At 70.8% G+C, this 57,671-nt stretch carries 46 protein-coding genes and 2 tRNA genes (1 of these 48 running past the window's edge); 14 read left to right on the forward strand and 34 right to left on the reverse strand.

Going from position 1 to position 57,671, the window contains the following annotated elements; translation table 11 throughout:
• Positions 1-541 precede the first annotated feature (541 nt).
• Positions 542-952 carry a hypothetical protein gene (locus ACVCAG_RS26175; RefSeq protein ID WP_440085460.1) on the forward strand — a complete coding sequence of 137 codons (411 nt, stop codon included), beginning with the start codon at positions 542-544 and terminating at the stop codon, positions 950-952.
• 53 nt (positions 953-1,005) lie between these two features.
• The gene (locus tag ACVCAG_RS26180; protein ID WP_440085461.1) at positions 1,006-1,239 is read left to right on the forward strand and encodes a hypothetical protein; all 234 of its coding nucleotides are present in this window, start codon (positions 1,006-1,008) and stop codon (positions 1,237-1,239) included.
• Between the two features lie 129 nt (positions 1,240-1,368).
• Here the strand turns inward: ACVCAG_RS26180 and ACVCAG_RS26185 are convergent, their stop codons facing one another.
• The 7 genes from ACVCAG_RS26185 to ACVCAG_RS26215 form a co-directional block, all read right to left on the reverse strand.
• Entirely contained in the window at positions 1,369-1,797 is a 429-nt protein-coding gene (locus tag ACVCAG_RS26185; protein ID WP_440085462.1) for a PH domain-containing protein, read from the reverse strand.
• A 138-nt stretch (positions 1,798-1,935) separates the two neighbouring features.
• Positions 1,936-2,012 (reverse strand) — tRNA-Met (locus ACVCAG_RS26190).
• A 610-nt stretch (positions 2,013-2,622) separates the two neighbouring features.
• A tRNA-Met gene (locus tag ACVCAG_RS26195) sits at positions 2,623-2,696 on the reverse strand.
• Between the two features lie 74 nt (positions 2,697-2,770).
• Positions 2,771-5,716 (reverse strand): UPF0182 family protein, encoded by a 2,946-nt coding sequence (locus tag ACVCAG_RS26200; RefSeq protein ID WP_440085463.1) that lies wholly within the window; start codon positions 5,714-5,716, stop codon positions 2,771-2,773.
• Positions 5,717-5,995: 279 nt separating this feature from the next.
• Entirely contained in the window at positions 5,996-7,042 is a 1,047-nt protein-coding gene (locus ACVCAG_RS26205; RefSeq protein ID WP_440085464.1) for a PDZ domain-containing protein, read from the reverse strand.
• Between the two features lie 83 nt (positions 7,043-7,125).
• Positions 7,126-7,551, reverse strand: coding sequence for a molybdenum cofactor biosynthesis protein MoaE (locus tag ACVCAG_RS26210; protein WP_440085465.1), 426 nt, complete (start codon positions 7,549-7,551; stop codon positions 7,126-7,128).
• 191 nt (positions 7,552-7,742) lie between these two features.
• Positions 7,743-8,816 (reverse strand): NAD-dependent epimerase/dehydratase family protein, encoded by a 1,074-nt coding sequence (locus ACVCAG_RS26215; protein WP_440085644.1) that lies wholly within the window; start codon positions 8,814-8,816, stop codon positions 7,743-7,745.
• Between the two features lie 130 nt (positions 8,817-8,946).
• Between ACVCAG_RS26215 and ACVCAG_RS26220 the strand changes: the two genes are divergently transcribed.
• The 3 genes from ACVCAG_RS26220 to ACVCAG_RS26230 all read left to right on the forward strand — a co-directional run bounded on the left by ACVCAG_RS26220 (position 8,947) and on the right by ACVCAG_RS26230 (position 11,922).
• Positions 8,947-10,218: a zinc-dependent metalloprotease gene (locus tag ACVCAG_RS26220; protein ID WP_440085645.1), complete on the forward strand. Its 1,272-nt coding sequence runs from the start codon at positions 8,947-8,949 to the stop codon at positions 10,216-10,218.
• Positions 10,215-10,760: an NUDIX domain-containing protein gene (locus tag ACVCAG_RS26225; protein ID WP_440085466.1), complete on the forward strand. Its 546-nt coding sequence runs from the start codon at positions 10,215-10,217 to the stop codon at positions 10,758-10,760. The genes ACVCAG_RS26220 and ACVCAG_RS26225 overlap by 4 nt, the downstream gene beginning before the upstream one ends.
• Positions 10,761-10,920: 160 nt before the next feature.
• On the forward strand, positions 10,921-11,922 hold the full coding sequence (locus ACVCAG_RS26230; protein WP_440085467.1) for an endonuclease/exonuclease/phosphatase family protein: 1,002 nt from the start codon (positions 10,921-10,923) through the stop codon (positions 11,920-11,922).
• A gap of 67 nt (positions 11,923-11,989) precedes the next feature.
• Here the strand turns inward: ACVCAG_RS26230 and ACVCAG_RS26235 are convergent, their stop codons facing one another.
• The 3 genes from ACVCAG_RS26235 to ACVCAG_RS26245 all read right to left on the reverse strand — a co-directional run bounded on the left by ACVCAG_RS26235 (position 11,990) and on the right by ACVCAG_RS26245 (position 14,028).
• A complete protein-coding gene (locus ACVCAG_RS26235) occupies positions 11,990-12,571 on the reverse strand; it encodes a DUF2064 domain-containing protein (RefSeq protein ID WP_440085468.1) in 582 nt (193 codons plus the stop codon).
• Between the two features lie 14 nt (positions 12,572-12,585).
• Positions 12,586-13,101 (reverse strand): M48 metallopeptidase family protein, encoded by a 516-nt coding sequence (locus ACVCAG_RS26240; protein ID WP_329085638.1) that lies wholly within the window; start codon positions 13,099-13,101, stop codon positions 12,586-12,588.
• Between the two features lie 141 nt (positions 13,102-13,242).
• Entirely contained in the window at positions 13,243-14,028 is a 786-nt protein-coding gene (locus ACVCAG_RS26245; protein ID WP_440085469.1) for an enoyl-CoA hydratase-related protein, read from the reverse strand.
• Positions 14,029-14,477: 449 nt separating this feature from the next.
• On the opposite strand from ACVCAG_RS26245, the gene ACVCAG_RS26250 reads away from it, so the two are divergent.
• Positions 14,478-15,578 carry a ThiF family adenylyltransferase gene (locus tag ACVCAG_RS26250; protein WP_440085470.1) on the forward strand — a complete coding sequence of 367 codons (1,101 nt, stop codon included), beginning with the start codon at positions 14,478-14,480 and terminating at the stop codon, positions 15,576-15,578.
• 63 nt (positions 15,579-15,641) lie between these two features.
• Positions 15,642-16,979 (forward strand): AarF/UbiB family protein, encoded by a 1,338-nt coding sequence (locus ACVCAG_RS26255; protein ID WP_440085471.1) that lies wholly within the window; start codon positions 15,642-15,644, stop codon positions 16,977-16,979.
• Between the two features lie 441 nt (positions 16,980-17,420).
• Here the strand turns inward: ACVCAG_RS26255 and ACVCAG_RS26260 are convergent, their stop codons facing one another.
• The 5 genes from ACVCAG_RS26260 to ACVCAG_RS26280 form a co-directional block, all read right to left on the reverse strand.
• Entirely contained in the window at positions 17,421-17,615 is a 195-nt protein-coding gene (locus ACVCAG_RS26260; protein ID WP_440085472.1) for a hypothetical protein, read from the reverse strand.
• Between the two features lie 132 nt (positions 17,616-17,747).
• Positions 17,748-18,017: a WhiB family transcriptional regulator gene (locus ACVCAG_RS26265; RefSeq protein ID WP_329085648.1), complete on the reverse strand. Its 270-nt coding sequence runs from the start codon at positions 18,015-18,017 to the stop codon at positions 17,748-17,750.
• A 128-nt stretch (positions 18,018-18,145) separates the two neighbouring features.
• A complete protein-coding gene (locus tag ACVCAG_RS26270) occupies positions 18,146-18,430 on the reverse strand; it encodes a hypothetical protein (protein WP_440085473.1) in 285 nt (94 codons plus the stop codon).
• 130 nt (positions 18,431-18,560) lie between these two features.
• Complete coding sequence (gene tesB, locus ACVCAG_RS26275; RefSeq protein ID WP_440085474.1) at positions 18,561-19,427, reverse strand: acyl-CoA thioesterase II; 867 nt, start codon at positions 19,425-19,427, stop codon at positions 18,561-18,563.
• Positions 19,424-21,496, reverse strand: a complete 2,073-nt coding sequence (locus ACVCAG_RS26280) for a UvrD-helicase domain-containing protein (protein ID WP_440085475.1) — start codon at positions 21,494-21,496, stop codon at positions 19,424-19,426. Before ACVCAG_RS26280 ends, tesB begins: the two co-directional genes overlap by 4 nt.
• Positions 21,497-21,686: 190 nt before the next feature.
• Here ACVCAG_RS26280 and ACVCAG_RS26285 point away from each other — a divergent pair, with 190 nt between their 5' ends.
• Positions 21,687-22,919: an alpha/beta hydrolase fold domain-containing protein gene (locus ACVCAG_RS26285; RefSeq protein ID WP_440085476.1), complete on the forward strand. Its 1,233-nt coding sequence runs from the start codon at positions 21,687-21,689 to the stop codon at positions 22,917-22,919.
• 78 nt (positions 22,920-22,997) lie between these two features.
• Positions 22,998-23,252, forward strand: coding sequence for a glutaredoxin domain-containing protein (locus ACVCAG_RS26290; protein WP_440085477.1), 255 nt, complete (start codon positions 22,998-23,000; stop codon positions 23,250-23,252).
• Between the two features lie 147 nt (positions 23,253-23,399).
• Here ACVCAG_RS26290 and nudC read toward each other — a convergent pair whose 3' ends face one another.
• From nudC to ACVCAG_RS26320, 6 genes are all read right to left on the reverse strand, one after another.
• Positions 23,400-24,377: an NAD(+) diphosphatase gene (gene nudC / locus ACVCAG_RS26295; RefSeq protein ID WP_447190469.1), complete on the reverse strand. Its 978-nt coding sequence runs from the start codon at positions 24,375-24,377 to the stop codon at positions 23,400-23,402.
• A 325-nt stretch (positions 24,378-24,702) separates the two neighbouring features.
• Entirely contained in the window at positions 24,703-25,302 is a 600-nt protein-coding gene (locus ACVCAG_RS26300; RefSeq protein ID WP_440085479.1) for a class F sortase, read from the reverse strand.
• Between the two features lie 2 nt (positions 25,303-25,304).
• Positions 25,305-26,021, reverse strand: a complete 717-nt coding sequence (locus ACVCAG_RS26305) for a hypothetical protein (RefSeq protein WP_440085480.1) — start codon at positions 26,019-26,021, stop codon at positions 25,305-25,307.
• Between the two features lie 96 nt (positions 26,022-26,117).
• The gene (locus tag ACVCAG_RS26310) at positions 26,118-26,780 is read right to left on the reverse strand and encodes a response regulator transcription factor (protein ID WP_362837064.1); all 663 of its coding nucleotides are present in this window, start codon (positions 26,778-26,780) and stop codon (positions 26,118-26,120) included.
• Positions 26,781-26,871: 91 nt separating this feature from the next.
• Entirely contained in the window at positions 26,872-28,260 is a 1,389-nt protein-coding gene (locus ACVCAG_RS26315) for an ATP-binding protein (RefSeq protein ID WP_440085481.1), read from the reverse strand.
• Positions 28,261-28,329: 69 nt separating this feature from the next.
• On the reverse strand, positions 28,330-28,743 hold the full coding sequence (locus ACVCAG_RS26320; protein WP_440085482.1) for a hypothetical protein: 414 nt from the start codon (positions 28,741-28,743) through the stop codon (positions 28,330-28,332).
• 177 nt (positions 28,744-28,920) lie between these two features.
• Between ACVCAG_RS26320 and ACVCAG_RS26325 the strand changes: the two genes are divergently transcribed.
• From ACVCAG_RS26325 to ACVCAG_RS26335, 3 genes are read left to right on the forward strand one after another with little or no spacing between them, the layout of a single operon-like run.
• Positions 28,921-30,078 carry an ATP-grasp domain-containing protein gene (locus ACVCAG_RS26325; RefSeq protein ID WP_440085483.1) on the forward strand — a complete coding sequence of 386 codons (1,158 nt, stop codon included), beginning with the start codon at positions 28,921-28,923 and terminating at the stop codon, positions 30,076-30,078.
• A complete protein-coding gene (locus ACVCAG_RS26330; RefSeq protein WP_447190470.1) occupies positions 30,063-31,946 on the forward strand; it encodes an IucA/IucC family protein in 1,884 nt (627 codons plus the stop codon). Before ACVCAG_RS26325 ends, ACVCAG_RS26330 begins: the two co-directional genes overlap by 16 nt.
• Complete coding sequence (locus ACVCAG_RS26335) at positions 31,943-33,595, forward strand: IucA/IucC family protein (RefSeq protein WP_440085485.1); 1,653 nt, start codon at positions 31,943-31,945, stop codon at positions 33,593-33,595. The genes ACVCAG_RS26330 and ACVCAG_RS26335 overlap by 4 nt, the downstream gene beginning before the upstream one ends.
• Positions 33,596-33,642: 47 nt before the next feature.
• On the opposite strand, the gene ACVCAG_RS26340 is transcribed toward ACVCAG_RS26335, so the two are convergent.
• Positions 33,643-36,876: a penicillin acylase family protein gene (locus tag ACVCAG_RS26340; RefSeq protein WP_447190471.1), complete on the reverse strand. Its 3,234-nt coding sequence runs from the start codon at positions 36,874-36,876 to the stop codon at positions 33,643-33,645.
• Positions 36,877-37,183: 307 nt separating this feature from the next.
• Between ACVCAG_RS26340 and ACVCAG_RS26345 the strand changes: the two genes are divergently transcribed.
• Entirely contained in the window at positions 37,184-37,987 is an 804-nt protein-coding gene (locus ACVCAG_RS26345) for an SAM-dependent methyltransferase (RefSeq protein ID WP_440085487.1), read from the forward strand.
• A 51-nt stretch (positions 37,988-38,038) separates the two neighbouring features.
• On the opposite strand, the gene ACVCAG_RS26350 is transcribed toward ACVCAG_RS26345, so the two are convergent.
• The 4 genes from ACVCAG_RS26350 to ACVCAG_RS26365 form a co-directional block, all read right to left on the reverse strand.
• Entirely contained in the window at positions 38,039-38,875 is an 837-nt protein-coding gene (locus ACVCAG_RS26350; protein WP_447190472.1) for a carbohydrate ABC transporter permease, read from the reverse strand.
• A 3-nt stretch (positions 38,876-38,878) separates the two neighbouring features.
• On the reverse strand, positions 38,879-39,820 hold the full coding sequence (locus ACVCAG_RS26355; protein WP_440085489.1) for an ABC transporter permease subunit: 942 nt from the start codon (positions 39,818-39,820) through the stop codon (positions 38,879-38,881).
• Positions 39,817-41,106, reverse strand: a complete 1,290-nt coding sequence (locus tag ACVCAG_RS26360; RefSeq protein ID WP_440085490.1) for an extracellular solute-binding protein — start codon at positions 41,104-41,106, stop codon at positions 39,817-39,819. Before ACVCAG_RS26360 ends, ACVCAG_RS26355 begins: the two co-directional genes overlap by 4 nt.
• A 98-nt stretch (positions 41,107-41,204) precedes the next feature.
• Entirely contained in the window at positions 41,205-42,374 is a 1,170-nt protein-coding gene (locus tag ACVCAG_RS26365) for a PLP-dependent transferase (protein ID WP_440085491.1), read from the reverse strand.
• Between the two features lie 62 nt (positions 42,375-42,436).
• On the opposite strand from ACVCAG_RS26365, the gene ACVCAG_RS26370 reads away from it, so the two are divergent.
• Positions 42,437-43,453: a substrate-binding domain-containing protein gene (locus ACVCAG_RS26370; RefSeq protein WP_440085492.1), complete on the forward strand. Its 1,017-nt coding sequence runs from the start codon at positions 42,437-42,439 to the stop codon at positions 43,451-43,453.
• 120 nt (positions 43,454-43,573) lie between these two features.
• On the opposite strand, the gene ACVCAG_RS26375 is transcribed toward ACVCAG_RS26370, so the two are convergent.
• From ACVCAG_RS26375 to ACVCAG_RS26410, 8 genes are all read right to left on the reverse strand, one after another.
• Positions 43,574-44,320 carry a hypothetical protein gene (locus ACVCAG_RS26375; RefSeq protein ID WP_440085493.1) on the reverse strand — a complete coding sequence of 249 codons (747 nt, stop codon included), beginning with the start codon at positions 44,318-44,320 and terminating at the stop codon, positions 43,574-43,576.
• Between the two features lie 43 nt (positions 44,321-44,363).
• Positions 44,364-45,557 carry a cytochrome P450 gene (locus ACVCAG_RS26380; protein WP_440085494.1) on the reverse strand — a complete coding sequence of 398 codons (1,194 nt, stop codon included), beginning with the start codon at positions 45,555-45,557 and terminating at the stop codon, positions 44,364-44,366.
• A 31-nt stretch (positions 45,558-45,588) separates the two neighbouring features.
• Positions 45,589-46,296, reverse strand: coding sequence for a TetR family transcriptional regulator (locus tag ACVCAG_RS26385; RefSeq protein WP_440085495.1), 708 nt, complete (start codon positions 46,294-46,296; stop codon positions 45,589-45,591).
• Positions 46,297-46,451: 155 nt separating this feature from the next.
• Complete coding sequence (locus tag ACVCAG_RS26390; protein WP_447190473.1) at positions 46,452-50,222, reverse strand: ATP-dependent helicase; 3,771 nt, start codon at positions 50,220-50,222, stop codon at positions 46,452-46,454.
• Positions 50,223-50,354: 132 nt separating this feature from the next.
• Positions 50,355-53,522, reverse strand: coding sequence for a UvrD-helicase domain-containing protein (locus tag ACVCAG_RS26395; protein WP_440085497.1), 3,168 nt, complete (start codon positions 53,520-53,522; stop codon positions 50,355-50,357).
• A 475-nt stretch (positions 53,523-53,997) separates the two neighbouring features.
• A complete protein-coding gene (locus ACVCAG_RS26400; protein WP_440085498.1) occupies positions 53,998-56,898 on the reverse strand; it encodes a CDP-glycerol glycerophosphotransferase family protein in 2,901 nt (966 codons plus the stop codon).
• Positions 56,899-57,081: 183 nt separating this feature from the next.
• Positions 57,082-57,390, reverse strand: a complete 309-nt coding sequence (locus ACVCAG_RS26405) for an MGMT family protein (protein ID WP_440085499.1) — start codon at positions 57,388-57,390, stop codon at positions 57,082-57,084.
• On the reverse strand, positions 57,378-57,671 hold the 3' portion of the coding sequence (locus tag ACVCAG_RS26410; RefSeq protein ID WP_350947866.1) for a hypothetical protein. It continues 57 nt past the right edge of the window; the window shows 294 of its 351 coding nt (coding positions 58-351); its start codon lies beyond the right edge, outside the window; its stop codon occupies positions 57,378-57,380. The genes ACVCAG_RS26405 and ACVCAG_RS26410 overlap by 13 nt, the downstream gene beginning before the upstream one ends.

The following is a 57,671-nucleotide window of genomic DNA, read 5'->3' on the forward strand; positions in this document are numbered from 1 at the left end:
GCTTCATGCACTGGCTTTTAACACACTGTTGAGTTCTCAAGAAACGGACGCGTACACCATCACCCTGACCCGACCAAGTGGTCCGGCAGAACTCCGGGGCGTTCCATTTCGTGTCACTATCTTATCAGGAGTGTCGGTTTCGTGTCAAACTGTCGGATTTCCGACGCTCGACTCGAACCCGCCGAACCCGCTAGGATTGCGACTGCCCCGTTTCCAGGGCAACCCCTCTAACTTACTCCAACATCCGGTGGTTGTCCAATCGTGCGGACACGCCCGATTTGCCGGGATCAGAGAGGGTTTTGCTGGGCAATTCGTCCGCCCCAGGAGGTTTAAACCTGGGACTTCGTTGCCCTGCGGAAAGAACACTACCAGGACTCTCACGTCACAGAGACAACTTGCCAACCATCCCGGAGACTCACGCGTCCCAAACAGTCATAGGAAGTCGAAGCGCGCAACCAGACGTCAAGCCATTCGCAATCGACTCTGGATACGAAGTAGGCGCGAGGGTCAGGATCCTGACTCCGCCGTGGAGGTGAGCACCATGACCCGCTCGGAGTTCGACGACATCCGCGCGCACATCGACGCGGAGGCCGACCATCCAGGTGACCTACTGAGGGTTGCCAGGTCTCTGCTGAACGACCTTGAAGACGCACGCATGAGGGAGGCGACCCTCCGCGCCTACTATCTGCGTCTCCTCACCGCGGCTCGGGCGACGGTCGCCGCGGAGGCGGCCGGCTATCCGGAGCCGTTGACCTTCCTCACCGACGAGCTCGCCAAGCGTGGCCAGCTCCCGACATCCGAGGACGAGGTGAACCGGATCCTCGCCGACGCCCATACCGCGGCGGCGTTGCTGGCCTGTCTCGAGGAGACCCCTCTCGGAGCCGCCCCGATGGGCACCGGCGGGTCTCGCGCGCGGAGGTGTGCCGGCACCAGCCGTAGCCTCCCACGATGAGGCGTTCCGCGTCATTGACCTGGCCTTGAACCAAGATCTGTAAGACTCCAGGCATGTTGCAGCGAGGGCTGAATTGGGCTGCGGCGACCCTCGTGGGCGTCTTCGGCTTTGTCTGGACCGGTGTAGTGATGTTCGCGGCCGTCGAGACCTCGGCGTGGACCTGGATCGGGCAGGTCTCCTTCGGGACCTTCCTCACCTGCTGGGCTCTCTACAAGGCGAGTCTGCTGGTACGCCGTACCAAGCCCAGTTTCGTCCCGAGACATCGCCGGGTGAGGGTCAGAGCCTGACGAACGTCATCGCGGGCCGAGCCCGGCAGCCGCCGACCGGTGCCGGGTCCCGGCCCGTGGCGGTGCCCCGAAGGCATGGCCGGGATCGCCCCGCGAGCCGGGTCCTTCGGCCGGCGGAGCCCGGAGAGGCTACGAACCCGTCCGGAACGAGCGGAGCTCGTCGGCCACCTCCCGGCACGGCGCCCCCAGATCGAACCGGCTGAGGAGGTGGATGCTCTCCCCCGTGTCGATCTCCAGGAGTTCCGTGCGCGAGGTGAAGCGGGTCCGCGTGTCCACCCGGATGCGCTCGACGGATCTCCACGGCACCCGTTCGGATCCGGCGAAGCCCTTCACCACGACAAGGCCCTCACCATCGGCGGTCAGCCGTACCGGAGCGAGGACGTCGCGCACCGCCAGGACCACCAGGACCGCGGACGCGACACCCGCCAGGATCGCGCCTCGGAGGTCGCCGAGGGTCAACACCGTGAGCACCGCGAAGACGAGCGCGGCGAGGATCTTCATGATGAGGAGATCGCGGCGCACGCGCCAGCGCAGGACGGGTTCGGACGTTTCGGCCACAGCGGCACGCTACCTCTCGGACTCGGCATCTTTCGAAGTACCTCTCGCCCACCACGCTTACGACGGTGTGATGCCCGCGGGTTCCGGTTGCCGGAAATGCGAAAGGCCCTGATCTCTGAGAGATCAGGGCCTTTCGATTGGTAGCGGGGACAGGATTTGAACCTGCGACCTCTGGGTTATGAGCCCAGCGAGCTACCGAACTGCTCCACCCCGCGTCGGTGTGTGTTTGAACAATATCCGGAATCCCCCTCCGGCTGCAAATCGGTGCGGGAACGCGGAGTGGCGTACCCCGCGCCGTCCCGTCCGCGAGGGCTCGGGCCGCGGGGTGATCGCCCAGGTCAACATGGCCACGGGTGAGGGCGATGAGCCCGGGGCCACCGGCACGTGAATGACGGTGATGTCCGCGCAACCGGTCATCGACCGCACGAAGCCACCGGGCACGAAGTCCACCGATGAAGAGGGCGTGGCCGGCCAGAGCCGCGACCGGGGCGCCAGAGCACCACCGCGGTCACCAACCGGATGAGTCCGAGCAGGTGGACCGGCAGGACACCCGCGCCGTGCAGGCTCAGGGCCTCCGTGGCGCCGCCGGGGCAGCGCCTGGCGGTCCGGGGTCTTGCGGGGCGGCGACAAGCGCTGCGGCCCCGGGTAGGGCCCTCATGGATCCGCATACCCGCTGTGCAGGAGCGTTTCGCGAGATACGTATCGGTCTCTGCCGGAAGCGGGTTTTTGGCAGAGGGCCTTTTGAGGGAAAAGCCGGTCTTTCCCGGAAGGAGCGGCAACACAAAGGCCCCGGTCGCCGTTTCCGGCGACCGGGGCCTTCTCTTGTAGCGGGGACAGGATTTGAACCTGCGACCTCTGGGTTATGAGCCCAGCGAGCTACCGAGCTGCTCCACCCCGCGTCGGTGTATGTCTTAACCATACCCGGCTTTGGTGGTGGACGCGAATCGAATGGCGCTGGGCCCTCGGGTGGCTCCTAGGGACTCGGTGCGGGCGTCGGTGTGACCGACGGGACCGGTGTGGCGGACGGTGTCGCCGACGGCGCCGAGGTTCCCGACGGCGAGGGCGACGGAGTGGGAGTAGCGCCCGTCGCTTCGGTGCCCTTCAGCTTCGACAGCGCCGCCTGGAGCTCCTTCTGGGCGTTGCCGTAGTCGGTCCAGTTCGGCGGGTTGGCCTGCAGGGCCTTCTGCGCCTTGTCGTACGCCGCCTGTGCCTCGTCGATCGCCTGGGCCAGCGCGGAGGCGGGCTTGGCCTCCTCGGGCTTGGCCTCGCCGGGCTTGGCCTCCTCCTGTGGCGCCGCCTGGGTGCCACCGCCGAAGACCTGCTCCAGTGCGCCCTTGAGCGTGTCGGCCGAACCGACCTTGCTGCCGTAGGCCACCAGGACGCGGCGGAGGATCGGGTACGGCTCCTGGCCGGAGGCGGCCGCGATCTCCACGTAGACCGGTTCGACGTAGACCAGGCCGTCGGCGAACGGCAGGGTCAGCAGGTTGCCGTAGCGGACCTTCGCCTGGCCGAGTCCGAGCAGGTTGAGCTCGCCGGAGAACTTGTTCTGGAAGTTGTTCTGTACCTGACCGGGCCCGGGGATCGTGGTGTTGGACGGCATGCGCAGGATGCGCAGCTTCCCGTAGTCGGCTCCCGGGGTGGCGTCCACGGCCATGAACGCGGCCAGGTTGGGCCCCTGGCGCGGCACGAACGTGGTGGTCAGCGAGAACGACGGCGCCGCGGTCTTCGGCATCTTGACCGACAGGTAGTACGGCGGCTGCTTGATGTCGCGCTCGCCCGACGACGGGTCGTTCGGGACGTTCCAGAAGTCCTGGCCGCTGTAGAAGGCGTTCGGGTCGGAGATGTGGTACTGGGAGAGCACGTCACGCTGGACCTTGAACAGCGCCTCCGGGTAGCGGAGGTGCTGCCTGAGCTCGGTCGACATCTCCGTCTGCGGCTTGATGACGCCGGGGAAGGCCTTGCGCCAGGTCTGCAGGATGGGGTCCTTCTCGTCCCAGGCGTACAGGCTGACGGTGCCGTCGTAGGCGTCCACCACGGCCTTCACCGAGTTGCGCATGTAGTTGATCTGGTCGCGCGGCTGCGGGACCACCAGGCGCGGGTCGGTGATGGTGTCGCGCGTCATCGCCTCCAGGCTCTTGCTCTGGGAGTACGGGTAGGCGTTGGACGTGGTGTACGCGTCGGCGAGCCAGACCACCCTGCCGCCGACGATGGCCGGGTAGGGGTTGTCGTCCAGGCTCAGGAACGGCGCCACCTTGGCGATCCGCGCCTGCGGGTTGCGCTCGTAGAGGATCTTGGAGTTCGCGTTGACGTCACCGGACAGCAGCAGGTTGATCTCGCCGTACTTGGCGGCGTAGAGCATCCGGTTGAGGAAGGACCCGACCGGGACCCCGCCCTTGCCGTCGTAGGTGGTGTTCTTCTGGCCGGTGCCGCCGCTCTCGGGATAGTCGAGCTCCTGCTTCTGCTGGCCGGTGCCGCCGACGACGACGTACTCGGTCGAGCCGGGCGCCTCGCCGAAGTAGATCCGCGACTCCTTGAGCTTCGTCCGGTCCACCAGGGCACCGGTGACCGGCATGTCCTTGGCGTCGAAGTTGGGCAGGCCCTCGGAGTCGACCTCGTTGCCGGGCGCGGCCACGAAACCGTTGCCGTGGGTGTAGACGAGGTGCCGGTTGATCCAGTTGTTCTGCTCCGCCGGCGGTCCGGTGAGCTCTCGCACGGCCACGACGGTGTCGCGCATCGTGCCGTTGGCGTCGGGGTAGCGGTCGACGTCGAGCGGCTCGTGGAAGTCGTAGTAACCGCGGATCCGCTGCTTCTGCTGGTAGGTCTTGGCGACCAGGCTCGGGTCGAGCAGGCGCACGCCGGAGATGGAGCTGTCGGCGGTGACGCTGACCTTGCTCGGGTCGCCCTGAGCCGTGTAGTCGATCACCTCGGCGTCGTTGACGCCGTAGGCTTTTCGGGTCGCGTCGATGTTGCGCTTGATGTACTCCTGCTCCTTGCCCTGCTGGTTCGGCTTGACCTGGAACTGCTCGACCAGGGCCGGGTAGACGCCGCCGATCAGGATGGCCGAGAGCACCAGGAGCCCGAAGCCGACACCGGGCAGCATTCCGCCGGATCGCACGACCCCGGCGAAGAACAGAACCGCGCAGATCAGGGCGATGACCGCCAGGATGCTCTTGGCGGGAAGCACCGCGTTGACGTCGGTGTACGAGGCGCCGTGCCGGAATCCCCGGTCGGAGAAGACCAGCCCGTACCGGTCGACCCAGTAGGCGATCGCCTTCAGCAGCACGAAGACGCCGAGCAGCACCGACAGATGCGCCCGGGCGCCGCGCGAGGCGTGCACGCCGGGTGACTGGAGGCGGAACCCGCCGTACAGGTAGTGCACGATCGCCGCCAGCAGGGCGGAGAGCACCACCGCGACGAACAGGAAGTTCAGCACCATCCGGATGAACGGATAGGTGAACATGAAGAAGGAGATGTCGATCTTGAACTGCGGGTCGACCTCGCCGAACGGCGTCGCGTTGACGAATTCCAGCCAGGTCTTCCACTGACCGGAGAAGGACGATCCCGAGAACAGGCCGAGCACCGCCACGCCGATCAGGAAGATCAGCTTGCGGTGCGGGTCGAGGGCCATCCGGTACCGGTCGGCGCCGCTGGCGCCGCCGAACATCCCCGGGCCGAACATCGGCCGCATCCGGTACGCCATCAGCATGTTGCCGCCGACGATGCCCACCATCAGCAGCGCGCCGACGATGAAGAGCAGGATCTGCGTGACGACCACGCCGGAGAAGACGGCCGTGTAGTCGACCGAGTCGTACCAGAGGTAATCAGTGAAAATGCTGGCGAAGAGGAAGAACAACGCGACTATCGCGACCAGCGCGATCGCGACGGGAACTAGCAGTCGTGGCCGGCGGGGCAAGCGCATTGCCCTGCCGGCTCCGGGGGTCCGGAAGCTCAAGGCCAACCCCTTGTCGTAAGAGCACGGTCCGTGTCTGGCAACCTACACCGGCGGGAGTTGGGTCGCGTTCAGCCTTTCGGGCACGGTCCGGCCACAACGCCCGCTGGTCTCGGGTCCACAGGTCCAACGTACGAGAGGCGCGATGAGTGCCCCGCGACGAGGCCCGGGACCGGAAAACCTGATCTTTTTCGTGGATCGGGCGTGGCGTCCCGCTTTTCCGGCTTCTCCTCCCGCCCGGTTACGGGATCAGCCGGCCGGGCAGCTCGGCACGGAACCCGAGCCGGTGCGGAGCGCGTCGACCGCCTGGACGGCCTCGTGCAGGGTCGAGACCTTGACCAGCCTGAGGCCGGCCGGGATCGCCTTGACCGCCTCGGCGCAGTTTTCCGCGGGAGTGAGGAAGACCGTCGCCCCCGCCTTCCTGGCGCCGACCATCTTCTGCTGGATGCCTCCGATCGGGCCGACCCCGCCCTCCGCGGTGATCGTCCCGGTCCCGGCGATGGACCTGCCGCCGGTCAGCGCCCCGGGGGTGAGCTTGTCGAGGATGCCCAGGGAGAACATCATCCCCGCGCTCGGCCCGCCGACGTCACCGACGTTGATCTTGACCTGGAAGGGGAACTTGTAGCCGACCCGCATGGTGATGCCCACGATGGGGTTGCCGTCCCTGCCCGCGGCGGTCGGGACGGCGATGGTCACGCTCTGGGCGCCCCGGTTGACGACGAAACTGACCTGCTCGCCCGGCTTGTGCCTGCGGACGGAGGCGGAGACGGTCTCGCGGTCGGACACGGGCGTGCCGTCCACCGAGACGATCTCGTCGCCGACCTTGAACTTCCCGTCGGCCGGCAGGCCCTTCTCGGTGGAGGCCACGGTCACGACCGAGCTGTAGGGGATCTTCAACTCCGTCAGCGCCGCCGCGGTCGCGTCGTCCTGGGAGTTGGTCATCTCCTGGGTGTTCTGCTGCTCGACCTCCTTCGCGGTGGTCGTCGGAGGGAAGATCGTCTCCTCGGGCACGACCGCGATGGTGGGATCGATCCATCCCCTGAGCGCGCTGAAAAGGTCGATCCTGGTGCCGGGCCCGCCCTGGTAGGCGACGGTGACGAGGCTGAGCTTGCCTTCCGTCGGATACGTCTGGTGTCCCTCGACGCTGATCACCGGCTTGCCGTCGACGTCGCCGATCGTGTTCTCGGTCGGCCCGGGGCTCAGCACGACGTACGGCACCGGCAGCACGGCGCCGACCAGCGCGAGCATGAGCGTGAGGAAGCCCGCCACCATGAGGGTCAGCGCTCGTCGGGACATGGACAAAGCCTATGCCGTACGACAGGTCATGAAACCGCACCCGGACGCCGCCGCGCCGACGGCCGCGCACCCGCCGGCCGGGCTCACTCGCAGGCCCCGACCCACTCGGAGGAGCCGTCGGTGAAAAGCTGGTTCTTCCAGATGGGGACCTGGCTCTTGAGGTCGTCGATCAGCCTGCGGGAGGCCTCGAACGCCTCGCCCCGGTGTGGCGCGGCGACCGCCACGACGACCGCGATGTCGCCGAGTTCCAGGTCGCCGACCCGGTGGACGGCGGCCAGGGCGGTCACGGGGAAATCCTTGGCGATCTTCTCGGCCACCCGGCGGAGCTCGTCCACGGCGCTCGGGTGCGCCGAGTAGGACAGGCTCGTGACCGGCTTTCCGTGATCCTGCTCGCGTACCGTGCCGACGAAGACGGTCGTGCCGCCCGCGGCGTGGTCGCCGACGGCGGCGAGCACCTCGTCGACGGAGAGCGCGCTGTCGCGAATATCGAGCAACCGGATGACATCCACGCCGCAAAGCGTACCGCCCGGGAAAAACGGCCTTCGGCCGCGCACCCTCTCGGGGGCGGGCACCCGGGTCACCCTGCCTCGTCGCCCTCCATGCCTCCTGTGGACGATGCGAGCCCCTACAAACCCGCATGGTTCATGCGAACTCATACGAACCGGTACGCCAATCGCGGAACGTTCGCCCCGCGCGAACGTCAGGGGCGGCGCTTCTTGCGGGCGGCGCGGACGATCGCCGCGGTGCCGAGGACGGCGACGGTGGCGCCGGCCGCGGTGAGCGTGGCCTCCTTGCCGGACAGGCGGCGGCCCACGACGGCGTGCTTGCCCTCACGCAACTCCAGGAGTTGCTCGAAGGCGGCCTCGTTGCTCCACTGGGGTTTCCATCCGGCCTCGCGCAGCGCGACGCAGTCGACCACCCAGGGGTAGACGACGTAGTGCAGGTCGGTGGCCGGGGCCGGGGTGACGCCGAGGCGGTGCAGGCGCTGGGCGGTCCCGAAGGTCAGCCCGGCGGGCAGCTCCAGCCGTCGCAGCCCGGAGATCTCCTCCACCTGTTCCTGCTCCAGCCAGCCGTCGCCGCCGACGGCCACCACCCCCGAGACCGTGCCCAGCGCCGCCATCTCAAGAGCCGAGACGAGATCGTCCATATGGCAGAACTGCCAGCGGGGGCTGCAGCCCTTGACGGTCAGCAGCCTGGGCGCCTCGAAGTGCCGGGTCACCACGCTGTCGACGCCGGGACCGACCACCGCGGCGGGCCGGACCACGGTCACGTCGAGACCCGGATGGCTGCGCAGGGAGCGCCGGGCCAGCGCCTCGATCTCCAGGTGGTCGCCGACCATGCCCGTGTCGGGCTCGGCGGCGACCGCCGATCCCTCCGGCAGCGGGACGGGGTTCTCGGGAACGGCGCCGTACACCATGGCGCTGGTGACCAGCACGACCCGCCGCACCCGTGCGGCGGCGCTGGCGGTGAGCACCGTCTGGGCCGCTCGCAGATTGTAGGCGCGCCGCTCCGCCGGGTTGACGTCGAGCGCGTAGTCGGCGGCCAGATGCACGAGCACGTCAATATCAGATATGCGGTTCGCCAAGAGCGGATCTCGGACATCGAGGACCCGCCAGGTGACGTCGGGGACATCGCCACGCTGCTCGTCGATGGCCACGACCCTGCGGAAATCCGCAGACGAGGCGACCTTCGCGAGGAAGGCACGGCCTAGGCCCGAGGCGGCGCCGGTGACGGCGACGACGGGGGGCCGGGAGCGTTTCGAGGTAGGCACCAGGTCCTCACTTTGCACTGACCCGCCATGCGACGGATAACGTGGCGGATGTGGACTCCTCCATCCTGCACGAGGTAGAGCGGTGACTGACTTGCCAGGTCGGGAAAACGACCCCAACGAGAATCCGTTCGCCATGTTCGGCAACCCGGAGCAGATCGCAGCGGCAATGCGCCAGTTCGCCGACATGCTCTCCGCTCCGCCGACCTCAGGTCCCGTCAACTGGGACATGGCGAAGAACATCGCACGGCACGTCGTGGTCGCCGAGGGCGATCCAAGTGTCATGGAGGGCGAGCGGCGCCAGATCGTCGACGCCCTGAATCTGGCCGATCTGTGGCTCAACGAGGCCACCTCCCTACCGAGCGGGGTGAGCAACCCCCAGGCGTGGAGCCGTTCCGAGTGGATCGAGAAGACCGTCCCGGTCTGGCAGAAGCTCTGTGACCCGATCGCCGCCCGCATGGTCGAGACCATGAGCGGCACGCTCGGCGCCACCGGTCTGCCTCCGGAGGCACAGGCCATGGCCGGGCCGCTGATGGGGATGATGAAGCAGATGGGCGGCATGATGGTCGGCCAGCAGATCGGCCAGGCCGTCGGCTCGCTCGCCCTCGAAGTGATCGGCTCCACCGACATCGGCCTGCCGCTGTCGGACAACGCCGCCCTGCTGCCCGGCGGCGTCGCGGCGTTCAGCCAGGGTCTGGAGACTCCCGCCGAGGAGATCCGCCTCTACCTCGCCCTGCGCGAGGCGGCCCACCACCGGCTGTTCCAGCACGTGCCGTGGCTGCGCGCGCACCTGCTCGGAGCCGTGGAGGAGTACGCCAAGGGCATCACGGTGGACGCCTCCGCGCTGGAGGAGCAGCTCCGCGGGCTCGACATCAACAACCCCGAGCAGCTCCAGCAGGCGCTGAGCGGCGGCAACCTGCTCAAGCCCGAGGAGACCGAGCGGCAGAAGGCCGCCCTGTCCCGGCTGGAGACCATGCTCGCCCTGGTCGAGGGCTGGGTCGGCACCGTCGTGGACGGCGCCGCGGACGGCAAGCTCCCCTCGGCGACCGCGCTGTCGGAGACCGTACGGCGCCGCAGGGCGACCGGCGGCCCCGCCGAGCAGACCTTCGCCACGCTCGTCGGCCTCGAACTCAGGCCCCGCCGCCTGCGCGAGGCCGCCGCCCTGTGGCAGGCCCTGGAGGCCGACCGGGGTGTCGACGGCCGCGACGCGGTCTGGAACCACCCCGACCTGATGCCCACCGCCGACGACCTCGACAACCCCGACAGGTTCGTACGGGGCGAGCCCGAGCTCGACCTGTCGTCCCTGGAGGAGACCCCGCGGCAGGAGCCTCCGGCCGCCCCGGGCCAGGACGGCGACGACGACGGGAAGGGCCGCAAGGACGACGGCGGCCGGGACGGCGGCGTGTGAGCCTGCGCGCCGACGCGAAGGAGGTGCTCACGGGGTGGACCGCGCCCACGGCCGACGAGGAGATCCTTCGCAAGGAGTTCCTGGAGCACCTCCACGCCAATGACGACGCGATGTGGCGCGAGTGCGTCCCCGGCCACCTGACGGCCACGACCGCGGTGCTCTCCCACGACGGCGAGCGGGTGCTGCTGACGCTGCACCCCAAGGCCGGGATGTGGCTGCCCATGGGAGGGCACTGCGAGCGCGGCGACGCCTCCCTGGAGGCGGTGGCGCTGCGTGAGGCCACCGAGGAGTCCGGCATCCCGGGCCTGCGGCTGCTGCCGGGCCCGCTCGCGCTCGACCGGCACCTGGTCTGGTGCCACCCGCCGCACAGCAGCCACCTCGACGTCGAGTACGGCGCCGTCGCCCCCGCCGGCGTGGAGGCCGTGATCAGCGCCGAGTCGCTCGACCTGCGCTGGTTCCCGGTGGAGGAGATCCCCGAGCTCTCCGACGAGGCGACGCGTCGCCTGGCCCGCCGCGCCCGCGAGGTTCTGCGCTCCACGTGACCGGACGCTCGGCCTCGCACGGCTCGGCGACCGGTTCCGGGCCGTCCTGGGCATGCCCCGAGGGCGTTGGACCGTTTTACGCGTGTCTCACCTTTCCCCGGATATCTTCGTCCTCATCAGGCTGTACGGAGCGGATCGGGGCACTGTGAGTGTGGACATCGTGGCTGACAGGGGCGTCGAAGGCGCCGGGGGCACGGTCGTGCCGCCGGCGCGGCGCCGCCGCTGGAGGATTCCCAGAAGCCTCGCCTGGGCCGCGGTGACCCCGTTCGCCGCCTGGGCGGTGGCCCGGGTGGCCGGGCTCGAACGCGACTCGCTGACCACCCAGCTCATGACCGGTACCCCGTACGTGGCCGCGGCCTCGCTCGTGCCGGTGCTGCTGTCCGCGCTGGCCCGCAACCGGACGGTGACGGCCGTGGCGCTGGTCACCGCCGCGGCGCTCGGCCTCAGCGTGCTTCCCAGGGCCTTGAGCTCCGGGGAGCCCGTGACGGGGACGCCCCTGCGGGTGCTGACGCTCAACACGCTGTTCGGGCACGCCGAACCCGGCGCCGTGATGGATCTGGTCCGGCGGCTGGACCCGGATGTGCTCAGCACCCAGGAGCTGACACCGGGGATGGTCGAGAAGCTGGAGGCGGCCGGGCTGGAGAAGATCATGCCGTACCAGGTGCTGGAGCCGGAGTGGAGCGCCGGGGGCAGCGGTCTGTACGCGCGGTATCCGCTGACCCCCAGGAAGAACCTGTTCGAGGCGATCGGGCACAACATGCCCGCCGCGCTGATGACCGTGCCCGGCGCCAGGCCCGTCGAGATCGTCGACGTGCATCCCTTCCCGCCGCTGGGCAGGCAGGTGTACGACTGGACGGCGGCGCTGGACGCGCTGCCCTCCGCCGCGCCCGACACGATCCGCATCCTCGCCGGCGACTTCAACGCCAGCCTCGACCACGCGGCCATGCGCCGTTTTCTGAGCCGCGGCTATCTGGACGCGGCCGACAGCGCCGGGGAGGGTCTCACCCCCACGTGGCCGGTCAACAAGCGCGTCCCCGCGCTGATCACGATCGACCACGTCGTGGTGGACCGGCGGGTGGGAGTGAACACGGTCAGCGTGCACACCGTTCCCGGCACCGACCACCGGGCCGTCTTCGCCGACCTGCGCCTGCCCCCACCCTGACGGGCACCCGGTCTCGAGGACCCGGACGGCCGGGGACGGGCGGCCGGGCGCTCGATCACCCGAGACCTCAGGGCGAGAGCAGCGCCCGTGTGTTGTCCCAGCCTTCCAGGCCCGGGTCGAGGAGGCGGATGTCGCCGGGGGTGCGCAGGCGGTGCCAGCCCGGGCCCCTCGCGACCATGCGGCTGCCGGGCGCGGAGGCGCGGAGCGTCTTGATCGGATCGAGGTCGTCGAAGCCCACCGCGGCCCAGTCCGGATAGGGCAGATGGGCGGCCAGCGCGACCGTGCCGCCCCCCGCGTCCGGGCAGACGGCGATCCTGGCCCTGCCGAGCTCGCGGAAGAGCTTGCCGATGAGCAGCGGGGGCAGGTCGGGCGCGTCGGCGCTCAGCAGGACCGCCTGCTCGCCGTACGGCAGGGCCGCGAAGGCCGCCTCGACCAGGGCGCTGCCGGAAAGATCGGGGATCTCGACGACCGGGGTGCCCGGCCAAACGATCTCCTCCATGCCCGGGACGCTCGTCACCACGACGGGAGAGACGAAGTCCAGGCCGGCGACGAGCTCGTAGGCGTCTTCGGCGACGGCGGTGAGGAAGTCGGTGGCGTCGACTCCCGGGGGAGCCGCGTCCGCCGCGGAGGGCGTGACGAGAACGGCCACCACTCGATCTTCTGTCAACATTCCTCCGCGGAACCGTGTGCCGCCGTGGAGAATCCCTCCAGGAAGCCCCGCGCCCGCTCGGCCTTGGGATAGCGTTCCACAAGCGCCCAGAAGCGCGAGCCGTGACTCGGCACCAGCAGGTGGACGAGCTCATGCATGATCACGTAGTCGACCACCCACGACGGCATGCCCCGCAGCCGCGTGGAGATCCTGATGGTGCCGTGATCAGGGGTGCACGAGCCCCAGCGGTGCTGCTGGTTCTCCACCCAGCGCACGCTCGACGGCTTCGCCTCCCCACCCAGATAGCGGGCCGACAGATCGACGGCCCGATCGAGCAGATCGTCGTCGGAGGGACGTCTGCGCTGCTCCTTGGCCGCCAGGCGATCGAGCATACGGCGCACCCATTGTTCCTCATCGGTGCTACTCAGACCGGCGGGGAGGAGCACGATCGTTTTCTCGCCGTCGCGGTACGCAGAAACCGTCCGCCGGCGGCGAGAACTGCGGCGGACCTCGACTGTCTCGGGGGGCACATATGAACGGTAGCCGAGAATGGCGAATTCACACCAGGGGGTAGAACACGTTCCCGCTGGTCAATCCCCGTTCGTCGATTGTTCAACACGGGTGATCAACTATGACCGTGACTTATCTAATTAACCTGGATATCAGCCGTCTCATGCGTTGCCGAATCGCGGAGCCCGTCGTTCTCTCTGGGCCGCCAGCCCTTCAAGCATGTCGTCGGAGATCATCGTGACCGGCTGGGCAAGAGATTCCCAGCGCAGCGCGGCGTCGAGGTCGGCGTGCCCGCCACCCGCCAGGGCGATCTTGGTGAGCCGGGTGGCGGCCGGCGCGCCGGCCGCCGTGCGCGACGCGATCCCCATCACCTCGGCCATCAGCGACTCGCGGGGAAACGCCCTGGTCACCAACCCCGCGGGTGCCGCCTCCGCGCCCGTCATCGTCCGTCCCGTGAGCAACATCTCCCGGGCCACGCCCACCCCCGCGACCCTGGGCAGCAGGTAGGTCGCCGCCATGCCGGGGTGCAGGCCGAGCGAGGTGAAGGGGACGAGCAGCTTGGCCTCCTCGGCGGCGTAGACCAGGTCGCAGGCGAGGGCGAGGCACAGTCCCGCTCCGACGGCCGAGCCGTTGACGGCGGCGATGGTCGGTACCTCCAGGTCGGCGATAGCCAGCCAGGTCCGGTAGAAACCGAGCATCCGCTCGCGCAGTGCGGGCACTCCCTCGGCGGCCCGCTCGGCGAGCCAGGACAGGTCTCCTCCGGAGCAGAACGCGTTTCCCGCCCCGGTGACGACGACGCACCGGAGGTCGCGGTCCGCCGCGAGATCGGCGACGGCCAGCCGCCACCGGGCGGTCATTCCGTCGGTCATCGCGTTGCGCCGATCGGGGCGGTTCAGAGTGAGCACCGCGACGCCGTCGTCACGCCGGTCGACCAAGAGCTCGTCCATGCCGGGGAGCGTAACCCACCCTCTCCCGCCCACCACCTCCCGGGACCGCCTGCCCTCCGCCTGCCCCGCAGGCTCCCTGGCCCGCCACCGTCGTCCCCCTCCTTCACGTCGCCCTCGAAACCATCTGCCCGTCTCCCCTGCCGTTTCCCGTCCCGGAAGGCGAGACGGATTTCCCGCCCCGGTGAGCGGAACGGACACCCCTCGTCCGGGAGAGGCGGAAATCCACACGTCCCCGAGACGGGCGTATCCCCGGGACGGAGGGAACGGAAGGCTCATTTCTGATTAATCCCAGGGGCGGGTTGTCCACAGGACGGGAGTTATCCACAGGCGCGGGAAAAGGCGTCCGGGACCGTGTGGGGCCATGCCACGCTGGCACACCCAGCCACCCCCGGCCTGCTCGTCCCCCGCTCACCGGTCATCCGCAGGCCGCCCCGAGGAAAGGTTCTCCGATGCGACCACGTCTGAAGCCCGCTCTGCGCCGCGTCGCCCGTGACGGGCGCACCCTGCAGTTCGGGCTGCATCCCCGCCACGCGGTGGTGCTGACCGATCTCGAACCCGAGGTCCGCCGCTGGGTGGAGAGCCTCGACGGCGTACGGGATCTCGCGGGCGTGCTGGCCGGCGCCGCCGAGGCGGGTCTCGGTGAGGAGCGCGGCCGGACCCTGCTCGACCTGCTGGTCAGCCGTGGCGTGGTGGACGACGCGGGTGCGGGTCCAGGTCCGCTGCGCACGCTCGCGATGGCCGAGCGTGATCGGCTCCAGCCGGATCTCGACGCGCTCTCCCTCACTCCGGGCACGATCGACGGTGGGCTCGCCGCGCTGGAGCGCCGGCGAGAGGCCCAGGTGCGGGTCTACGGCGCGGGCCGGGTGGGCGCGCAGGTCGTCGGCCTGCTCGCAGCCTCCGGGGTCGGCCGGATCTGCGTCATCGATCCCGGTACGGCTCGGCGACGGGATGTCGTCCCCGGTGGCCTCGGCTGGACGGAGGTGGGGATGAGCAGGCAGGACGGCGCGGTCGCGGTGGCCAAGAGGCTGGCGCCCGGTCTCACGGCCTGGACCGGCGACGGGGCGGCCCAGCTGGCCGACGGGGCCAGGCCTCCGGACCTGGCGGTGCTCGCACCGGTGGTGCCGCTGGACGGTCTCCTGGTCAGGGAGCTCGTCGAGTGGGAGATTCCGCATCTGCTGGTCACCGCCTTCGAGGGCTCCGGGTCGGTCGGCCCTCTGGTGCTGCCCGGACGGAGCACGTGTCTGCACTGCCTGGATCTGACCCGACGGGATCGTGACCCCGGATGGCCCGTCGTCAGTGCCCGGCTGGGCGGCTTCCCCGCGGGAGAAATCGCGTGTGGCACGGCGCTGTCGACGCTGGTGGCGGCGTCGGCGGCAGGTCACGCACTCGCTGTGATCGACGGCCGTGAACCCGCTGTGACAAACAGCACAATGGAAATATTGCCAGATTTGAGCTGGAAGAGGCGATCCTGGAGTGTTCATCCTCAATGTCGTTGCTTCCGAAACGAGTTGGGTTCGCTAACAATGGTCGCGTCGGCTACCTGCCGCTGACGGACACACAGCGAAGGGAGGGAGCGGCGTCTCGCTGTACCAGTGGACGCGCCGCCAACCAAGGTGAGTGACCTTCCGCGCCGCGCCGTTGCGCGCTCCGCCAAGCTGGCGGCCCTGCCGATCGGGTTCGCCGGCCGCACCGCTCTCGGTCTCGGAAAACGGATCGGGGGAAAGTCCGCCGAGATCGTCGCCCAGGAAATCCAGGAACGCACCGCCGAGCAGATCTTCAAGGTTCTCGGAGAGCTCAAGGGTGGGGCGATGAAGCTCGGCCAGGCTCTGTCCATCTTCGAGGCGGCACTGCCCGCCGAGATCGCCGGCCCGTACCGCGCCACCCTGACCAAACTCCAGGACGCGGCCCCGCCGCTCCCGGCGGCGACCGTGCACAAGGTCCTCGTCGAGCAGCTGGGCGACGACTGGCGGGAGAACTTCCTGTCGTTCGACGACAGGCCGGCCGCCGCCGCGTCGATCGGGCAGGTGCACAAGGCGGTCTGGCACGACGGCCGGACGGTCGCGGTCAAGATCCAGTATCCGGGGGCGGGCAAGGCTCTGCTCTCCGACTTCACCCAGCTGTCCCGGCTCGGCAAGCTCTTCGGGGTGCTGCTGCCCGGCCTCGACATCAAGGCCGTCCTGAGCGAGTTGCGCGAGCGGGTGGTCGAGGAGCTCGACTACCTTCGCGAGGCCGAGGCCCAGCACGCCTTCGCCCTGGAGTACAAGGACGACCCCGACTTCCTGATCCCGGACGTGATCGCCGCCAACGAGCAGGTGCTCGTCTCCGAATGGGTCGACGGCACCCCACTGTCGCGGATCATCACCGACGGCACCCAGGAGGAGCGCGACCGGGCCGGACTCCAGCTCGTCCGTTTCCTGTTCTCCTCGCCCGCGCGGTTGGGCATGCTCCACGCCGACCCCCATCCGGGCAACTTCCGGATCGTCGAGGACGGCCGGATGTGCGTGCTCGACTTCGGCGCGGTCAACCGGATGCCCGACGGATACCCATCGGTCTTCGGAAAACTGACCCGCATCTTCAACAACGGCGACATGTCGACCGTGGTGCAGGGCCTGCGTGACGAGGGCTTCATCCAGCCGCACATCGAGATCGACCCCGAAGCCCTGCGGGCGTTCCTGGCTCCCTACGTCGAGCCGACCGCCGTGGAGGAGTTCTCGTTCAGCAGGGAGTGGCTCCAGCGGCAGGCCGCCACGGCCACCGACCTGCGTCCCGGCAACGTGGTGCGCCAGCTCAACCTGCCCGCCTCGTACGTCCTCATCCACCGCGTGCACGCGGCGGGGGTCGGCGTCCTCTGCCAGCTCGGCGCCACCGCCCGCTTCCGTGAGGAGGTCATCCGCTGGGTCCCCGGATTCACCGACGAGGATTCGGGAGAACCCACCCTCACCAGCGCCTGAGGGATATTTCCTTCCCCGGGCGCCCCTCGACCCCCTCGGCGCCCGGCGACATTCCCCCGCCGTCCCTCACCGTCCTTCGGCGACATTCCCCCGCCGTCCCCCGCCGTCCTTCGGCGCCCCCGCCGTCCCTGTCCGCGATGCCCCGCGGCGTTCGGCGACATCCCATGCCGCCTCTCGGTGTCCTTCGGAGTCCTTGGGTGTCCCGCGACATCCCCCGGCATCCCTGCCCCGCGATGCTCCACGACGTCCGGCGGCGTCCCGTGGCATGGCGGGCCTGGCGAGACGTCTGAGGGGTGACCCGCCGGAGCGGGTCACCCCTCGTTCGTCCGTCTCGCCTTTCTCGTCCGTCTCGTTCTTCGATCCGTCTCGCGTGCGACCACGTGCGTCTTTCGTGCGTTCTCCACACGTCGCCGCCGGTTCTTACCGAACAGACACGACAGATCAGACGAGGCGCAGGATCGCGCTCCGCAGGCGCGCCGAGGCACGCTCCGCGTCGCGCTTCGCGCGCTGGAGGCGCTGAAGGCCGGCGGCCCTGCGATGCTCCTCCGCCTCGCGGTGAAGGGTCCGTATTCGGTCACGGACCAGTTCTTCTTGCATAGACGACAGGTCGAGGCCTCTGGCGGTGAAGTAGCTCATCGGGATGGTCCTTTCGGAAACGCCCGGCTCGTAATGGCTCGGGTTCTCGGTGGTTCAGGTTCTCGGTGGTTCGGTGGTGTGCGGTTCTCGGTGGTTCATGGTGCTTGGCGGTCCGGGCAGCGACCGGATCGTTCAGGCAGCGACCGGGTTCTTGCGGGGACGCCCGCGCGGACGCTTCCGGGGGACGATCGCCCCCCGCAGGACGAGCTCGCCGCCCCAGACGCCCCACGGCTCCTCGCGCTCCAGCGCGCGGGCCAGGCAGGCCTCACGGATCGGGCAGCCTCCGCAGAGCGCCTTGGCGAACTCCACGTCCTCCGGAGACTCGGCGAACCACAGGTCGGGGTCGGTACGACAGGGGATTGTGGCTTCGTCGATCAGGTCCATGACCGTCTGGGCCCCCATCTGCTTCACCTCTCAGCTAGGTGTTGATCTTCGATTACCTCTTGGGGTGGGGGTCAGGAATGACGCGGACAAACAAGAAGGCCGCGGATCCTGGGTGCGGATCCGCGGCCTGAAGGCTTTTTCCTCGGTCAGGTTATGACCGGAGGATGCCCCCAGGGTTGCGGACCGCGCAGTCCACCGTTTCCGATGTGCTTGGTCGTTGCTGCGTAGCTGTCGCCCACTCGGTTACGAGCAGCCGGAACATCCGTCGCCGGGAAGGCGATCGGAGCGAACCAACGGCCGGTCTCGACCTGAAGATGGGCAGGATTGGCCTGCTGAACCAGAGCTGCCGCGCCGGCGGCGAGGATGATCTGGCTGTCACAAGACAGAACGGTGTTACGGCGCGCGGAAGTGAGCCCCATCTGGGACGACATCAGAATGTTCCTCACAGCGGACTCACCTCCATTCGTGGATCGTCGGACAGTAGCGTCCGACTTGCTTGACCATGACCCTAAACCCCGGCCCCAGGAGGGGGCAACATATTTTCTACCTGCGACTTTGCGACTATCTCACGCGGATCATCGCCTCCTGCACTACCGACACGGCCAGTTCTCCGGACCGGGTGAACATCTCTCCCTTGGCGAGCCCTCTCGCCGCCCCCGACCAGGGCGACTCCTGGGCGTAGAGCATCCACTCGTCCACGCGGAAAGGGCGGTGGAACCACATCGCGTGGTCCAGCGAGGCACCGGAGAGGTTGGACGCGCCCCATGCCAGGCCGTGGGTCAGCAGCACGGTGTCGACCAGGGTGAAATCGGAGGCGTAGGCGGCGAGCACCACGTGCAGCAGCGGATCGTCGGGCAGTTCCGCGTCGTAGCGGAACCACACGTCGGTGTTTGAACCGCGCAGCTCCGGGTCGCGGTAGGCCTCCCAGGTGAGGGGCGTCACGTAGCGGGCGTCCACCGGCCTCGGCCTGGACACCCACTCGCGCAGTGGCGAATCCGTCCCCACGGCCTGGAGCATCCGATCCTGGAAGAGCGGCAGGCCCTCGGGATCGGCCACCTGGGGCATCGTGACCGCCTGGTGCTCGACACCGGTCTCCGTCACGTGGAAGGAGGCCGACATCGTGAATATCGCCTTGCCGTGCTGGACGGCCACCACCCGCCGGGTGGTGAAGGACCGGCCGTCGCGGACCCGCTCGACGTTGTAGACGATCGGGATGGCCGGGTCGCCGGGACGGATGAAGTAGGCGTGCAGCGAGTGGACGTTGCGGTCGTCGGGCACCGTCCGTCCCGCGGCGACCAGTGCCTGGGCGGCCACCTGGCCACCGAAGACACGCTGGATGCGCTCCTCCGGACTACGCCCTCTGAAGATGTCGAGCTCGATCTGCTCCAGGTCGAGCAGGTCCAGGAGCTCCTTTAACGCCTCGTTCACGCGCCCTCCGTCCGGTTCGCAGCGATACGGCACAGTTCGAGCACCGCCTCGCCATAACGATCCAGTTTGACGCGTCCGATTCCGGTGATCGCCAGCAGGTCCTGTTCCGAGAGCGGCGCCCGTTCGGCGATGGCCTGGAGGGTGACGTCGGTGAAGATCGCCCACTGGGGGATCTTCTCGTGCTTCGCCACTCCCGTACGCCAGGACTTGAGCGACTCGAGCAGCGACTCGTCGTAGTCGGCGGGACAGCCGGCGCACCTGCCGAGCTTCTGTTCGGCGGCGGCGGCCAGGGTCTTGCCGCAGACCCGGCAGCTGATCGGAGCGGCGACCTGACGGCGATCGGCCGCCGCGGCCGGGGCGGCGGCGCGGCTTTTCTGCGCGGAGCGGCCGGTGAGCCCGTCCAGGAAGCGGGAGGGTTTGCGGGAACGCCGCCCGCCGGGCGAGCGCGCCAGCGCCCACGACAGCCTCAGGTGGGCGCGGGCGCGGGTGACGCCGACGTACAGGAGGCGGCGTTCCTCCTCGATCTGGTCGAGCGTCTCGGCGTAGATGATCGGCAGCATGCCCTCGGTGACGCCGACGAGGAAGACCGCGTCCCACTCCAGACCCTTGGCGGCGTGCAGCGAGGCCAGGGTGACGCCCTCGACCGGCGGCGCGTGCTGCTCCCCGGCCCGGCGCTCCAGCTCGGCGACGAAGGCGGGCAGGTCGGCGCCGGTGGCGGCGAGGTCCTCGGCGAGGTCGGCCAGGGCCTTCAGCGACTCCCACTTCTCCCGGGCCTTGCCACCGCCGGGTGCCTCGGGGGTGAGCCCGATGCCGGACAGGATGTGGTGCACGGTCGAGACGAGCGTGTCGCCGGGTTCGGCCGAGCGGGCGGCACCGCGCAGCAGCACGACCGCCTGGCGGACCTCGGGGCGCTCGAAGAAGCGGTCGGCGCCGCGCAGCACGTACGGCAGGCCGGCCTTGGCGAAGGCCTGCTCGTACGCCTCGGACTGGGCGTTGACCCGGAACAGCACGGCGATCTCGCGGGTCGGCACGCCGCCACCGACGAGCTTCTTCACCGCCCGCGCCACGCCCTCCGCCTCGGCGGTCTCGTCGTCGTACTCGGTGAAGACCGGTTCGGGGCCGTCCGGGCGCTGGGCGATCAGGGCGAGCTTGTGCGGGGTCCGCGCCCTGTCGAGCACCCGGTTGGCCAGGGAGACGACCTGGGGGGTGGAGCGGTAGTCGCGGACCAACTTGATCACGGTGGCGTTGGGGTGCTCGACCGAGAAGCCGGTCAGGTAGCGGGGGGTGGCGCCGGTGAAGGAGTAGATCGTCTGGTTGGGGTCGCCGACCACGCACAGGTCGTCGCGCCCGCCGAGCCAGGTGTCGAGCAGCAGCTTCTGCAGCGGGTTGACGTCCTGGTACTCGTCGACCACGAAGTAGCGGTACTGCTGGCGAATCTGGGAGGCCACCTCGCGGTGCTCGGTCATCACGGCCGCGGTGAGCTCCAGGATGGTCTCGAAGTCGACCAGGTGCCGCTCGCGGCGGAGGTTCTCGTAGGCCTCGTAGAGCCGGAAGACCTCCTCGGGGGGCACGGGCGAGGTGCGGCCCGCCTTCCTGGCGGCCTCCGCGTAGTCCTCGGGGGCGATCTGGGTGACCTTGGCCCATTCGATCTCGGAGGCGATGTCGCGCAGTTCGGAGCGGTCCTGGTTCTTGCGCAGGGAGCGGCAGGCGTCGATCAGCAGCGGCAGCTTCGACTCGATCACCCTGGGCGGGTCGCCGCCGATGACGCGCGGCCAGAAGTAGGTGAGCTGGCGCAGCGCGGCGGCGTGGAAGGTGCGCGCCTGCACGCCCGGCGTGCCGAGCTGCCGCAGCCGCTGCCTGAGCTCACCGGCCGCGCGTGTGGTGAACGTCACCGCCAGCACGCCCTGGGCGTCGACCACCCCGCTGTGGACCGCGTGCGCGATGCGGTGGGTGATGGCGCGGGTCTTGCCCGTCCCGGCTCCGGCGAGGACGCAGACCGGCCCCCGGACGGCTTCGGCCACCTCACGCTGCTCGGGATCCAGTGCCGCCAGAACGTCGTCGGGCCCCACGGAGCCTCCTTACACGCAGTCGAACACACGCGGTCGAACGGACCGGGCGGCAACATCCTCCCAGTCACCGGCCAAGCATCAGTCATTCTGGCAACTTGCCGCCGTCAACCTATGTGGTTCGTCGAGATGCACAAAGCGGGCTTTTTACTCCACAATGGGGGCCGAACGATTCCGGGGAAGGAAGAGGCCCGTGCGAACTGGGGTAACCGTGGGTGCGCTCGCCCTGGCGGCGGCGATGATCGGACCCGCGGTGGTGTACACGACCGCGCATGCCCACGTGCTCTCGACTCCAGCCCAGCCCAGCGGTACGCCCAGCCCGGCGAAGGCCGGCGCCGGAGGGACCACCGACACGGCCAGGACCGGTACGGCGAGGTCCGGAGCGGACAGGGCGGACACCGGCACGTACGGCACGGCGAGGGCCAGCGTGAGGGTGGCCAGCGTGGGGGTGGCCGGTGTCAGCAGGACCGGTGCCGGCAGGACCTCTGCGGACGCGGCCGAGACCAGGGCCGCCGGAGCCGACGCGACCGAGGCCGGGAAGGTCGGCGCGGGGAAGACCGGTACCTCGAAGAGCGGCACGGGAAGGGCCCGCGAGGGCAACCCGACACCCCCTCCGGTGGCGGAGCCCGACCCGTTGACCCAGGGCACCGTCGTCAACACCGTCACGTACGGCCCGCACGTTCGCCAGCGCATGGACGTCTGGTACCAGACCGACGAGCTGAAGCGGCCCGGCGTCTTCCTGATCCACGGCGGCTGGTGGTCGTCGGGTGACAAGAAGTACATGACCGAGATAAGCCGGAGCTACGCCGAGCAGGGCTACGTCGTCTTCAACATCAACTACCGCCTCTCCACCGACGCCTCCTGGCCGGCCCAGCGCACCGACACCCTCGACGCGATCGCCACCGCGCGGCGGCACGCGGCGCTGTGGTCCTTCGACCCGAACAACTACGTGATCGTCGGCTTCTCCGCCGGAGGCCATCTGGCCGGTGCGGCGGGCACCTACAAGAGCCGCCTGTCCGGTCTGCGCGGTGTGGTCGGCATCTCCCCGGTGATCTCCCCGCTCACGGCGTACACCGAGGGCGCCGACACCTTCGACCTGGAGAAGCGCAAGCTGCGCGAGTCGGCCATCAAGCTCGCCGGAGGCTGTGAGCCCACCGGCAAGTGCGCCCGGGTATGGGCGAGCATGGAGGTCCCGTGGCACGCGAGCCGCGGTGACGCGCCCATGCTGGTCGTGCACTCGGAGGACGAGTTCGTGTCGCCGGAGCACGGCAAGCAGCTCAAGGAGCACCTGCGCCAGGTCGGCGTGCCGGTGACGATCGTCACCGAGCCCGGCATCGAGCACAGCGCGCCTCTTTACCGGCTGCCCGGCGTGGCGGAGCGGGTTCAGCAGTGGGTCGCGGAGAAGCTGCTCTCACCGGGAAGATGAACGGCTCATCGGGAAGATGAACGGCCCTCGCTTTGTTGCCAATGGCGCCGGACATCACATGAGGGGATTTCTCACGACATGGCGCTGACTGTGTACACCACAACCTGGTGCGGCCCCTGCAAGCGACTGAAGAGCCAGCTCAGTCGCGAGGGGATCTCCTACAACGAGGTCGACATCGAGAGCAACCCGGACGCCGCCACGTTCGTCATGAGCGTCAACAACGGCAACCAGGTCGTACCCACCGTCGTGGTCGACTCCCCCACCGGCCGGATCGTCAGGACCAACCCCTCGGTGATCGAACTCAAGCGCATCCTGGCGGGCGCGAGCGTGTAGCCGCTCCCCCGCGACACCCGAGCCCCGGTTCCGCCTCCACGGACACCGGGGCTCCCGTCTGCCGGGACGGCCTCCACCCGGACGGCCCCGCCCAGGACGGCTGGTCGGCTGCCGGTCGGTGATGAGGCCTCCCCGCGGCGGGCGGGGTCACCAGTCGCCGGTCAGCGGTTCGCCGTACCAGGTCTCGATGAGCCTGCGGGCGATCGACACCTCGGACGGCAGGCGCACCTCGCCGCTCTCCGTCGCGGCCCGCAGCTCGGCGCGGCTGAACCAGTGAGCCTCGGCGATCTCCTCGGGGTCGAGGACGAACTCCGTCGACGTGGCCCGCGCGAAGAAGCCGAGCATCAGGCTGCGCGGGAACGGCCAGGGCTGGCTGCCCATGTAGCGCGGCTCGGCGACGCGCACACCGACCTCCTCGGCCACCTCGCGCGCCACGGCGTGCTCCAGCGACTCGCCCGGCTCGACGAACCCGGCCAGCACCGACAGCCGCCCCTCCGGCCACTGCGGCCCCCTGGCCAGCAGGCACCTGTCATCGTCGTCGTGGATCAGCATGATCACCGCGGGGTCGACCCGGGGGAAGTGCTGGCTGCCGTCCTTGGGGCAGACGCGCACGTGCCCGCCCGCGCGCACCTCGGTGCCGCTCCCGCACCGGGGGCAGAACTCGTGGGTGGAGTGCCAGGCGTCCAGGGCGACCGCGTACACCAGCAGCCCGGCGTCCAGGTCGCCCAGCAACGACCCCACCTGGCGGAGCCCCGCGGTGAGGGTCTGGTCCTCCGCCAGCTCCGAGGGGGCCAGCGGGGAGACGATCCGGGTGAAGGAACCGTTGTGGACGCTGTCGGCCAGCGGCGCGGCCACGGCGAAGTAGGCGACGCCCTCGGCGTCGACACCGAGCAGGTAGCGCTCCCCCTCCGGCGCGTCGGCCGTGGACAGCAGGACCAGCTTGACCTCTCCGCCACTGCGCCGGACCAGCGCCTGCCCGTCGTCGACGACCACGACCCTGGTCGCGGTGTCCGCCCAGGTCCTTTCGAGCCATTCGGCGTCGCCGCGAAGCACCGCCGACCGGTCGATGGCACTGCGCGCGAGCAGCAGCGGCCCCAACAGTCCTTCTTGCGCCGTGATCTCCACGCTGTTCCGCCTCCCCAACCGAGTGCACATACTATGCCGCCGGACGGGACCCTCTCCGCCCTTCCCGGCGTACGGGCGGGAGCGGGCGGTACGCGTTCCAGCACATCACCGGCTTTTCCCTCCTCCCTCTCCCCGTTCCCGCTTCCCCCGGTCCGGGGTTCCCCGGGCTCCCCCGGCTTTTTCCAGGCTCCTCCGGCACGAGCCGAGGTGCGACCGGGGACCCAGGGACGGGAACACGACGCAGGCGCGGGTACCGGGACCTCTCTCCCGATACCCGCGCCTCTCGTGGCACGCTCCACCCGGCTGCCCCCGGGGCGCCGAGCCGTCAGCTCGCGAACACGATCACGTTGTCACGGTAGCTGCGCCGCTCGCGGTCGAAGGTCCCGCCGCAGGTGATGAGCCTCAGCTCGGCTCCCTTGGCGGAGCCGTAGACCTGCCTGTCGGGGATCCGGCTCTTCGGGAAGCGGGCCAGGCGCCGGACGGTGAACGTCACCGTGCTTCCGTCGGCCCTGTCGACGTGGACGCGGTGTCCCGGACGGAGCTTCCCGAGCCGGTGGAAGACAGCGGGTCCCGTTCTGGAGTCCACGTGCCCGGCGATGACCGCCGCACCGGCCTCGCCGGGCTCGGGACCGGCCTTGTTCCAGCCCACCCTGTCGAAGCGCACCGGAGCGACCAGCTTGTTCCTCGCGTCCAGCTTCAGCGCGATCACCGCGGTGGAGACCCCGATCGCCGGGACGCGGAGCCGCACCGGGTCGGCGACCTCACCCCTGGCCGGAGGTCGTACGACCTGGGCGGCGGTGAAGACCGTGGAAGCCGTGGAGGCTGTAGGGGCGCTGTGCGCGGCGACCTCGGTGGAGCACGCGGTCATGGCCACGAGGGCGGAGAGAGTGGAGAGAGCCGCCACGAGGGCACCGGGAGTCCGCACGGTCAGCTCCCCGAGGTGGATCGGCGGCTGAACCAGAAGCCGCCGCCCGCCAGGAGCCCGGCACCGGCCAGTCCCGCCGGCACCCAGAGCGGCACGCCCTCCTTCTCGGCCGTCCCACCGAACCCGGTCTCCACCCCACCGGCCGGAGCACGGTCGTCGTCATCGTCATCGCGCGACGTACCGCCCTGGCCCGTGTCCACGCCACCGGCGGGCGCCCGGTCATCGTCGTCGTCATCGTCATCGCGCGACGTACCGCCCTGGCCCGTGTCCACGCCACCGGCGGGCGCCCGGTCATCGTCGTCGTCATCGTCATCGCGCGACGTACCGCCCTGGCCCGTGTCCACGCCACCGGCGGGCGCCCGGTCATCGTCGTCGTCGTCATCGTCATCGCGCGACGTGCTGCCCTGGCCGGTTTCCACGCCGCCCCGGGGGAGGTCGTCGTCCCGGTCGTCGGCGGGTCCGGCTCGCCGGTCGTCCTTGTCATCGCGGTCATCGCCGTCATCGCGGTCGTCGCGGTCGTCGTCACCGCCGTCGTCGTCATCACCACCTCTGTCGTCATCGTCATCGTCATCGTCGTCGTCCGCGACGTTGGCGACCGCCGTGGGCGGAACCGGGAACGCGGATGCCTGGGCCGCCGGGACACCGGCGAGGACGCCGGTGGTCCCGAGTCCGAGGGTGATCGCGATGGCGAGCAGGGTCCGCCGTAGTACCAGGCTCATCTGGCCCTCCTGAAAGTCGTTGCGCACCTTCTGTGCGGATGACTCCAGATTTCCGGTGGCCGGTGGACCCATCATGAGCACGGGATGAGAGGACTCTCACCGGACTCGCAGGCGGTAGCCGGACCCCCTGACGGTCTCGATCCGCTGGTTTCCCAGCTTGCGGCGCAGGTAGCGGACGTAGACGTCCACCACGTTCGAGCCGGGGTCGAAGTCGAACCCCCACACGTGGCTGAGCAGCTGCTGGCGGGTGAGAACCTGGTCGGGGTGGCGGCAGAAGATCTCCGCGAGGGCGAACTCGCGGGTGGACAGGTCGACGGAGCGCTCGCCCACGTGAGCCCGCCGGGTCCGCAGGTCCAGGGCGAGGTCACCGACGCGCAGGACGGTCGTCTCCGGGACGCGCTCCGGGCGCAGGCGGAGCCGTACCCGTGCCAGCAGTTCCTCGAAGGAGAAGGGCTTGGCGAGGTAGTCGTCGGCTCCGCCCTCAAGACCCGCGACGGTGTCGGCGACGCTGTCGCGGGCGGTGAGGATGATCACGGGGATGGTCGCCATCTCCTGCCGGAGCCGTCGCAGGACCGTGAAGCCGTCGCTCAGCGGAAGCCCGATGTCCAGGATCATCAGGTCGAAGCGACCGGCACGGGCGTACTCGTACGCCGCGACACCGTCCGCGACGACGGTGGTCGTGAACCCGTTGCCTCTCAGGCCCTTCTCCAGGAAGGACGCGATCCGGCCCTCGTCCTCGGCTATCAGGATGCGGTTCACCCTCGGTTCCTCCCTCGGGGGACTGTCACGGTCGCGCCTTCCACACCGTGCGGCGTGGAAGGACATCGGGGGTTCTCCTCGTACGGGGACATCAGTGCTCGTACGAGAGCGTCGCGGGGATCTCCTCGTACGGGAAGGAGATCAGGAAGAGCGCCCCGCCCTCGTCGGCCGCGCGGACCCGCGCGGTGCCCCGGTGCGCCTCGGCGATGGAGCGGACGATGGCGAGACCGAGCCCCGCGCCGTCGTGCGACCCGGTGCGGCCCGCGCCTCGGACGAAGCGGTTGAAGATCCGTTCGCGATCCTGGGCGGGCACGCCGGGACCGGTGTCGCGCACCCACAGTTCCACCCTGCCTTCCCGTACGGCGGAACCGACCGCGATCAGGTCGCCGGGACCGGTGTGCCGCACGGCGTTCGCCACGAGCTGGATCAGCGCCTGGGTGAGGCGCTGCCGGTCGGCCGTGACCTGTTCCTCGGCCACCTCGTCCACCCGCCAGCGACGCTCTCCCAGCGCGCGGGCCTTGGCCACGACCTCGACGGTGAGATCGGCGAGCTCGACCTCACCGAGGGTGAGGAAGCCCGGCTGCTCCGATCTGGCGAGCATGATCAGGTCGTCGACGATCCTGTTCATCCGCCCCAGCTCGTCGGTGACCAGGGCAAGGGTGGCGGCCCGCTCCTCGGGGTCGTCGCCCATGAGTTCGAGGTGGCCGCGGACGACCGTGATCGGGGTGCGCAGCTCGTGCCCGGCGTCGTCGAGGAAGTCGCGCTGCACGGCGAAGGCGCGTTCCAGCCGGTCGAGCATGTGGTTGAAGGTCGCGGCCAGCGCCGAGACGTCGTCGTCGCCGGAGACGGTGAGGCGCCGGCTGAGATCGCCGGAGCCGCCGATCCGCTCCGCCGTCCGGCGGACCAGCCGCACGGGGGCGAGGACCCTTCCCGCGACGAACCATCCGCCCGCCCCGGCCAGGAGGAGCGCCGCCAGCGCGGTGAGGCCGAGCACGCGGACCGCCTCGACGACCTCGCGGCGTTCGAGGTCGTAGAAGACGACGGCCACGAAGGCGCCCTCGACCTCGCCGTCGGCGATCACGGGTGCGACCGCCCAGCGGACGAGCCCGGCGGTGCTGGGGGCCCAGTCCCAGGTGGGTTCGGTCGCGGCGGCCATCCGCGCCACCAGCGCCCGGTCGGTGTCCAGCACGGCCGGGGGTTCCGCGTACGTACGCCAGCGGACCTTCCCGTCGAGGATCACGAAGAAGGTCTCGTGGCGATCGGGCGCGTTGACCTTCAGGTACTCCTGGAGCAGTTCCGGCGGGGAGGCGGTCGAGTTCTTCGCGTACCAGTGGAGTTTCTCCACCTCGTTGGCCAGTTCGGCGTTCACCCGGTCCTCGAGCCTGACCAGCAGGATGGTCCAGGTGGCGAACACCGAGACGCTCAGGGCGAGGGCGACGACCGCGAGCGTCCAACCCACGATGCGGGTCCGTGCGCTCACCGCCCGGCCGTCGCCTCTGCCGCCGCCGTTCCGGCCGTCACCGTCCCGGTCGCCGTCCCGGTCGCCGTCTCAGTCGTCGCCGTCATCGCCACCGCCGTCATCGCCGCCGTCGTCGTCTCCCCCGCCTCGTGGTGGCGGTGGGGGCTGCACCCGTTCGGCCCGCTCCCTTCCGGCCAGGCGGGACGCGCCGGGCTCGCCGGAGGTCGCGGGCCCCGGGGGCGTCCGGCCGTCCCGCGCCTCCTGGTCGCCGGGCGCCCCGGAGGCGTTCGAGGTTCCTGGGCCGGCCGGTGCCGTGGAGTCTCCGGAGGACCGCGGCTGCGCGGTGCCCGTCTCGGCCGTCTCCTCGGCCCGTTCCCCGTCGACCACGACGGCCTCTCCGAGGCTGCCCGGACTGCCTTGGACCAGCACCACGACCGCGAACATCGCGACCGCGGTGACGAGTATCCCGATCACCATGCTGACGGTTGACGTCCTGCGGCTCATGGCGTCCACGCTAGGCGCCGTCATGGGAGATCAGGCTGGGATGGAGATGAGAAGACTCTCATCATCGGACGACACGGACATGTACTGTCAATAGGCCGATCGCCTCCGCGTGCTGATCGGCCTCAGGCTAGGATCGCCGAGTTAGGTTAGCCTTGCCTGATATCGGGGGTCCCTGCATTGCGGCTGTACCTCACCGCGCTCAAGCCGACCGACTCGGTCACCGACGGCTTCCTCCCGGCGGCGCGCGCGCTCGGCTGTGAGGTCACGATCCTCACCGACCGCCCCGAGCGGTACCGCGACTCCGGGGCGGAGGTGCTCCGCTGCGACGTGCGCGACGCGCGGGCCGTGATCGACGCCGTCGCGCACCACCGCGTCCCGGACGCGATCTTCTCGAACTCCGACCACATCCAGGCGGAGACGGCGCTCGCCGCCTCCTACTTCGGTCTCCCCGGCAAGGACTGGCGGGCCTGCGTCGACACCAAGAACAAGGCGCTCACCCGGCGGCGACTGGCCGCCGCCGGAGTCGAGACCGTCCGTTCCGCGCGGCTGGCGCCGGCCGACCCACCGCCCGCCGGCATGCCGTTCCCCGCGGTCGTGAAGCCGCGCGAGGGTGTGGCCAGCGAGGACGTCGTGCTGGTCCGCGACGCGGGCGAGCTCGCGACGGCCGTCGCGGCCATCAGGGACAGGCGGCCGGGAGAGACGCTGGTCGTGGAGGAGTATCTCGACGGGCCGCTGCACACGATGGAGACGCTCGGCGACGGCGAGCGGATCAGGGTGCTCGGCGGTTTCCGCACCACCCTGGGACCGCTGCCGCACTTCGTGGAGGAAAGGCTCGACTGGGAGCCGCCTCCCGGCCGAGACCACGTGCTGCGGGCGCTGGAGGCGCTGCGGGTGGGGTTCGGGGCCTGCCACACCGAGTACGTGATGACCCCGGCCGGGCCGCGGATCGTCGAGGTCAACTACCGGGTGATCGGCGACCACTGCGACTTCCTGCTGGCGAGCATGCTGGACGCGCCCCTGTTCGAAATCGTTCTCAGGGTGCATCTCGGGGCCGAACCGAGGCTCCCCGACCGGGTGGGGGGACACGCGACCGCGCTGAGCCTGGTCGCCGACCGCCCGGGGACCGTGGTGAGGTCTCCCGGAACGATCGTCCCCGCGCCCGGCGATCCGGTCCGGATCTGGCACCGGCCGCTGCGCGCCGTGGGCGATCGGATCGACCTGAGCAACACCAACCGCGACTACATGGGCATCGTCCGCGCGATCGGCCCCGACCGGGCACGCGTGGACGCGGCCGTCGCGGCCTTCACCGCGGAGAACCCGTGGGTGATCGCATGAGCCGGGAGTCCACGGGCGACCGCGTGGACCGGGGTTCCACGGGCGACCGCGTGACCCGGGGAGCCGCGAGTGACCGCGTGAACGGCGCAGGCCCCGTGAGCGGGCGGGAACGATACCTCGCCACCCGGGTGCTGAACGCGCTCCTGCGCGAGGACTACGGCGGCCTGGCCGGGCGGGTGACCCGCAGCAAGGACGGCGTCGCGCTGGTCCTGCCCGGGGGCAGGCGGGTCCGGCTGACCCCCGGCTCGCTGTTCCAGGACTTCGTGGCGGCCCCGGAGGAGGCACTGCGCCTGGAAGAGGTCCTGAGCGCCCTGCGGGAGATCTCCGCTCCCGCCGACGCCGCCGGGGTCGAGTCGTTCGTCACGGAGTGCCGCGAGGCGCTGCGCGCCCTCGACCTTCACGACCTCCATCGCGAGGAGGTGCTCGCCAGGCTGGACGCCACCGTCGCCGCCGTACGCCCCGCCGCTCGCCCCGGCCTCACGCGTACACCGGACCAGGGCCAGGAAAGCGGGCATACGGCAGAAAGCGGAATCGGGCCTGCCGCGGGCGGCGGGAGCGAACGTGCGACGGGCGCGAGCGGGCGTGCGACGGGCGGCGGGAGCGGACGCGACGGCATGTGGTACGAGACGCTGGCCGCGTTCGTCGATCATCCCGTCTACCCGACGGCCCGGTGCCGGATCGGCCTGTCCGACGAGGATCTGACCGCGTACGCGCCGGAGTTCGCGCCCTCCTTCGAGCTGCGCTGGGCCGCGGTGCCGCGGGAGCGGCTCACCGGGGCGGAGCTGCCGGGGGCGCCCGGATTCCCCGCCGTCGGCCTGGCCGCGGAGCTCGCGGAGACCCACGTGCTGTTCCCCGTGCACCCGCTGACGGTCCCCGCGGTCGAGGAGATCCCGGGGACGGTCGTGGCCCCGCTGGCGCGCCTGGAGGTCAGGCCCACGCTGTCGATGCGCACGGTCGAGATCGCCCCGGGCACGCACCTGAAGCTGCCGCTGACCACCAGCACCCTCGGGCTGCGCAACCGGAGGTCCCTCAAACCGGACACGCTCGCCGACGGGGCGCGGGCCGAGCTGCTCCTGCGGGCCATGCCCGATCCGGAGGTGCTCCTGGCCGACGAGCAGACCTACGGGCACGCCGGGCACGAGTACCTGGGCTGGCTCCTGCGCCGCCACCCCGCGGGGGTGGTCGTCCCGGTCGCGGCGCTGACGGCGCCGCTGCCGGGGGGCGGGCTGGTCGTGGAGGAGCTCGCGGGAAGATGGTCCGGCGGGGACGTCGCCCGGCTGCTCGGCCGGTACCTGCGGGTGCTGTTCCGCTTCCACGTGCGGCTCTTCGTCAGGTACGGCACGGCGCTGGAGGCCCACCAGCAGAACCTCTCGCTGGTGTTCGGCGGCGGGGAGGCCACGGGTGACGGCGCCACGGGCGAGGGGGTCGTACGGCTGCTCGTCAAGGACAACGACGGCCTGCTGACCTCGCCCGACAGGCTGAGGGACGCGGGGCTCGCGGTGCCGGACCTCGCCGACGCGCGGATGTTCACCGACGACCCGCACGCGCTCGCCGACGTGTTCGTGACCATCACCCTGCACCTGGCCGCCGCCGCCGTGACGTTCGGCGCGCTGCCGCCGCCGACGGCCTTCGAGCTGGTCCGCGGCACGCTCGCCGAAGCGCTCGACGCGTACGGGGAGGATCCGATGGCCAGGCTGCTGCGGGCCAGGACCCTCGACGCGGCCCGGCTCGTCGGCAAATCGATGATCACCGCCGGAACCCTGGTGGACAAGGCGCGCACCGGTGCGCGGGACGTGAACAAGTTCTACGGCACGAGCGGGCCGAACTACCTCCGCCAGCCCACCCAGATCACGCAAAGGACGACATGACGAGCCTCGCCCTCGACTCACCCGCCGTCGCCATCGCCGAGGAGGCCTCGGTGTCGGCGCTGCTGCGCTGTTGCGTAAGGGAGATCGCGGGACCTCGCGGGCAGGTCGGGTACGAGGAACCGTACGTGCTGCTGCGCGTCGCGGGCACCCGCCTGCGGGCGCGTACGCACGGCGGGCTCGCGCTGCGCTTCGAAGGGCGGCCCGAGTGGCTGGAGAACGACTCCTGGCAGCCGCTCTCGGCGGACCTGCTCGTCCGGCTGGTGGAGGCCGAACTCGGCGAGGGTGAGGGCGAGGACGAGGGCAACGACGAGTTCGGCGCCCAGGTGGCCGCGAGCAGGGACGCCCTGGCGACGCTGATCGCGGCCCGGTGGGAGGTCCCGCCGCCCGCAGACCCGTGGCTGGCCTCGGAGCAGGCGCTGGTCTTCGGGCACCCGTTCCATCCCAGCCCGAAGGCACGCGGCGGCGAGGGCTGGCTGCGCTACGCGCCCGAGGCGCACGCGAGTTTCCCGCTGCGGCTGCTCGGGGTCAGGGACGACGTGCTGGCCGGGGCGGGTGACACCGGCGCGCTCGACGAGCTCGGCCAGGCGCCGCCCGGCTACTCGCTGCTGCCCGCGCACCCGTGGCAGCTGGAACTGCTCGCGGCGGACCTGGCCGCGCCGCTGGCCGACGGCCGTCTGGTCGACCTGGGCGACAGCTCCCGGACGGCGGTTCCCACGTCGTCGGTCCGCACGGTCTACGAGCCGCTGATCGACCGGTGCCTGAAGTTCAGCCTGGACGTGCGGATCACCAACTGCGTGCGGAAGAACTCCTGGTACGAGCTGGCGGGCGCGGTCGAGCTGAGCCGTCGCCTCGAACCGGTGTTCCTCGACCTGGCGGCCGCCTTCCCCGGCACCCGCTGGCTGCCGGAACCGGGCTACCGCTCCGCGGAGCTGGGCACCCGGCTGCTGGAAGGGCTCGGTGTGATCGTCCGGATGAGCCCGTGGTCGGTCTGCAGGCCGGGGGTGACCCCGCTGCTGAGCGGCGCGCTGGCCGCCGGGCGGCAGGGGGCCGGCGCGGTGCCGGGCGACGTGCCGGGTATGGCGGATCCGGCACCGGGCGGCGCGCCGACCATGGCCGGGTGGCCGGTGGCCGATCCGGTGCGCTGGTGGCGGGCATACGTGGAACGCGTGGCGCCGCCGGTGCTCGACGCCTACCTCGGCCACGGCGTGGTGCTGGAACCCCACCTGCAGAACGTCCTGATCGGCGTGGACGCGGAGGGGCTGCCCGTGGAGGCCGTCTTCCGCGACCTGGAGGGCACGAAGCTCGTCGCCGGGCGGCACGACCTGTCCGGGCTGCCCGGCCGGGTCGCCGAGGCGCTCACCTACGACGCTGCCTCCGGCTGGAACCGGGTGGTCTACTGCCTGATGGTCAACCACCTCGTCGAGATCGCCGCCTCCCTCGCGGGGACCCGGTCCACGCGGGAGCTGTGGGCGGTGGCCGGGGAGGTGCTGGCGGAGTACGCGGCGTCGCGCGGATGGCCCCGGCCGCTGTCGGACCTGCTGTCGGGGGCACCGCTGCCGGCCAAGGCCAACCTGTCGGTCCGGTGGGCGCGCTCGGCGGACCGCTCCGCGGGGTACGTGACGGTCGCCAACCCGCTGGCCACGGCCTGAGCGGCGGGGAGGGCGGCGACGGTCACCGCCCTCCCCCACCCTCTGTGTCAGCGGGGATAGACCTCCAGCTCGTAGAGGGAGTAGCCGTACGACGTGCCGCGCGTGACACCCTGCATGCGGACGTAGCGGGCACTGGTCGGGGTGAATCTCACGTTGTCCACCCCGCCGTTTCCGGCGGTGGTGGAGTGGACGGTGGTCCAGGTGGAGCCGTCGGCCGAGGTCTGGATCGAGTGCGCGGCCCCGTAGGCCGCCTCCCAGCGCAGCAGGACCCTGGAGACGGTCGTGGCCGCCCCGAGGTCGACCTGGAGATACTGGTTGTCGCTGGACGAGCTCGACCAGCGGGTGGTCGGGTCGCCGTCGACGGCCCTGCTCGCCGGGTGGAACAGCTGGGTGCTCGACGCCCTGGCGCTCCTGCCCTCCGCCACGTTGGCGATCGCCTCGCCCCGGTGGGCGGGGAACGACACGACCTGCTGGTAGGTCGGCCGGTTCTGCCAGGAGATCAGCGAGTGCGTGATCCCGCCGAGCGGTGAGTGCTCGATGGCGTCGGAGCACCACTGGTCGCCCGCCGAGCACACGTCGTCCGCCGGGTAGGTCGTGGTCGCGGGCTCGGCGAGCGCCGCCGCCAGGCTCTCCAGCAGCACGGTGCGGCAGCCGGCCACCGTGCCGTTCCCGCAGTACCTGGCGGGCAGCGGCCCGGAGACCGGGTCGCCGAGCACGCTCCTGACGTCCTTGCTCACGTAGCCCCACCAGCCGTACTGGAACGCCGACCCCTTGTGCGCCTGGGCCTCGTTCGCGGAGGTGGGCAGGGTGGACGGGTCGCCCTGCTGGTGGCCGGAGGGTGACTCGTTGATCTGGATGGCGTTGACCATCGACTGGTAGAGACCGTCACCCAGCCCGGGCCTGAACTGCGCGCGGACCAGCTTGGGCCACCACGCGTCGAACGCGCGGATCGCCTCGGCGTGGGCGTACGCCCTGCTGCCCTGCGAGGTCTCCAGCCTCCGCGAGCCCGCCGACGTCCAGGCCGACAGCTTGGCGACCGCCGAGGCGAGGGCCGGGTCGGTCACCGCCGCGCTGTCGATCACCCGGAGCAGGTCGGGCAGGACCTTCTTGCCGCGCAGGTCGGTCACGGCGGCGTCGGCCATGATCTTCGTGGTGCCCGCCCGGTCGAGCTTGCCGCCTCCCGACAGGGCCGCCTTGATCGGGGCGTCCAGCAGGTCGGCCCGGTGAACCGGCCCGAAGCTGAAGTTGCCGTCCGCGGCGCCGTAGTCCTTGGCCTGCTTGTTGTTCCAGCTGACGAAGTAGTCCTGGTTCACCGCCTGCGGGTGGGTGGCGGGGGCCGTGTAGGTCGCGGTGTTGGCGGCCGGGTCGAAGCCCGCCCACTCGTGGGCCGCGTCGGCCGTCATCGGCAGGTTCGGGTCGGACACCGCGGACCTGACCGGGGTGTTGCCCGACATGAAGTACGCCGAGTCCCTGGAGTTGACGTAGAACCAGTTGAACGCGAAGCCGATGGTGGAGGCCGAGTTCGTGAACGCCGCCGGGTCACCCATCTGGGCCGGGTCGTTGAACATCTGGAAGCCGATCGCCGAGTCGACCTCGTGATGGTACGTCGACCGCAGCGTGGTGAAGGCGGTGGGCTGCCCGCCGACGGTGCCGCGCCAGCTCACCAGGCCGTACTTCGTGCGCTGGACGACGAGGTCGTAGGAGCCTCGCGCGGTGGAGTCGGCCACGGTGGGCTTCCACGAGTTGGTCTTCCTCAGCGTCTCCATCTCCGTGCAGACGCCCCGGTAGATGTAGTGGTCGGACGCCGTGGTCACCGCGCCGCCGCCGGGCTCGCAGAGCTGGAGGGCGTAGGTGTCGGTGAGGTCCTGGCCGCTGGAGGTCGCGCTCCAGGCGTAGTCGGTGCCCCGGCCGAGCAGCACGTAGAGGTTGAGCCCGGCGAAGGCGGCGCCGCGCGCCCGGATGCCGGGTCCGGAGAGCTCCTGCAACATGAGCAGCTGGGGGGCGAAGTAGCCCGTCTGCGGGCCGAACACCGCGACCGGGTTCCCGGTCGCCGACTTGGCCGCCGAGACCACCACGGCGTTGGACATGCCGGGCTTGGAGTTGTCGACGAGCAGTCCGTCGAGCACGCCCTTCTGGGCCGATGCCGAAGCCGGGGAGGTGGCCGAGCCGGTCTCGTTCGCGGTGATGTCCACCGGCGCCGTCGACGGGTCGGGGAGGACGACCCCGGTGGCTCCGGCGGGCGCGTCGCCGAACGGGAAGCTCTGGCCGTTGTGCAGGGTGAGCGTCGTCTCCGGGTCGTTCTGCGCCCGGAACGCCGCCCAGACCTGGTCGCCGGCCGCGGTGCCGTACTTGGCGCGGGCCGCGACCCGCACCAGCGCGGACTGCATCTCCGCCCCGCCGCCGCCGCCGAACAGGCCGCCGATCACGCCGGAGATCGCGACGAGGTCGGTCATGGTGAAGTCCACGGGGCCGCCCGCGTTGGTGATCGCGTCGAGGTGCCCGGTCAGGACGTACTCGCCGGGGCAGTTGCGGTCCGCCATGCAGCGGTCGATGTAGGCGTTGACACCGGCGATGTAGTTCTGCACGTCGGTGTAGAGCTGCGCGCCCCGGGGGCCGGAGTCCCTGACCCTGTTGATCTGCGCCTGGAGGTCCGCCTCGGTGTAGGGGGAGTTGCGCCACGCGCTCTGCTCCAGCGCCCGGTTGCCCGGCGCGCCGCCGGCGAACGGGGTCAGCTCGCCGCGGCCCACGTGCCGCATCAGGTCCATCACCCACAGGCGGTCCTGCGCGCCCGCGTACCCGGCGCCGAACATCGTGCCCTCGCGGGTCGTCCCGGTGATGTGCGGGACACCGGTCGCCCTGTCGCGGACGATCGTCACGTCCGAGCGCGGGCTCGTGGTGCTCTCCACCTGTCCCGCGGGGACGCCGAACGAGGCGTCGTTGAAGAAGTCGGCGATCTGGTCGTTGGTCAGGCCGGTGTAGCCGGACAGGAGGTTCGCGTACCTGCCGAGCTGGTCGTCGCTGTGTCTCGGCTTGGTGCCCAGGGTCTGGTGGGCGAGGATCCCGGCCAGGGTGGCGTTGCCGTTCTGCCCCGGGGGCAGGATGTCGGAGCACTCGCCGAGGCAGTAGTCGTCGGGAGGGAGAACGGCCGCCGTGGTTTCAGACGCGGTTTCGGACACGGTTTCGGACGCGGCAGCGGATGCGGGCACGACGGGGGATGCCAACGCGAGGACCAGCGACAACCCGGAGGCCGCCATGATCACCCGCCGGAGACGTGCATGCATTAGGAGGGTCCCCTAAACATGAGGCGTACTCGGATGGTGAGAGGAACATACGTTCCGCCCAACACCGAATCAATGGCCGCTGTGATAATCGCCCGTACCACTTGTGACTCGTTGTCAGAGGGGTCGGTCGACCTCGGACGGCGAGGGTGTCGCATGCCATCCGCCGGGCGGGGCGAGGGTCGGCGGGGTCGATCTCCTCCGGCCGGGTGACGGCGAATCAGGGTGATGATCGCCTCATCTCGCTGCCAGAACGTGAAAGACTCTCTAAGATCAAACCCAGACAAAAGCTGGAAAGTCTGGAGAAACCGTGGATGATCAGGCTTCGCCGGCCGGGGTTGACCCGAGTGTGCCCAACGTCGCCCGGATGTACGACTACTACCTGGACGGCAAGGACAACTTCGCCGCCGACCGGGCCGCGGCCGAGCAGATCCTGAAGCTCTTCCCCGATACCCGCGACTCCGCGCGGGAGAACCGGGCGTTCCTCGCGCGTGCCGTACGCCATCTGGTCGAATCGGGTATCCGGCAGATCGTGGACCTGGGCTCCGGGCTGCCCACCCGGGGCAACACCCACGAGATCGCGCACGCGGTCGCGCCCGACACCCACGTGGTCTACGTGGACTACGACCCCGTCGTGTGCGCGCACAGCCGGGCGATCCTGGGGAAGGGCGACAACGTCACCGTCGTGCAGGCCGACGTGCGTGACCCGGAGACGCTGCTGGCCGAGCTGCGCGAACACGTCGACCTCGACCGGCCCGTGGCGTTCCTGCTGCTCGCCATCCTGCACTTCGTCCCGGACGAGAACCCCGACGGCGCGGGCGCGTACGAGATCATCCAGCGGCTGCGCGAGGCGAGCGCGCCGGACAGTCACCTCGTTCTCAGCCACGCGATCGACGCCAGCCCCGACAGCACGCCGGAGGCGCTGGAGGTCTACAAGCGGGCCACCGAGGCGCTGAGCCTGCGCACGCACGAGGAGATCGCCCGCTTCTTCGACGGCTACGAGCTGGCCGAGCCCGGTCTGGCGTTCCCCCAGGACTGGCGCCCCGTCGGCCCGCCCCTGATCGGTGAGCGGAACACCTCGATCGGCTACGTCGGGGTGGGCCGCAAGCTCTGACCGTCACGCTCTCCCGGCGCGTGACGTGCCGGGAGGACGGCACGGGTGGTGTCAGCCCTTGACCGCGCCCGAGGTCAGGCCCTCCACGATGTAGCGGCGCGCGAAGGAGAACAGCACGAGCGTCGGGATGACCGAGACCACCGTCGCGGCCGCCATCGGGCCCCAGTCGATGTCGTACTGCGTGATGAACGAGTTCATCGCGACCGGGATGGTCTTGGTCTCCTCGCTGTCGATGAAGGCGATCGCCAGGAAGAGCTCGTTCCAGCACTGCACGAAGCCGAAGATGAAGGTGGCGGCGATCCCGGGCAGCATGACGGGCACCACCACGCGCACCATCGCCGTCAGCCGTGAGCAGCCGTCGACCATGGCCGCCTCCTCGAGCGCCGCGGGGACCCGTTCGTAGAAGCCGCGCATGATGATCGTCGAGAACGGGACGAGCATCGCGACGTAGACGAGCATCAGCCCGCTCAGCCGGTTGAGCAGGTCGAACCCGGACATCATCAGGTACAGCGGGCCCAGCGCGATGAACAGCGGGATCATCTGGGTGACCAGGTAGGCGAGCATGAGCGCCCCGCGCCCCGGGAAGTGGAAGCGTGCCAGCACGTAGCCGCCCAGCATCCCGGTCGCGGTGACCACCGCGGCCGAGACCAGCGAGACGATCAGGCTGTTGCCGAGATACGTCCCGAACGAGGCGAAGGAGAAGAGCTCGCGGTAGTGGTCCAGCGTGGCGCTGCCGGGGAGATAGCGCAGCGGCACCGCGAAGATCTCCGAGGTGGGCTTCAGCGAGGTGATCAGGATCCAGTAGAGCGGGAAGACGGTGATCAGCAGCCAGACGCCGAGGACCACGGCCTTCGCGATCCGGGCGGGCAGCGGGGCCGGGCGGCTCACGGGTCAGTCCCTCGCCTTCTCGAACCGGGTGGCGTTGAGGTAGAAGATGCTGAACGAGAGCAGGATCCCGAGGGTGAAGATCCCCACCGCGCCGGCCTTGCCGTAGTCGCCGTTCTGCACCTGCTCGATGAGGTAGGTCGTGGCGATGTGCGTGCTTCCCGCGGGACCGCCACCGGTCATCGAGTAGATGAGGTCGGGGAAGTTGAGGATCCAGATGACCCGCAGCAGGACGATGAGCACCAGCGTGGTCCGGATCGCCGGCAGCGTCACGTGGCGAAACTGCCGGAAGCGGGAGGCGCCGTCGACGTCCGCCGCCTCGTACAGCTCGCGGGGCACCGACTGGAGCGCCGCGATGATCATGATGGCGAAGAACGTCACGCCGTACCAGACGTTGGCGATGATGATCGAGGCCATCGCCCAGCCGGGCGAGGAGAGGAAGGGGATCGGCTCGTCGGCCAGGCCGGTTTTGATCAGCAGGTCGTTGACGACGCCGAACTCGCCGTTGAACATCCAGCGCCACAGCAGGCCGATGAGGAAGCCCGACATGGCCCAGGGGAAGAAGACCCACGCCTGGTAGAGCCCGCGACCCCGGAAGTGTTCGCGCAGCAGCAGGGCGAGGCCGAAGCCGAGCACGAGCTGGAACACCACGGACACGGCCACCCAGATCCCGGTGTTGGCCAGCGCGGTCCAGAACTGGTCGTCGCCGAGGACGGCGCGGAAGTTCTCCAGCCCGACGAACGGCGTGGAGGTCAGGTCGAACAGGTTGTAGCGCTGGAACGCGAGCACGCCGCCCCGGATCATCGGGTAGTACGTGAACACCGCGACGAACACGACCCCGGGCAGCAGGCAGAGCGCGATGAAGCGGGCCCGCCTGGCGTCGAAGACGGGCCGGGTCGCGCGTTCGGTGGCCCGCCCGCGCGACCCGGTCTTCTCGACCACCGTCACGATGTCTTCTTCTTGGCCTGATCCGTCCAGAACGCGTCCCAGCCGCCCAGGACGTCCGCGGCCGTCTTGCCGCCGGTCAGCAGGGACTGGATGTCCTTGTCTGCGGCCTGCTGCCACTCGCTCCAGCCCGGGTAGTCGACCGGCCGGATCGTGATCACCTGCTTCTCGTCCTGCTGGGCGTCCAGGTACGCCTTCCAGGCTCCCTGGGAGAACTCGGGGTCCTGAGCGGCGGCCTTGGCGATCGGGATGAGCGAGTTGCCCTTGGCGAACTTGATGCTCTGCGCGCTCTCGCTGAGGAACTGGACGAGCTTGGTCGCCTCGTTCTTGTACGTGCTGAAGGACGTCACGCCCCAGCCGGCGTACCCGACGGGCTGCAGCGCGTACCCGCCGGGACCCTTCGGGATCGGCGCGGCGCTCCACCCGTTCTTGGGCACGCCGCTCTCCTGGATCGTCTTGATCACTTCGGGGTCCTGGACGAGCATGCCGGTGACGTTGGATGTGAAGCCCTGCACCATCTCCGGGAAGCTCCACGAGACCGAGTCGGCGGGTGACGCCTCCTTGAACAGCCGGACGAACAGGTCCATGGCCTGCGCGGCCTCCGGCGTGGACCAGATCGTCTTACCGTCCTTGAGGAAGAACGACTTCTCCGGGTCCACCTTGTCGCCGTTGAAGGCGCTGACGATCAGGACGGCGTAGTCGAAGCCGCCCTTGCCGCCGCGGAAGGAGTATCCGTAGCGGCGCTTGCCCTTGTCGGTGAGCCGCTTGGCGGTGTCGTGCAACTCCTGCCAGGTGGCGGGCGGCTGCGCGACGCCGGCCTCGCGCAGCCAGTCCGAGCGGTAGAAGAGCACCTTCTCGTAGAAGCCGTAGGGGATGAGGTACGGCTTGCCGCCCACCTCGACGGCCTTCTTCTGGGCGAGCTCGGTCAGCTCGCCCCAGCCGGGCCAGCCCTGCGTCGGGAGCTCGGCGAGCCAGCCGTTGTTGGAGAACGACTTGGCGGTGTGGTCGCGGACCTCCAGGACGTCCACGCCCTTCTTGGTCTGCAGCACCTGGGTGATCTTCTGGTCGGCGCTTTCCAGGGGCGGCGAGATCAGCTCGACCTTGACCCCCGGGTTCTGCCGCTCGAAGTCGGTGATCAGGCTCCTGAGGAGCTTGGTGCGGTCCGGGCTGGTCAGGCTCTCGATCATGCGCAGCCTGACCGTGCCTGCGGCGTCGTCGGCGCCGCAGGCGGCCAGTGTCATGGTCAGCACGCCGACCATCAGGGCGGCGAACCTGGGGGGTGTTCTCATGGTCTCCCCAACGGGGTTGGCTCAACGGAGGGCAGTGCCTTTGACAGCGCTGTCACAACTCTGGATGACGGGGATGCTACGGAGCCCTCAGTGGTCCGTCAAGACTTCTCCAGGGCGTTCGCGAGATCGGCGATCAGCGTGGCGGGGTCCTCCAGCCCCACCGAGAGACGGACCAGTCCCACCGGGATCTCCATGGTCGCGCGCACGGAGTCCAGCGTGGTGAGCGCCGGCGCGTTGACCAGGCTCTCGTAACCGCCCCACGACACACCGATGCGGAAGTGCCGCAGCGCGTCCACGAACCGGCCCACCTCGGCGACGTCCTCGGTGTCCAGCTCGACGCTGAAGACGCTGGAGAAGCCCGTCATCTGGGCGCTCGCGAGCTCGTGCCCCGGATGGCCCGGCAGGCCCGGGTGGTTGACCGCCCGGACCGCGGGGTGCTTGACCAGGAACTCCGCCACCCGCAGCCCGCGTTCCTGGTGTGCCGCCATGCGGATCGGCAGGGTCCGCAGCCCCTTGATCGCCTTGCTCGCCTCGTGGGCGGACAGCGCGGCGCCGTACAGCTGGTACTCGGTCAGCGCCAGCGGCCTGACCAGGCGCGCCGGGCCCGCCACGACGCCGCCGACGAGGTCGCTGTGGCCGCCGATGTACTTGGACAGCGAGTGCACGACCAGGTCGACCCCCATCGTGAGGGGCTTCTGGAAGATCGGCGTCGCCCAGGTGTTGTCCATCACGGTGGTCAGGCCGCGGCCGCGCGCCCACTCGGCGAAGGCGCGGATGTCGATGACCCCGTAGCGCATGTACGAGGGTGACTCCAGGTAGAGCATCCGGCTGTTCGGCTTGACAGCGCTATCAAGAGCGGCAGGATTATCGGTGTGCACCGTCGTATACGACACCCCGAACTTCTGCAGGTAGCGGAGGAACTGGGTGGTCGGACCGTAGACCGCCCCGAGCACGATCACGTGGTCGCCCGCGGAGACCAGCGAGGAGATCGTCGCGGCGATGGCGCCCATGCCGGAGCCGAAACACTTGGCCCGCTCCGCCCGCTCCAGCGCGGCGAGCTTGCGCTGGAGCAGGTCCACCGTGGGATTGGTGCCGCGCGAGTAGACGTAGTTCTCGTCCTCGGCCGCGAGGCTCCCGGACAGCGCCCCCGCCGTGGGAAAGGTGAACAGGGAGCTCTCGAAGACCGGCGGGTTGACCGCGCCGAGCATCCAGGGCTCGTCCTCGCCGTACCGGCTGCAGATCCAGTTGTCGTCGATGTGTTCGTACATGACTGCGCAAGGTACAACATGTTCCGGAAGATCAGTCCGACCAGTCCGGGAAAAGGATGGGGATGAGCCCTCGCAGGACCACGATGGCCGACGTCGCGCGCCACGCGGGGGTCAGCCTCAAGACGGTCTCCCGGGTGGTGAACCAGGAGCCCCACGTACGGCAGGACGTGGTGCGACGCGTCCAGGACGCGATCACGACGCTGGGGTTCCGGCGCAACGAGGCCGCCAGCCGGCTGGCCAGGGGCGGCTCGGTCCTCACCCTGGGCCTGGTGATCGAGAACATCTCCAACGAGTTCTACTCGCGGCTCGCCAAGGCCGTGGAGTCGGCCGCCTCGGCGCACGAGGCCCTGGTGGTGTTCGGCAGCTACGAGGAGCGGGCCGACCGCGAGGTCATGATCATCGAGACGATGTACGGGCGGGGCGTGGACGCCATGGTCATCGTCCCGACCGCCGGTGACCACGCCTGGCTGGCGGAGTACGTCGCGAGCGGGCTCACCGCGGTCTTCGTCGACCGCGTGCCCGAGGGGATGGCGGAGGTGGACACCGTGCTCCTCGACGCCGGAGCGGGCGGCCGGATCGCCACCGAGCACCTGCTCGCGTACGGCCACCGGCGGATCGCCCTGATCTCGGACAACGACCCGTTGAGCTCGGTGCACGCCCGGGCCGAGGGGCACCGCGCGGCGCTGCGCGCGGCCGGGGTCGCCGCGGACCCGGCGCTGTGCGTGACCGGCGTGTTCGACCCCTGGCGGGTGGAGCAGGAGGTACGGCGGCTGCTCGCGCTGCCCGATCCGCCGACCGCGTTCTTCGCGACCAACAACCGCGCCGCGCTCGGCCTCGTACAGGCCCTGCGCGACCATCCGGGTCCCCGCCCGGCCTTCGTCGGCTTCGACGACTTCGAGATGGCGGGGGTCCTCAACCCGGGGATCACCGTGGTCCGCTACGACGTCGGCCGCCTCGGCAGCGCGGCGGTGGAGCTCCTGCTCGACCGGCTGCGGGATCCCGCGCGCCCGAGGCAGCAGGTGACCGTGCCGGTCGAGCTCGTCGTCCGCGGTTCGGGAGAGCTGCCGCCACCGAGGTGACGCCCGCGCCGGCATGGCGTCGCGCGGGCACGGCCGCGCCGAAAAACCTCAGCGGCGCCCTCCACAAGGCTTCCCGAGCCGTGACCGAGGTGACGCCCGCGTGGGCGGGGCCGCCGAACCTCAGCGGCGCCTGCTACGAGACCTTCCCGAGCCGTGTGACCGCCTCCTGGGCCTGGCGGCCCCGGCGAACTCCACGAGGCGGGGACTCGTTCTCGCGGGAACCTCGGCCTTCGGAGCGGCGGTGACCCCGCCGGGAGGCATGCTTCGGCGCCGCAGCTCGCCCAGCACGCTGAGCAGGACCGTCAGCAGCACGATCGCGCCTCCCACGACCGGGGTGAGCGTTCCGACGAAGCCCCGGTCCTCGACCTCCCGGGCCTCGAACACCCCGTCGGGATCCACCAGCATCTCGACCGGCGCCCCGACCTTCAGCGGGTCGTCGTACCGGAAGGTCTCGATTCTCTTTTCCAGCGGCCGCCCGTCCGGCAGGCGCAGGACGTACTCGTAGTGGTCGGCCCCCTTCCGGAGATCGATCCACGTTCGTTCCGCGACGGTCGTGGTCACCGGCTCGCCGTAGGCGCGCAGGTAGTGGTCACCTGGCAGGTAAGGGCAGGTGGACGCCAGCACGGCGAGGAGCGGCACCGCCACCCAGATCGCCCAGGGGACGCCCTCGGAGATCCGTTTCAGCGCCATGGCGGGACCGACGGCCAGGACGGAGGAGAGGACCAGCCCCAGCAACCACCACCACAACGAGTCGAGGGCCAGCAGGAAACCGATGAGACACCAGGCGGCGGCGACCGTCGTGAGGAGCAGGAGGCCCCTCACGACGACCCGCCACCAGCCGGCTCGCAGTACCGCCGCTTTCGTCACATGACGAAGCCTGGCAGCCGCGGGAGCGGCGGAACAGCCTCGTTCAGGAACCGGAGGTGAGCAGCGGCAGCTTGCGCACCCCGGTCATGCTCGGGCTCGGGATGAAGCGCGGCGGCTCGTCCGGGTCGGTGCGCAGGTGGGGGAAGCGGTCGAGCAGGAGGTTGAGCGCGACCTTGCCCTCCAGACGTGCCAGCGGCGCGCCGATGCAGAAGTGGATGCCCCGGCCGAAGCCGAGGTGGGGGTTGGGGTCGCGGGAGGGGTCGAAGACGTCGGGGCCGGCGAACTGCCTCGGGTCGCGGTTGGCCGCCGCGATCCACACCATGAGGAGCTGGTCGGCGGGGACATGCTGCCCGCCGAGCTCGACGTCGGTGTTGGTGACCCGGCCGACGGCCGCGAACGGGCTGAAGAAGCGCAGGGACTCCTCGATGGCGGCGGGGATCGCCGACCGGTCCCGGCGAACCCGGGCGAACTGCTCGGGATGGGCGTCCAGGCATACCACCGTGTTGCCCAGCAACATGGTGGTGGTGATGTGCCCGGCCACGAGCAGGATGTTCGCGAAGTTCACCACCTCGGCCTGGGTGAGACGCTCGCCGTCGACCTCGGCCTCGACGAGTTTGGTGAGCAGGTCGGCGCGCGGGTGGCGTCTGCGCTCGTCGGCGTGCTCGCCGATGTAGTCGGCGAGGTGCTTGAACTGCTCCATGGCGACCGCGACGCTGCGCTCCTGCTCCTCGCTCTGGTCGACGAGCGAGAACTGCTGGGTGTTCACGAACATCTTGTCCACCCACTGCTTGAACAGGTGGCGGTCGCCGGCGGGCACCCCCAGGAGTTCCGCGATGACGATGACCGGCAGCGGGTAGGCGAGGTCGGTCACCAGCTCCAGGCGGCCCGGGTCGGCCACCTCGTCGAGCAGTTCGCGGGTCAGCTCGGCGATCCGCGGTTCGAGGTCGGCGACGACCTTCGGGGTGAAGGCGTGGCTGACGAGCTTGCGCAGCTTGCCGTGCTCGGGCGGGTCCATCTGCGTCAGCATGCCCTCGCTGCTCATCTCCAGGCTGGGCAGCACGCGGCCGGTGTCGGAGGAGAAGGTCTTCGGATCGCCGAGGATCCGCAGCGTCTCGGGGTAGCCGTAGACGTTCCACATGCCGGTGGCGGCGTCGAAGGTCACCGGCTGGTCCGGGTGCCGTCCGCGCAGCCAGAAGTGCCCCTCGTGCAGGCCCCATGTGTCGGCGATGGTGGTCATGGTCCGCCTTTCTGTCGGGACGGGTCCGGGGTCAGCCGGGCTCGTGCGTGCGGTCGTGCGCGTAGATCCAGGTGCGGTAGGGCGGGATCAGGGCCTCGAAGACGGCGATGACCTCTGAGGCGGCCTTGGCCAGCTCCTCGGGCTCCGGCGGCTCGGGCGGCTCGAAGGCGTGCCTGACGATGAACGAGATCGACTCGGCCTTGGCCCGCGTGTCCACCTCGACGCCCATCAGGTTCTCGGCGTCGTGGAGGTGGAACCCCATCATCATCGCGCTCAGCGTGTACGACAGGTTGGGCACGTCGTCGCGGAACAGGCCGTGCCGGATCATCGCGTTGTAGAACCGCTCGGAGGCGAGCAGCTCCTGGCTGTGCAGGAAGGCGTCGGCGAACCTGCCCTGCCTCTGCTGCACGTACGCCTCGGACAGCGCCCGCAGCACCGACCTGTCACCAACCATGAGGAAGGACTCCGACACGAAGCGGTGCGGCAGCAGCATCGCCGGATCCCGACGCAGCCCGTCGAGGAGCTCCTCGACATAGGCGATGGACTCGCGCAGCAGCACGGCCTCGAACAGCTGCTGCTTGGTACGCCAGTGCAGGTAGACCGTGCCCTTGCCGATGCCCGCCAGCTGGGCGATGTCCTCGATCGTCACCTTCCGGTAGCCGAGGCGCACCAGCAGCTCGGCCGCCGCGTCGAGGATCCGGTCGGCGCGCCCGTCGGCCTGCCCTGCTCGCTCCGCCACTCCGGCACCTCTCACTCTGATCACTCTGACTTCGTGACCAATTATGAAATCTGGTCAACAAGTCAGACAGTAGGCCTCCTTCCGGGAAGGGACAAGCCCGTTTCGGGGGTCGTCGCCGGAATCTCGCGCCGGACCGCCGGATCAGCCGGGGACGATCAGCGGAGGGCCGGCACCGACTCGACGAGGGTGACGAGGCCACGCTCGTCGAGGAGGTTGACGGGGCGGACCGTCTCGTTGAGCAGGACGTAGTGGAAGGCCGCGCTCACCCGGTCCAGGGGGACGGCGGCCAGGTGGGACCAGGCCAGCCGGTAGGCGGCGAGCTGGACGGAGGCGGCGGCCTCGGCCTTCTTCCCCTTCGGGCGACGGCCGGTCTTCCAGTCGACGACCTCGTAGCGGTCGTCGGAGACCTGGAAGACCGCGTCCATCCGGCCGCGGACCACCCGATCGGCGATCATGGTCTCGAAGGGGACCTCGACGTCGAACGGCTCCCTGCCCGCCCACTCGCTCTCCTCGAAGCGGGCGCGCAGCTCGTCGAGGTGGGCGTCGGTCTCCTCGAAGTCGTCGGACGCGCCGGGCAGCTCGAACTCGTCCATCAGCCGCTGCTGGCCCCAGCGCCCCTCCAGCCAGCGGTGGAAGGAGGTGCCCCGGCGAGCCAGCGGAGCGGGCTTCTTGGGCACCGGGCGGCGAATCTGCCGGGCCAGCGCCTTGGCGTCGGAGGCCAGGGTGACGAGGGAGGACACGGTCAGGTGGGTGGGCAGCTCCACCCGGCCGCCACCGCGCCGCCGGTTCAGCTCCCGCTCCCTGAGCAGGAGCTCGATGTCGCGCTCCCACGCCTTCGCGCGCTCCCTGTCCCACCCTCGCAGATCGGTCGTCGGCACCGGCCGCCGCTCGGGCGGCTCCCCGGCCTCGGCCTCGAACCCGGCCCAGGGCTCGGACTCGGACTCGGCTCCGGATTCGGGTTCCGCGGTCGCCGCCACCGCCTCGGCCCCGCCCTCGGACACCGATCCCGCCCCAGATCCCCCGGACACCGGCGCGGACCCGGTTTCCGGTCCGGACCCGGCCTCGGACGGCGTCCCGGACACCGCTCCGGCCCCGGCCGGTTCGCTCCGCAGGGCGGGGGACACGGCACCGGACACTCCGGGAAGAGGCCCGCCCGCCTCCTGCGGATCGGCGGGGAACGGCACGTCCTCGTCCTCCGGATCCGCCGGGAAGGACTCGTCCCACGGGTCGCCGGGAAAGGGCACGCTCTCGTCGTCCGGGAAAGGCACATCCGCCTCCTCCGGGAGAGCCTCCGGGGCCTCCGGGAAGGGGACGTCCTCGTACGCGGACGTGGAACCGGCCCCGCTCCCGGAAGCCGCGCCCCCCGCCAGAGCGGCGAGGGCCGCCTCGACCATGGTGGCGCCGTCGAGGACCGCCGCGTAGCGGACGTCCTCCGGGGCGATCGGCCATACGGACTCGGCGAGCTCGGCGAGGAGCGGGTTGGTGGCCCCCTCCTCCACCTCCGGAGCCCAGAAGGCCACCCGGCCGCAGGTCTCGCGGATCTCCACCAGGAAGTCGGACGGCTCCAGCGGCTTGGCCGCGGTGCCCCAGCGGTAGCCGGAGGCGATCAGGAGGTAGTGGGCGCGGGTGACGGCGACGTACGCCAGGCGGCGCTCCTCCAGCAGGTCGCGGTCGCGGCAGCGCTCGTCGAAGTCGGCCAGCTCCTCCTTGGCGAGCCCGGCCAGCTCCGGCAGGTCCGAGGCGTCGCCGCGCAGCGGGTAGGGCAGCTTGCGGGGGTTCTCCGTCCATTTCGGGCTGGTCGTGGCGCGGGCGGGGAACATGGTGCCGACGGTGAGCGTCCCGGCCTTGGACAGCGCCTGGGACAGGCCCGGCACCACGACGACCGGCCACTCCAGGCCCTTGGAGGCGTGCACGGTCATCAGCTTCACGCTGTTGCTCTCGCCCACCCGCCCGGCGTCCAGCCCGTTCTCCTCCTCGTCGGCCGCCTTCAGGAACGCCAGGAACGCGCCCAGCGTCGGGTCCTCGGAGTCGCCGGCGAACCGGGCCGCGGCGTCCAGGAAGGCGTCGAGGTCGGCGCGGGCGGCGAACGGGCCGACGGCGGTCCCCCTGGCCGCCACCTCGATGTCCAGGCCGAGCGTGCGCTCGATCTCCAGGATCAGGTCGGGCAGCGGCTGGCCGGTGTGGGCGCGCAGGACGCGCAGCTCCTGGGCCATGGCCACCAGCCTCACCGCGGCGAGGGGGGAGAACAGGTCCTGCCAGGCGGGGCGGTCGGGCAGCTCGTCGAGGGCGTCGACCAGGCTGCCGCGCTCCTCGGCCATGTCCGCCACGACCTGGTCCAGCGGGTCGGCCACCGGCGAGGAGCCCTCGCGGGTCTCCCGGTTCAGCTCGCGGGCCCGCTCGCCCAGCTCCTTGAGGTCGGCGGGGCCGATCCGCCAGCGGGGGCCGGACAGCAGCCGCACCAGGGCGTCCCCGGCGCTCGGGTCGTAGATCACCCGCAGCGTGGAGACGATGTCGGCCACCTCGGGCACGGTGAGCAGGCCGCCCAGACCGACGATCTCGACCGGGATGCCGCGCGCCTCCAGCGCCCTGCGCAGCGCGGGGAACTGCGAGCGCTTGCGCGCCAGGATCGCCACGTCGTGCGGCTGGAGACACTGCGGGCCGCCCCAGGCGCTCTGCTTGGCCCTCTTGCGCTCGCCCTCGCCCCAGGGCATGCCGTCGGGCGCGCTCTCCGCGCCCAGCACCCTGGCGATCCCCGAGGCGATCCACTCCGCCTCGTCGTCGGCGGTCTCGTGGAAGGCGCACACCACCCGGCCGCGATCGACCCGGTTGCCGCCGGGCACCAGGACCGGCACCTCTCTGGCCTCCATCCGCAGCGGCAGCTGGAGCCGGGCGGCGACGTCCAGCACGGCGTCGCCGTTGCGGAAGCTGACCGACAGGCGGTTGATCGGGGCGAGCTCTCCGGACGCGGTCCTGAAGTCGCGGGGGAAGCGGGTCAGGTTGCCCGCGGAGGCGCCGCGCCAGCCGTAGATGGACTGGCAGGGGTCGCCCACGGCCGTCACCGGATGGCCTCCGCCGAACAGGGCACGTAGCAGGACGAGCTGGGCGTGGCTGGTGTCCTGGTACTCGTCCAGGAGGACCACGGCGAACCGCCCGCGCTCGATCTCGCCGACGTCGGCGTGCTTGGCGGCGATCCTGGCCGCCAGCGCCATCTGGTCGCCGTGGTCGACGACCTCCCTGCTCCGCTTGAGCCGGTCGTACGCCTCGACCAGCGGCAGCAACTGCTCCCTGGCCCGCTGGACGGCCAGCGGCCTGCGCTGGTCCTTGACCGGCGTGCCGGGCAGCTCGGCGTACCGGCCGGCGAGCCAGGCGCCGACGTCGCGCACGTCCTGCGGGGTGCGCAGGTGCTCGGCCAGCTCCCCGGCCAGCTCGAGCACCGCCCGCGTGACGGTCGCCGGGCTCCACTCGACCTGCTCCATCGGCCCGTCGTACGCGCTCACCACCCGGCCGGCGAGCTGCCAGGAGACGGCCGGGGAGACCAGGCGCATGGTCGGCTCCAGCGCCTCGCGCAGGGCGTGGTCGGTGACCAGGCGGGCCGCGTAGGCGTGGTAGGTCGAGATGGTCGGCTCGCCCTCCATCAGGTCGGCGGGCACCTGCTTGGTCTCGACCAGGCCGTTGAGCCGCTCGCGCACGCGCGCGGCCAGCTCTCCGGCGGCCTTCCTGGTGAAGGTCAGGCCGAGCACCTGCTCGGGGCGGACCAGGCCGTTGGCGACCAGCCAGACGACGCGCCCGGCCATGGTCTCGCTCTTGCCCGACCCGGCTCCGGCCATCACCACCATCGGTTCGAGACCGGCCTCGATCACGGCGGCCTGTTCGGGGGTCGGCGGCAGGATGCCCAGCTTGGCGGCCAGCTGGACCGGGCTCAGCACGTGGCGCCCCCGTGACGGGCCGCGCGACGCGAGCCCGATCCTCCCGTACGCGTGACACGGCCGGGCGCGGGCGGCGGGCCTCCCGCACGCGTGACGCGGTTCAGCACGGGGCGTCCCCCGGGGTCGTGCGGCTCAGCACACCTGATCTCCGTTCTTGCTGACCGGGCAGCTCGACCGCACGGCGCAGGTGCGGCAGCCGTCGTTCACCTTGGCCTGGAAGAACGGCCCCGACATGCCGACGGCGACGGTGTCGACCATGTCGCGGGCCCAGCCGGGGTCGGGATCGTCCGCCAGGGGAGGCTGGATCTGCTCCTTGGCGGCCTTCTTGCCCGCCGCGTCGCCCACCTGGACCAGGGCCGCGCCGCCGGGCTCGGTCATGCCGTGCCGCTGGAAGGCGCCCAGCAGCGCGGCGAGCTGGTAGACGCCGAGCTGGGGGTGGCGTTCGAGATCGGCGTCCTTGGGGCCGTTCTTTCCCGTCTTGATGTCGATGATCACGGCCCGGCCCTCGCCGTCGCGCTCGACCCGGTCGACCCGGCCCTTGATCTGCACGCCCTCGGAGACCATGGCCGTGAACGCCTCCTCCAGGCCGACCAGCTCCCGGGGGTTCTCCTCGTGCCAGCGAACGAACTTGGAGATCATCTCCTCGGCGACCCTGCGCTGCTTGCGGTTGTACCAGACGCCGCCGAAGTCGAGCTCGTGCCAGACGTCGTCCAGGCGCTTCCCGAGGGTCTCCTCGGTGGGCATGCCCGTCGCGGCGAGGACGGCGAGCGCGTGCACCACCGTGCCCAGGCCGCGGGCCACGTCGGTGCCGCCCGCGCCCACGGAGGTCTCCAGCAGCCAGCGCAGGCCGCACTTGCTGAAGCTCTCCACCGCCGAGGGCGAGACGCGCACGATGTCGTCGGGCCAGCTGAGCGGGCGGTCGTCGGAGATGGGGGTGAGGGCGTACCACTCGTTGGGGTGGGCGCCGGGCACCCCGGAGGCCGCGAGCCTGGCCAGGTGCTCGGCCGCGGACCTGCGCAGCGGCTCGGGCCTGGTGGAGTCGGCGACCGCCGAGCGCAGGTCGGCCACGAGCGCGGACATGCTGAGCCAGCGGGACCGCTCGTCGACGCCCGCGTCCTCGGCAGAGCCGGGGACCAGCTCGGTGAGGAAGCGGGAGGGCCGCTCCTCGGTGTCGTCGCCGCCCACGGCGGTGACGATGAGCCTCTTCCTGGCCCTGGTGGCGGCCACGTAGAACAGGCGGCGCTCCTCGGCCAGCAGCTGCGAGGCGAGGGCGGCGGAGACGGCCGCCGGGTTCTCGTGCTCGGAGCCCTCGGCCCTGGCGACCATGTCGTCGGTGCTCAGGATGGACCCGCGCAGCCGCAGGTCCGGCCAGGCACCCTCCTGGACCCCCGCGACGATCACCACGTCCCACTCCAGGCCCTTGGAGCGGTGCGCGGTGAGGATGCGGACCGTGTCCCCGTCGGGGGCGCGGTCGGCGAGGGAGTCGCCGGGGATCTCCTGGGCGACCAGGTCCTCGACGAACACGTCCACCCCGGCGTGCGGGAGCCGGTCGACGAACCTGGCCGTGTGGTCGAACAGCGCCACGACGGCGTCGAGGTCGCGGTCGGCCATGGTGCCCCTGACGCCGCCCCTGAGGCTGATGTCGGTCCACTTCCTGGCCAGGCCGGTGGCCTGCCAGACGGCCCACAGCACGTCCTCGGCGGTGCCGCCCTGCCGTACGGCCTCGGTGGCGGCGGAGATGAGGCCGGCGAGCCGTTCGGCGGGCAGCGCCACGTGCGGCTCCACCCTCACCAGCTCCCGCGCGTCCTTCAGCGCCGCGACCATCAGCTCGCCCGAGGAACGCGGGCCGGGGGTCTCGCGCTCGGCGGCGGCGCGTTCCACCATCTCGTCCACGTCGTGCTCGTCGGGGTTGGCCAGCGCCTCGTGCTCGGCGATCCGCAGGGCGCGGCGCAACCGGCGCACCCCGATCATGTCGGTGCCGCCGAGCGCCCCGGTCAGCAGCTCCTCCGCGACCCCCTCGTCGAGGGTCTCCGGGTGCAGCGCCACCTGGATGAGCCTGATCAGCGGCCGTACGCCCGGCTCCTGGAACAGCGGCACCTCGCCGCCGCCGACCACGACCGGCACCCCGGCGGTGACCAGGGCGCGGCGCAGCAGCGGCACCTGGCGCGTCGCCGACCGCACCAGCACGGCCATCCGCGACCAGGGGACGCCGTCCAGCAGGTGCGCCCTGCGGAGCGTGTCGGCCACGATCGCCGCCTCCTGGGTGGCGCCGTCGGCCACCAGCACCCGTACGTCGCCGGGCTCGGCGTCCGGCAGGGCTCGCAGGTCGCGGTGGGCGGCGCCGCCGGGGGTGGCGGGCAGGCGGGCGGTGACCCGGCGGGTGGCCCGCAGCAGGTCCCGGCCGCTGCGGCGGCAGACGCGCAGCGCGACGACGGGGGCCTTCGCGCCGTCGGCGGCGCGGAAGCGGTCGGGGAAGTTCATGATCCCGCGGACGTCGGCGCCGCGGAAACCGTAGATCGACTGGTCGGGGTCGCCGACCGCGATCAGGTCGCGGCCCTCCCCGGCCAGCTGCTGGAGCAGGAACTCCTGCGCCGGGTCGGTGTCCTGGTACTCGTCGACGAAGACGGCGTCGTACGCCGACCGCTCGCGGGTCCGCACCTCGGGGTCGGAGAGCAGGGCCCCCGCCGCGCGGATCAGCTCCGCGTAGTCGAGGACCGGTTCGAGGTCGAGGTCGAACCTGGCCTGGTAGCGGTCGGCGAACCCTCCGGCCGCCACCCAGTCGGCGCGGCCGTGGCGGCGGCCCAGCTCTCTCAGCTCGGGCCCGTCGAGGCCGCGCTCGGCGGCGCGGGCCAGGAAGTCGCGGAGCTCCTGGGCGAAGCCACGCGTCTTGAGCGCCTCGTGCATGTCGTCGGGCCAGTGCGTGGCGCCGTCCTCCAGCTCGCCGTGGAGCAGACGGCGGATCTCCAGAAGCTGCTCGGGACCGGTCAGCAGCCGCGGCGGCAGCCCTCCGGCGAGCACGGCCTCGCGGCGCAGCAGCGCGTAGGCGTAGCTGTGGAAGGTGAGGGCGAGGGGGGTGCGGGTGGTGCGGCGCATCCGGGCGGTGATGCGCTCGCGCAGCTCCTCGGCGGCCTTGCGGCTGAAGGTGAGGACGAGCACCCGTTCGGGGTCGACGCCCCGGCGCTCGATCCTGTCGACGACGGTCTCGACGATCGTGGTGGTCTTGCCGGTGCCGGGCCCCGCGAGCACGAGGAGCGGGCCGCTCTCATGGGCCACCACCGCCCGCTGGTGCTCGTCGAGCACAGGGGCAACAGCCCTCCCCGCGCCCTCACGACGTATCAGCCGCCAGTCCTGACCACTCACAACTCGCCATTCCACCAGATCCCGGACGATGATCGTGCCGAGTCGGCGGGTACGGCATGGCGGATTCTCCGCCGAACACGGCGGGCGGCGGGCGGTTTCCGGAGGATCCGCCGGCCCGAACACCGCGCGGACCTGGGCGGAAACCCCCGAGGAGGGAGGTCAGGGCGGGTTCACGGGTGGGACGGGCGTCGTGCGGGCCGCTCGCGGAACCACCGGAAACCGGTCAGGGATCACGGGGCATCCGGGAACGGGCCGGGAACCGGTCAGGGACCGCGAGACGACCGGGATCGAGCCGGGATCGAGCGGGAACGAGCCGGGAACGCCCTCGCGGAGCGAGCCCGGAGACGGTTCCGGGGGCCGTTTCCGGGAAACGGCCCCCGAGGCCGGTCGGATCACCCGGACCGGCGCGGGACGATCAGGTCGGGAAGACGTGGTCGACGAGCCTCGCCGTCGCCTTACCGTCGTCGCGGGGCGCGTAGGTGCGCTGGAAGAGGTCGTACTTCTCGGCGTGGGCGGCGACCACCTCGTCGATCGACCGCAGGGCCGTGATGACCTCCGCCCCGGTGGACAGCAGCGGGCCGGGGGCCTCGGCGGCCAGGTCGAGGTAGACGCCCCGCTTGGACGAGTAGCGCTGCAGGTCGTAGGTGAAGAAGAGCATCGGCCTGCCGGTCGCCGCGAAGTCGAACATGACCGACGAGTAGTCCGTGATCAGCACGTCCGCGATCAACAGCAGATCCGTGATATCCGGATATGTCGTGACGTCGCGCCCGAGGCCGGCGCGCACGTTCGGCGCCGCCTGCATCGAGTGACCCCGGATCAGGAACTCGTGGCCCGGACCGAGCACCCGGTGCGCCTCGGCCAGGTCCAGGCGGATCGAGGCGTTCTTGCGGTCGTAGTCGCGGTAGGTCGGCGCGTAGAGAACCACCCTGGCGCCCTCGGCGATGCCGAGCCGCGCGCGCACCGCCGCGGCCAGCTCGTCACGGTCGGGGGCGACGAGCACGTCGTTGCGCGGGTAGCCGCTCTCCAGGACCTCGCCCTGGTAGCCGAACGCCTTGCGAAGGACACGGGTCGCCCAGGGGCTCTGGGAGACCAGCAGGTCCCAGCCGCGCACCTCGACGGCCTGCCGGTGCCAGGCGGGCGGCTTGGGATCGCGGGACATGTGCGGCAGGTCGTTGCCCAGGCGCTTGACCGGGGTGCCGTGCCAGGTCTGCACGACGACCTGGTCCTCGCGGGACCGGAACCACGGCGGCAGGAAGCCGTTGGTCACCACGTAGCGCGAGCGGGCCAGCGCCGCGTAGTGCTCGCGGCTGCCCGCGCGCACCACGGTCGGGCCGGCGCCCGTGCCGAAGCCGAGCTCCCGCGGGCCAGGAGGCACGAACGCGCCGTCCTTGACCACCCAGATGTGCTCACCGGCGTCACCGCGCCGCACGCGCTCCTCGTAGACGGCGCGGACGCTGCCCTCGTACTGCCGCCCGTCGTAGGCGGCGTAGACGGTCGCGTCGTTCAGCTCGCGGGTCCGCTCGGCGGGGTAGAAGTGCCGGCGCAGGGCGTACAGGCCGCCGGCGCCCTTCTCGTCGTCGGGAAGATGCTCGGCGACGGACAGCACCGGGATGTCGAAACGGGTGGAGATCAGGCGGTACTCGCGGCCGTCGAGGATCTTCGTGTCCTCGTCCAGCCCGTCGAGGATGGCGTGGTCGACGCGGAACGGGACGACCTGCCCGGCCGCGTCGCGGACCGCCATGCTCCAGGTGCCGCTGCTCAGCGGGGCCGTGTCGCCGAAGCGGGGCATCGCGGCGGGCGCGAGCCGGACCGTGAAGCGGGAGTCCTCGCGCTCCAGGGGGACGGCCTGGATCAGCCCGCTGCGGTGCTTGAGGGTCAGCGCGGCCTCGCCGGAGCCCGGGTAGGAGCCCTCCAGGGTGAGCACGCCCCGCTCGTCCCAGGTCGCCGCGGTGATGACCGGGCGGATCCGGTGGGCGGAGACGCTCACGCGGTCGCGCCGGTCGCGCAGCACGGTGATCTCGCGGTCGCCGACGACCGTACGGCTCTCCTGAGCCTTCCCGATCATGACGGAGGCCGCGGGGTCGCCCTTGGGCTCGATCCAGAGCCGGCCGCCGTCGCGCTCCTGCAGCAGGGACGCCGTCGCGAGCGGCACGACGACGGTGGTGCCGCCCTCGACGGGGGTGAAGTCGGCGGCGATCCGGTGGCCGTCCAGGCGGGCCTGTCCCCTGGTCACGCCCTTGCCCGGCAGGAAGACCTCGACCTCCAGGCGCTCGCCGGCCAGCCGTACGCCGGCCAGCTCGGCCCGGGTGGGCTGCAGCACGATCTGGAGGGCGCGGTCGGAGGTCCAGACGGGACGGATCCACCAGCCCTTGCCGAGGTCCAGCCCCGCCGGGCGCTCGGTGCGGCCGATGGAGGGGCCGCGCAGGAGGCCGCCGGCGCGGGCGCCCCGGCTCCAGATCACGATCTCGGTACGCCAGGTGGTGGTGTCCTGCACGGTCGCGCGGCGGCGCAGCAGCCGCTTGCCCCCGCGCACCACGGCCCGTACGGCCGAACGCCAGCGCAGCGGCCACGGGCTCATCTCGGCGGTGAAGCCGGACCAGTCGTAGTTGCAGCCCGCCTCCTCCGCGCCGTGGGTCGCCTCGGGGTGGAAGACCCTGCGGGTGCGGAGCCGCACCGGCGGCAGCCAGCGCGGGCCGCGCAGCACCACGCTCGCCCGGTTGAAGCGGCGGCTTCGCACGGACAGTCCGGCCAGGTAGGCGTGGCCGCTGATGTGCAGCCGCCCGCCCGACCAGGAGATGTCCTCGATCTGGGTCATCGGGATGAGGTCGGCCGCCCGCAGCCGGTACAGGGCCTCGGGCAGCTCGTCCTGGAGCGGCAGGTCCGCGTACCAGCGGAGGCTCTTGCGGACCCGCTTGGACGGCTCCGCGGCGGCGGTCACGAGCTTCTGCAGCGCGTCGCCGTCGGCGAGGTCGTCGATCCCCCGATGCTCGATCAGGTGGAAGGCGATCCTGCGGGCGACCGGCAGGTCGCGCTTGACCTTCGCGTCGACGCCGGTCACGTACGGCTTCACAAGCGTGACGAACTCGCGGCGCCTGGCGGCACCCCGCTTGGCCGCGATCTCCAGCCGGGACCCCAGGGGACCGGCCAGCGCGTCGGCGTCGAAGCGGCGGCGCTCAGCCGGTTTCAGCCCGTCGGCCAGCACCGCCGCCATGATCGAGTCGAGGGGTTCTCCCCGGTCGCAGAGATCCTGGACAGCCCGCAGACGATCAGCGACGGGGTCGCCACTGGATCGTGCGGGAGTGGCACCGGTGGCCATGGGGGAAGCACCGCCTTTCGGACAGAGCGCTGTCCTAGGCCATGGTAGTGCGCCACGGCAGGGCCGGTTACGCCGTGATTTACGGGCTTGCAGGATTTACAGGCATTTGTGATCTAGCGGGTTTCCCCCGCCCTCCCGCCCGCGCGGTCCACGGTTCCCACCCCACCTGGCCGCGCGCTCGATCTACGGCTTCCCGTCCCACCTGGCCGCCCGCATGTCGGCGCGGGCGCCCCTGAGCGGGGTCCGCTCCTCGCGCCAGCTCGCCAGGCACCGCTGCTCGTGGCCGGGCGGCGGGGTGCCGTCGGCGTGCACGACACGCCACCAGGGCACGCCCCCGCCCCAGGTGGACATCACCCTGCCGACCTGGCGCGGGCCCCCCTCGCCGAGATACTCGGCGATGTCGCCGTAGGACATCACCATTCCGGGCGGGATGCGCTCGACCAGGTCGAGCACCCGCTCGGCGTACGGGGTGGGATGGCCTACTGGCTCCATACGGTCGGTCCGGCGGAGAGGATCTCGTCGAGCTTGCCGAACTCGTAGGCCGCCGAGCCGTTCAGCTGCTCGACCAGGCCGCCGCGGATCGCGTAGGACTCGCCGTCCTCGCCCACCAGCCGCGCTCCCAGCAGGGCGGACACGCGCGCCAGCTGGGCCACCTGCCAGTCGGATCCGGGAGTGCCGGAAAGGCGGCCGTCCCATACCGCGATGGCATGGACCGCGCCGTTGTGGCGGGCCAGGATCTCCCCCGACTCCTGCGAGCCCCTGAACTCGAACCC

It is taken from the genome of Streptosporangium sp. G12 (genome assembly GCF_052983175.1).

Excerpts from the sequence above, each read along its gene's own strand:
- ACVCAG_RS26245 (WP_440085469.1), bottom strand. The coding sequence starts at position 14,028 with ATGGACGAGCTCTTGGTCGACCGGCGTGACGACGGCGTCGCGGTGCTC.
- ACVCAG_RS26250 (WP_440085470.1), top strand. The coding sequence starts at position 14,478 with ATGCGACCACGTCTGAAGCCCGCTCTGCGCCGCGTCGCCCGTGACGGG.
- ACVCAG_RS26335 (WP_440085485.1), top strand. The coding sequence starts at position 31,943 with ATGACGAGCCTCGCCCTCGACTCACCCGCCGTCGCCATCGCCGAGGAG.
- ACVCAG_RS26200 (WP_440085463.1), bottom strand. The coding sequence starts at position 5,716 with ATGCGCTTGCCCCGCCGGCCACGACTGCTAGTTCCCGTCGCGATCGCG.
- ACVCAG_RS26340 (WP_447190471.1), bottom strand. The coding sequence starts at position 36,876 with ATGCATGCACGTCTCCGGCGGGTGATCATGGCGGCCTCCGGGTTGTCG.
- ACVCAG_RS26405 (WP_440085499.1), bottom strand. The coding sequence starts at position 57,390 with ATGGAGCCAGTAGGCCATCCCACCCCGTACGCCGAGCGGGTGCTCGAC.
- ACVCAG_RS26360 (WP_440085490.1), bottom strand. The coding sequence starts at position 41,106 with ATGAGAACACCCCCCAGGTTCGCCGCCCTGATGGTCGGCGTGCTGACC.
- ACVCAG_RS26205 (WP_440085464.1), bottom strand. The coding sequence starts at position 7,042 with ATGTCCCGACGAGCGCTGACCCTCATGGTGGCGGGCTTCCTCACGCTC.
- ACVCAG_RS26265 (WP_329085648.1), bottom strand. The coding sequence starts at position 18,017 with ATGGGGGCCCAGACGGTCATGGACCTGATCGACGAAGCCACAATCCCC.
- ACVCAG_RS26180 (WP_440085461.1), top strand. The coding sequence starts at position 1,006 with ATGTTGCAGCGAGGGCTGAATTGGGCTGCGGCGACCCTCGTGGGCGTC.
- ACVCAG_RS26260 (WP_440085472.1), bottom strand. The coding sequence starts at position 17,615 with ATGAGCTACTTCACCGCCAGAGGCCTCGACCTGTCGTCTATGCAAGAA.
- ACVCAG_RS26290 (WP_440085477.1), top strand. The coding sequence starts at position 22,998 with ATGGCGCTGACTGTGTACACCACAACCTGGTGCGGCCCCTGCAAGCGA.
- ACVCAG_RS26305 (WP_440085480.1), bottom strand. The coding sequence starts at position 26,021 with ATGAGCCTGGTACTACGGCGGACCCTGCTCGCCATCGCGATCACCCTC.
- ACVCAG_RS26175 (WP_440085460.1), top strand. The coding sequence starts at position 542 with ATGACCCGCTCGGAGTTCGACGACATCCGCGCGCACATCGACGCGGAG.
- ACVCAG_RS26365 (WP_440085491.1), bottom strand. The coding sequence starts at position 42,374 with ATGTACGAACACATCGACGACAACTGGATCTGCAGCCGGTACGGCGAG.
- ACVCAG_RS26220 (WP_440085645.1), top strand. The coding sequence starts at position 8,947 with ATGTTCGGCAACCCGGAGCAGATCGCAGCGGCAATGCGCCAGTTCGCC.
- ACVCAG_RS26270 (WP_440085473.1), bottom strand. The coding sequence starts at position 18,430 with ATGTCGTCCCAGATGGGGCTCACTTCCGCGCGCCGTAACACCGTTCTG.
- ACVCAG_RS26400 (WP_440085498.1), bottom strand. The coding sequence starts at position 56,898 with ATGGCCACCGGTGCCACTCCCGCACGATCCAGTGGCGACCCCGTCGCT.
- ACVCAG_RS26370 (WP_440085492.1), top strand. The coding sequence starts at position 42,437 with ATGAGCCCTCGCAGGACCACGATGGCCGACGTCGCGCGCCACGCGGGG.
- ACVCAG_RS26320 (WP_440085482.1), bottom strand. The coding sequence starts at position 28,743 with ATGAGCCGCAGGACGTCAACCGTCAGCATGGTGATCGGGATACTCGTC.
- ACVCAG_RS26380 (WP_440085494.1), bottom strand. The coding sequence starts at position 45,557 with ATGACCACCATCGCCGACACATGGGGCCTGCACGAGGGGCACTTCTGG.